General features: G+C 38.4%; 48 protein-coding genes and 3 tRNA genes (2 of these 51 cut by a window edge). 18 read left to right on the top strand and 33 right to left on the bottom strand.

All coding sequences use genetic code 11. The features are described 5' to 3' along the window. Nucleotides 1–551 carry the beginning of an L-cystine transporter gene (locus DK207_RS07345; protein WP_109440613.1) on the bottom strand. Its footprint begins 811 nt before the window's first position, so the window shows 551 of its 1,362 coding nt (coding positions 1–551); the start codon lies at nucleotides 549–551; its stop codon lies off the left edge, out of view. Nucleotides 552–911: 360 nt separating this feature from the next. Continuing rightward, nucleotides 912–1,496: an aminodeoxychorismate/anthranilate synthase component II gene (locus tag DK207_RS07340; protein WP_109440612.1), complete on the bottom strand. Its 585-nt coding sequence runs from the start codon at nucleotides 1,494–1,496 to the stop codon at nucleotides 912–914. Between the two features lie 619 nt (nucleotides 1,497–2,115). Here DK207_RS07340 and glnA point away from each other — a divergent pair. The 5 genes from glnA to DK207_RS07315 all read left to right on the top strand — a co-directional run bounded on the left by glnA (nucleotide 2,116) and on the right by DK207_RS07315 (nucleotide 6,709). Further along, complete coding sequence (gene glnA / locus DK207_RS07335) at nucleotides 2,116–3,531, top strand: type I glutamate--ammonia ligase (protein ID WP_171293645.1); 1,416 nt, start codon at nucleotides 2,116–2,118, stop codon at nucleotides 3,529–3,531. Between the two features lie 123 nt (nucleotides 3,532–3,654). After that, nucleotides 3,655–4,146 (top strand): chorismate--pyruvate lyase family protein, encoded by a 492-nt coding sequence (locus tag DK207_RS07330; RefSeq protein ID WP_109440610.1) that lies wholly within the window; start codon nucleotides 3,655–3,657, stop codon nucleotides 4,144–4,146. A gap of 14 nt (nucleotides 4,147–4,160) precedes the next feature. Then, nucleotides 4,161–5,042, top strand: a complete 882-nt coding sequence (gene ubiA, locus DK207_RS07325; RefSeq protein WP_109440609.1) for a 4-hydroxybenzoate octaprenyltransferase — start codon at nucleotides 4,161–4,163, stop codon at nucleotides 5,040–5,042. A gap of 110 nt (nucleotides 5,043–5,152) precedes the next feature. Next, nucleotides 5,153–6,412 carry an alpha/beta hydrolase family protein gene (locus DK207_RS07320; protein ID WP_109440608.1) on the top strand — a complete coding sequence of 420 codons (1,260 nt, stop codon included), beginning with the start codon at nucleotides 5,153–5,155 and terminating at the stop codon, nucleotides 6,410–6,412. An 87-nt stretch (nucleotides 6,413–6,499) separates the two neighbouring features. Beyond that, a complete protein-coding gene (locus DK207_RS07315) occupies nucleotides 6,500–6,709 on the top strand; it encodes a hypothetical protein (RefSeq protein WP_109440607.1) in 210 nt (69 codons plus the stop codon). A 17-nt stretch (nucleotides 6,710–6,726) separates the two neighbouring features. On the opposite strand, the gene DK207_RS07310 is transcribed toward DK207_RS07315, so the two are convergent. The 6 genes from DK207_RS07310 to DK207_RS07285 all read right to left on the bottom strand — a co-directional run bounded on the left by DK207_RS07310 (nucleotide 6,727) and on the right by DK207_RS07285 (nucleotide 9,192). Then, nucleotides 6,727–7,167: a DUF2726 domain-containing protein gene (locus tag DK207_RS07310; RefSeq protein WP_109440606.1), complete on the bottom strand. Its 441-nt coding sequence runs from the start codon at nucleotides 7,165–7,167 to the stop codon at nucleotides 6,727–6,729. Nucleotides 7,168–7,222: 55 nt separating this feature from the next. Then, nucleotides 7,223–7,298 (bottom strand) — tRNA-Asn (locus DK207_RS07305). Between the two features lie 59 nt (nucleotides 7,299–7,357). After that, nucleotides 7,358–7,433 (bottom strand) — tRNA-Asn (locus DK207_RS07300). 6 nt (nucleotides 7,434–7,439) lie between these two features. Continuing rightward, nucleotides 7,440–7,515: transfer RNA gene (locus DK207_RS07295), tRNA-Asn, on the bottom strand. 147 nt (nucleotides 7,516–7,662) lie between these two features. Further along, entirely contained in the window at nucleotides 7,663–8,289 is a 627-nt protein-coding gene (locus DK207_RS07290) for a superoxide dismutase (protein WP_004638474.1), read from the bottom strand. A gap of 144 nt (nucleotides 8,290–8,433) precedes the next feature. After that, on the bottom strand, nucleotides 8,434–9,192 hold the full coding sequence (locus DK207_RS07285) for a Nif3-like dinuclear metal center hexameric protein (protein ID WP_109440605.1): 759 nt from the start codon (nucleotides 9,190–9,192) through the stop codon (nucleotides 8,434–8,436). A 193-nt stretch (nucleotides 9,193–9,385) separates the two neighbouring features. Between DK207_RS07285 and DK207_RS07280 the strand changes: the two genes are divergently transcribed. Next, on the top strand, nucleotides 9,386–10,567 hold the full coding sequence (locus DK207_RS07280; protein ID WP_109440604.1) for a trypsin-like peptidase domain-containing protein: 1,182 nt from the start codon (nucleotides 9,386–9,388) through the stop codon (nucleotides 10,565–10,567). 175 nt (nucleotides 10,568–10,742) lie between these two features. On the opposite strand, the gene DK207_RS07275 is transcribed toward DK207_RS07280, so the two are convergent. The 4 genes from DK207_RS07275 to map form a co-directional block, all read right to left on the bottom strand. Then, nucleotides 10,743–11,954, bottom strand: coding sequence for an alginate export family protein (locus DK207_RS07275; RefSeq protein WP_171293646.1), 1,212 nt, complete (start codon nucleotides 11,952–11,954; stop codon nucleotides 10,743–10,745). Nucleotides 11,955–12,040: 86 nt separating this feature from the next. Further along, a complete protein-coding gene (locus DK207_RS07270) occupies nucleotides 12,041–13,387 on the bottom strand; it encodes an MFS transporter (RefSeq protein ID WP_109440602.1) in 1,347 nt (448 codons plus the stop codon). 392 nt (nucleotides 13,388–13,779) lie between these two features. After that, nucleotides 13,780–14,901 (bottom strand): OmpW family outer membrane protein, encoded by a 1,122-nt coding sequence (locus DK207_RS07265; protein ID WP_109440601.1) that lies wholly within the window; start codon nucleotides 14,899–14,901, stop codon nucleotides 13,780–13,782. A gap of 191 nt (nucleotides 14,902–15,092) precedes the next feature. After that, the gene (map, locus tag DK207_RS07260) at nucleotides 15,093–15,917 is read right to left on the bottom strand and encodes a type I methionyl aminopeptidase (protein ID WP_109440600.1); all 825 of its coding nucleotides are present in this window, start codon (nucleotides 15,915–15,917) and stop codon (nucleotides 15,093–15,095) included. A 236-nt stretch (nucleotides 15,918–16,153) separates the two neighbouring features. Here map and rpsB point away from each other — a divergent pair, with 236 nt between their 5' ends. The 3 genes from rpsB (at nucleotide 16,154) to DK207_RS07245 (ending at nucleotide 18,778) form a co-directional block, all read left to right on the top strand. After that, entirely contained in the window at nucleotides 16,154–16,906 is a 753-nt protein-coding gene (rpsB, locus tag DK207_RS07255) for a 30S ribosomal protein S2 (RefSeq protein WP_005082020.1), read from the top strand. A gap of 139 nt (nucleotides 16,907–17,045) precedes the next feature. Continuing rightward, nucleotides 17,046–17,927 (top strand): translation elongation factor Ts, encoded by an 882-nt coding sequence (gene tsf, locus DK207_RS07250; protein WP_109440599.1) that lies wholly within the window; start codon nucleotides 17,046–17,048, stop codon nucleotides 17,925–17,927. Between the two features lie 224 nt (nucleotides 17,928–18,151). Further along, nucleotides 18,152–18,778, top strand: a complete 627-nt coding sequence (locus tag DK207_RS07245) for an aminotransferase (RefSeq protein ID WP_109440598.1) — start codon at nucleotides 18,152–18,154, stop codon at nucleotides 18,776–18,778. 130 nt (nucleotides 18,779–18,908) lie between these two features. Here the strand turns inward: DK207_RS07245 and DK207_RS07240 are convergent, their stop codons facing one another. The 6 genes from DK207_RS07240 to ahcY form a co-directional block, all read right to left on the bottom strand. Further along, a complete protein-coding gene (locus DK207_RS07240) occupies nucleotides 18,909–20,135 on the bottom strand; it encodes a multifunctional CCA addition/repair protein (protein WP_109440597.1) in 1,227 nt (408 codons plus the stop codon). Between the two features lie 93 nt (nucleotides 20,136–20,228). After that, complete coding sequence (locus DK207_RS07235; RefSeq protein ID WP_109440596.1) at nucleotides 20,229–22,499, bottom strand: NADP-dependent malic enzyme; 2,271 nt, start codon at nucleotides 22,497–22,499, stop codon at nucleotides 20,229–20,231. Nucleotides 22,500–22,717: 218 nt separating this feature from the next. Then, nucleotides 22,718–25,567, bottom strand: coding sequence for an EAL domain-containing protein (locus tag DK207_RS07230; protein ID WP_109440595.1), 2,850 nt, complete (start codon nucleotides 25,565–25,567; stop codon nucleotides 22,718–22,720). A gap of 112 nt (nucleotides 25,568–25,679) precedes the next feature. After that, nucleotides 25,680–26,399 (bottom strand): 16S rRNA (uracil(1498)-N(3))-methyltransferase, encoded by a 720-nt coding sequence (locus DK207_RS07225; RefSeq protein WP_109440594.1) that lies wholly within the window; start codon nucleotides 26,397–26,399, stop codon nucleotides 25,680–25,682. A gap of 22 nt (nucleotides 26,400–26,421) precedes the next feature. Further along, entirely contained in the window at nucleotides 26,422–27,258 is an 837-nt protein-coding gene (gene metF, locus DK207_RS07220) for a methylenetetrahydrofolate reductase [NAD(P)H] (RefSeq protein ID WP_109440593.1), read from the bottom strand. A 74-nt stretch (nucleotides 27,259–27,332) separates the two neighbouring features. Next, complete coding sequence (gene ahcY / locus DK207_RS07215; protein ID WP_109440592.1) at nucleotides 27,333–28,715, bottom strand: adenosylhomocysteinase; 1,383 nt, start codon at nucleotides 28,713–28,715, stop codon at nucleotides 27,333–27,335. Between the two features lie 747 nt (nucleotides 28,716–29,462). On the opposite strand from ahcY, the gene DK207_RS07210 reads away from it, so the two are divergent. Continuing rightward, nucleotides 29,463–31,109 carry an AMP-binding protein gene (locus DK207_RS07210; RefSeq protein WP_109440651.1) on the top strand — a complete coding sequence of 549 codons (1,647 nt, stop codon included), beginning with the start codon at nucleotides 29,463–29,465 and terminating at the stop codon, nucleotides 31,107–31,109. A gap of 173 nt (nucleotides 31,110–31,282) precedes the next feature. Here DK207_RS07210 and DK207_RS07205 read toward each other — a convergent pair whose 3' ends face one another. Both DK207_RS07205 and gloB read right to left on the bottom strand, forming a co-directional pair. Then, a complete protein-coding gene (locus tag DK207_RS07205; RefSeq protein WP_004638493.1) occupies nucleotides 31,283–31,489 on the bottom strand; it encodes a hypothetical protein in 207 nt (68 codons plus the stop codon). A gap of 287 nt (nucleotides 31,490–31,776) precedes the next feature. Next, nucleotides 31,777–32,508 carry a hydroxyacylglutathione hydrolase gene (gene gloB / locus DK207_RS07200; RefSeq protein WP_109440591.1) on the bottom strand — a complete coding sequence of 244 codons (732 nt, stop codon included), beginning with the start codon at nucleotides 32,506–32,508 and terminating at the stop codon, nucleotides 31,777–31,779. Between the two features lie 368 nt (nucleotides 32,509–32,876). Here gloB and DK207_RS07195 point away from each other — a divergent pair, with 368 nt between their 5' ends. Further along, entirely contained in the window at nucleotides 32,877–33,863 is a 987-nt protein-coding gene (locus DK207_RS07195; RefSeq protein ID WP_109440590.1) for a hypothetical protein, read from the top strand. Next, entirely contained in the window at nucleotides 33,857–34,729 is an 873-nt protein-coding gene (locus tag DK207_RS07190) for a histone deacetylase (RefSeq protein ID WP_109440589.1), read from the top strand. The genes DK207_RS07195 and DK207_RS07190 overlap by 7 nt, the downstream gene beginning before the upstream one ends. Before the next feature lie 44 nt (nucleotides 34,730–34,773). On the opposite strand, the gene DK207_RS07185 is transcribed toward DK207_RS07190, so the two are convergent. From DK207_RS07185 to DK207_RS07145, 9 genes are all read right to left on the bottom strand, one after another. Beyond that, nucleotides 34,774–35,469 carry a methionine ABC transporter permease gene (locus DK207_RS07185; protein ID WP_109440588.1) on the bottom strand — a complete coding sequence of 232 codons (696 nt, stop codon included), beginning with the start codon at nucleotides 35,467–35,469 and terminating at the stop codon, nucleotides 34,774–34,776. Next, the gene (locus tag DK207_RS07180; RefSeq protein ID WP_109440587.1) at nucleotides 35,466–36,491 is read right to left on the bottom strand and encodes a methionine ABC transporter ATP-binding protein; all 1,026 of its coding nucleotides are present in this window, start codon (nucleotides 36,489–36,491) and stop codon (nucleotides 35,466–35,468) included. Before DK207_RS07180 ends, DK207_RS07185 begins: the two co-directional genes overlap by 4 nt. A gap of 68 nt (nucleotides 36,492–36,559) precedes the next feature. Further along, nucleotides 36,560–37,432 carry a MetQ/NlpA family ABC transporter substrate-binding protein gene (locus DK207_RS07175; RefSeq protein WP_109440586.1) on the bottom strand — a complete coding sequence of 291 codons (873 nt, stop codon included), beginning with the start codon at nucleotides 37,430–37,432 and terminating at the stop codon, nucleotides 36,560–36,562. Nucleotides 37,433–38,034: 602 nt separating this feature from the next. Continuing rightward, the gene (gene purD, locus DK207_RS07170) at nucleotides 38,035–39,321 is read right to left on the bottom strand and encodes a phosphoribosylamine--glycine ligase (protein ID WP_109440585.1); all 1,287 of its coding nucleotides are present in this window, start codon (nucleotides 39,319–39,321) and stop codon (nucleotides 38,035–38,037) included. Between the two features lie 173 nt (nucleotides 39,322–39,494). After that, nucleotides 39,495–41,069, bottom strand: a complete 1,575-nt coding sequence (gene purH / locus DK207_RS07165; RefSeq protein WP_109440584.1) for a bifunctional phosphoribosylaminoimidazolecarboxamide formyltransferase/IMP cyclohydrolase — start codon at nucleotides 41,067–41,069, stop codon at nucleotides 39,495–39,497. Between the two features lie 82 nt (nucleotides 41,070–41,151). Next, nucleotides 41,152–41,421 (bottom strand): DNA-binding transcriptional regulator Fis, encoded by a 270-nt coding sequence (gene fis / locus DK207_RS07160; protein ID WP_001086304.1) that lies wholly within the window; start codon nucleotides 41,419–41,421, stop codon nucleotides 41,152–41,154. Between the two features lie 375 nt (nucleotides 41,422–41,796). After that, on the bottom strand, nucleotides 41,797–42,663 hold the full coding sequence (locus DK207_RS07155; protein ID WP_109440583.1) for a zinc-ribbon and DUF3426 domain-containing protein: 867 nt from the start codon (nucleotides 42,661–42,663) through the stop codon (nucleotides 41,797–41,799). Between the two features lie 14 nt (nucleotides 42,664–42,677). Beyond that, a complete protein-coding gene (gene prmA / locus DK207_RS07150) occupies nucleotides 42,678–43,580 on the bottom strand; it encodes a 50S ribosomal protein L11 methyltransferase (protein ID WP_109440582.1) in 903 nt (300 codons plus the stop codon). A gap of 201 nt (nucleotides 43,581–43,781) precedes the next feature. Beyond that, nucleotides 43,782–44,189: a hypothetical protein gene (locus tag DK207_RS07145; RefSeq protein WP_109440581.1), complete on the bottom strand. Its 408-nt coding sequence runs from the start codon at nucleotides 44,187–44,189 to the stop codon at nucleotides 43,782–43,784. 250 nt (nucleotides 44,190–44,439) lie between these two features. Here DK207_RS07145 and mnmG point away from each other — a divergent pair, with 250 nt between their 5' ends. Together mnmG and DK207_RS07135 are read left to right on the top strand one after the other, a co-directional pair. Continuing rightward, entirely contained in the window at nucleotides 44,440–46,320 is a 1,881-nt protein-coding gene (gene mnmG / locus DK207_RS07140; protein ID WP_109440580.1) for a tRNA uridine-5-carboxymethylaminomethyl(34) synthesis enzyme MnmG, read from the top strand. 101 nt (nucleotides 46,321–46,421) lie between these two features. Beyond that, entirely contained in the window at nucleotides 46,422–46,754 is a 333-nt protein-coding gene (locus DK207_RS07135; protein WP_109440579.1) for a DMT family transporter, read from the top strand. A gap of 63 nt (nucleotides 46,755–46,817) precedes the next feature. Here the strand turns inward: DK207_RS07135 and DK207_RS07130 are convergent, their stop codons facing one another. The 4 genes from DK207_RS07130 to DK207_RS07115 all read right to left on the bottom strand — a co-directional run bounded on the left by DK207_RS07130 (nucleotide 46,818) and on the right by DK207_RS07115 (nucleotide 52,487). Then, nucleotides 46,818–48,263 carry a hypothetical protein gene (locus tag DK207_RS07130; protein WP_109440578.1) on the bottom strand — a complete coding sequence of 482 codons (1,446 nt, stop codon included), beginning with the start codon at nucleotides 48,261–48,263 and terminating at the stop codon, nucleotides 46,818–46,820. 135 nt (nucleotides 48,264–48,398) lie between these two features. Beyond that, nucleotides 48,399–49,022, bottom strand: a complete 624-nt coding sequence (locus DK207_RS07125; protein ID WP_109440577.1) for a hypothetical protein — start codon at nucleotides 49,020–49,022, stop codon at nucleotides 48,399–48,401. Nucleotides 49,023–49,118: 96 nt separating this feature from the next. After that, the gene (locus DK207_RS07120; protein WP_109440576.1) at nucleotides 49,119–50,120 is read right to left on the bottom strand and encodes an AraC family transcriptional regulator; all 1,002 of its coding nucleotides are present in this window, start codon (nucleotides 50,118–50,120) and stop codon (nucleotides 49,119–49,121) included. 303 nt (nucleotides 50,121–50,423) lie between these two features. Continuing rightward, nucleotides 50,424–52,487, bottom strand: a complete 2,064-nt coding sequence (locus tag DK207_RS07115) for a TonB-dependent receptor plug domain-containing protein (RefSeq protein WP_109440575.1) — start codon at nucleotides 52,485–52,487, stop codon at nucleotides 50,424–50,426. A gap of 276 nt (nucleotides 52,488–52,763) precedes the next feature. Between DK207_RS07115 and DK207_RS07110 the strand changes: the two genes are divergently transcribed. The 4 genes from DK207_RS07110 to DK207_RS07095 form a co-directional block, all read left to right on the top strand. Then, the gene (locus DK207_RS07110) at nucleotides 52,764–54,965 is read left to right on the top strand and encodes a TonB-dependent receptor (RefSeq protein WP_109440650.1); all 2,202 of its coding nucleotides are present in this window, start codon (nucleotides 52,764–52,766) and stop codon (nucleotides 54,963–54,965) included. Between the two features lie 194 nt (nucleotides 54,966–55,159). Continuing rightward, nucleotides 55,160–55,345, top strand: coding sequence for a hypothetical protein (locus DK207_RS07105; RefSeq protein ID WP_109440574.1), 186 nt, complete (start codon nucleotides 55,160–55,162; stop codon nucleotides 55,343–55,345). Nucleotides 55,346–55,669: 324 nt separating this feature from the next. Next, nucleotides 55,670–56,989: an NCS2 family permease gene (locus DK207_RS07100; RefSeq protein WP_109440573.1), complete on the top strand. Its 1,320-nt coding sequence runs from the start codon at nucleotides 55,670–55,672 to the stop codon at nucleotides 56,987–56,989. Between the two features lie 78 nt (nucleotides 56,990–57,067). Then, a protein-coding gene (locus DK207_RS07095) for an adenosine deaminase (protein ID WP_109440572.1) crosses the window boundary here: on the top strand, nucleotides 57,068–57,671 show its 5' portion. 395 nt of this gene lie beyond the right edge of the window; only the first 604 of its 999 coding nucleotides appear in the window; its start codon is at nucleotides 57,068–57,070; its stop codon lies beyond the right edge, outside the window.

Here is a 57,671-nt window from a genome sequence, read left to right as displayed (position 1 = left end):
GTAGGACGGATGCCCGTTAAGTCAGCAAATGGGTTTTGCGGAAATAATGAAAGCAGTAGTTTTGGAATATCAAGATTGGCAACTTGTCCAATATATTGGCTTTCAATTGCGGCTAAGCGTTCAGTTTCACGAACGCCTTGAACTAACCCCTCAGCGGTTAAACCAAAGAGGTTGGTAATACTAATCCCTACAAAAGCAGCGATTGCTGTGGTGAAGAGTAAAATACCAATCACTAAAATGCTGATTTTTCCCAAGGACGTGGTTTGATGTAATTTAACCACAGCACTTAAAATTGAGATAAAAATAAGTGGCATAACTACCATTTGTAACAGTTGTACATAACCATTACCAACGATATTGAACCATGAAACTGATTGATCTAATACAGTGCCTTCACCATAAATGGTTTTGAGACCCAAACCAAAAAAGATACCCACTAGCATCCCGATCAATACTTTTTTGGCTAGACTCCAATCATGACGATTGGTAAAAAATAATCCGGCCAAAAGCAAGATAAAAACAAGAATATTCAATAAAACAAGTGTATTCACAAGAGATGTCCTGATAGATGATTCAGGGAGCGAAAAGCTATAAATAATGATTTTAATTTTAGCATCGTGTTACCCTGAAAGCTTAATCATTCCTATGACTATAGTTAATCGAAAAAATTAAAAAGCACTATTTTAACGGTTGTTGGTAACTTGAATTATTTTTCATTTTAAACATGAAAAATACATTAATTATTGAAATAGAATGATTTGTTCTGAGATAAAGAGACAGCGTACGTATTTTAAAATATAAAATTTTATGAATCGAAAGTAGTTATTTATTGTTTTTAGATGTTTAAAATTAAAACAGCCTATTCAAGATGAGTAGGCTGTCTAGCTTATACATTAAATATTTTTCTCTATTTAAGCGTAGATATCTAAGAAATTTTTGAAAATTTCATGTCCATGTTGACTTAAGATAGATTCAGGATGGAATTGAACACCTTCAACAGGAAGGGTTTTGTGCTTAACACCCATAATTTCTTCAATAGTTCCATCGGCTTGGTTGGTCCAACATGTTACTTCTAGACAATTAGGCAATGTTTCTTGCTCGATCACAAGAGAGTGATAACGTGTTGCAGCAAATGGAGAAGGTAGGTGACTAAAAATTCCTTTATCACTGTGGTGCATATCAGACAAACGGCCATGCATCACAGTTTTGGCGCGAATAATATTTCCACCAAAAGCCTGTCCAATCGCTTGATGACCTAAACATACACCGAGTAAAGGTATTTTTCCTGCAAAGTGGTTGATTGCAGGAATTGAAATTCCTGCTTCACTTGGTGAGCATGGGCCAGGACCAACCACTAGATATTTTGGCTGCCATCGCTCAATATCCTCTAATGTAACTTGATCATTACGAACAACTTTTACTTCCTGATTCAATTCACCAAAGTATTGAACAATGTTGTAAGTAAAGCTGTCATAGTTGTCAATCATCAGAAGCATGATTATAACCTTTTAAAAAATAAGCACTTTATGGTGCTATTGAATTCTAAAAAACAATCTCAGTATCATGGTTTAACCCCATCTTTATTAAAGCATGGAAGGTTATCAAGATAATGGGAAATCATCATATCAAAAACCAATCATTAATGTGGAATATTTCAAGAAGATAGCAAAATCAAAAAAACTGAATGAATTAAAAAATACCTAAAAAACAACAAGAATTATTTTAAATTGAATACTTTGTCAAAATAAGCAACAAGTGAATCAAAAGTCTAAATGAATTGATTGGATTGATGTTCAAAAGAATGATATAAAAAGTCAATTTTATGCAAACGATATGTGGCATAAATAGCACTACAATAGTTCTTTGTTACAAGTATTGCACTATTTTGGTTCAATAAGCCTTTTTTAGGGACGGCTTGAAATATAAATGTGTGAATATGGTGCATTTGCAATTGCAGACATGCGAATAGACACAGGACATGGAGCTTAAAATATTTTTTCTATAAAGAATTTCAATGTTTTAAGTATGCTTTAAAATTGTTGGTATGGTAATTGCTTACTACAAATCAACAGCTAACACGCACTTAACAAGTGCACATAAATTTCATTGGAGCAAATGAGCATGGCGAACAAGGTCCTTCAACTCATCAAAGAAAGTGGCGCAAAATGGGTCGATTTTCGCTTTACTGATACTAAGGGTAAAGAGCAGCATGTAACTTACCCAGCAGATACAATTGATGAAGATACATTTGAAGACGGTAAAATGTTTGATGGTTCTTCAATCTCTGGTTGGAAAGGCATTGAAGCTTCGGACATGATCTTACGTCCAGACGCTGAAACAGGTTTCCTTGACCCGTTCTTTGCTGAGCCTACAGTTGTTGTGACTTGTGACGTAATCGAACCATCTACTGGTCAAGGTTACGAGCGTGACCCACGTTCTATTGCTCGTCGTGCAGAAGAATATTTAAAATCTACGGGTATCGGTGATACGGCATTCTTTGGTCCAGAACCAGAATTCTTCGTATTTGACGAAGTGAAGTGGGACATCGACATGTCTGGTGCTCGTCATACACTGATCGCTGAAGAAGCTGCATGGTCTACTGGTAAAGACTACGAAGCTGGTAACTCAGGTCACCGTCCACGTGTTAAAGGCGGTTACTTCCCAGTTCCTCCAGTTGATTCTCATCAAGACATGCGTGCTGAAATGTGTGCACGTATCGAAGACATCATGGGTCCTGGCCGTGTAGAAGTACATCACCACGAAGTTGCTTCTTGCCAATTAGAAATTGGTGTGAGCTTCAATACAATGGTTCGTAAAGCAGACGAAGTTCAACAGTTCAAATATGCTGTTTGGAACGTTGCTCACCAATATGGCAAAACAGCAACTTTCATGCCTAAGCCAATGGTAGGTGATAACGGTTCTGGTATGCACGTTCACATGTCTATCTCTAAAGATGGCAAGAACTTGTTTGCTGGTGATGAATATGCTGGTTTATCTGAAATGGCATTGTTCTTCATTGGTGGTGTAATCAAGCACGCGCGTGCATTGAATGCGATTACTAACCCATCTACAAACTCTTATAAGCGTTTGGTTCCTCACTACGAAGCACCAATCATGCTTGCTTACTCAGCACGTAACCGTTCTGCATCTATCCGTATTCCATACGTTTCAAGCCCTAAAGGTAAGCGTATCGAAGCTCGTTTCCCTGATCCAATGATGAACCCGTACTTAGGTTTTGCGGCATTGTTGATGGCTGGTCTTGATGGTATCCAAAACAAGATCCACCCAGGTGAAGCTGCTGATAAGAACTTATACGATCTTCCTCCTGAAGAAGAAGCAAAAATCCCAACAGTTGCTCATAGCTTAGATATGGCTCTTGAAGCGCTTAAAGCTGATCACGAGTTCTTGTTGAAAGGCGGTGTGTTCACTAAAGAAATGCTTGATGCATATATCGAACTTAAAACTGAAGATGTACGTCGTCTTAACACGACTACTCACCCAGTTGAATTTGATATGTACTACAGCTTGTAATACATCCCAAATAAAAAAACTCGCTTCGGCGAGTTTTTTTATGCCTTTGATAGAAATCGAATTTCATACATTATTATAAAAAAATTCATGTAAACTAGTCGCGATGTTTTTAGTGAGTTAAGCATGCGAAATTTACAACCTAGTAGAATAAATGGAAAAGATATTCCTACTGAATTAAAAAAATGGTTGTATGCATCAGGTTCACTTACTCAGCAACTTACAGATCTCGGTGGTGGTGAGTTTCATGTTGAGCGTATTAGAGAGCATTATCAGCGTTTAGCATTTGCTGATAGCAAATGGATGAATATGCCTACACATCATATCGCATGGGTGAGGGAAACGTATCTTTATGGCTCAGAGTCACAAGCTTGGGTAAAAGCAAAAAGTATTTTTCCGATTCTAAGCCTTCAGAAAAAAGCAAGAATTTTTAAATATATCCGAAATAAGCCCATTGGTTGGTTTTTATTTCAACGTACCAATCCTGCTTGTGAAAGACGAGTTATTCATACTGAAGAGGGTTGGGCGCGGCAAAGTTGTTATACTTGGCATGGGTGTAAATTTATCGTACAGGAAACTTTCCTGCCTGGATTTGAACAGTTTATTGAACAGCATTGACTCTAAGGATTCGCATGAATACGGTGCAACAGACTACATGGCGACAGCGTTTAGAAGCCTATTATTATTTATGTCGTTTTGATAAACCCATTGGTACTGAATTGGTGTTTTGGCCAACGATGTGGGCCTTGTGGGTTGCATCTAAAGGAATTCCTGATTTAAAAATACTGCTCGTGATGTCGCTAGGGGTTCTGTTTATGCGGGCTGCTGGTTGTGCGATTAATGATTTTGCAGATCGTAAAGTGGATGCGCATGTGGAGCGTACTAAAACTCGACCTTTAGCGACAGATGTGATTCGAGCAAGAGAAGCTGTATTTGTTTTCTTAGCTTTAGTTGCCGCGAGTGCCTGTTTGTTATTTTTCTTGCCAATTGAAACGTTTTATTGGTCATTTGGTGCATTGTTCCTCGCGTTTATTTATCCTTTTATGAAACGCTATACTCACTTGCCTCAAGTGTTTTTAGGTGCTGCTTTCTCTTGGTCTATTCCCATGGCTTATACGGCTGTTGGGCAGACACCTGATTTAATATGTTGGTTATTATATTTTGGTAATTTGGCATGGACGGTAGCCTATGACACGCAATATGCCATAACTGATCGTGAATATGATTTGAAAATTGGTGTGAAATCTACCGCAATTTTATTTGGTCGTTATGATATCCAAATCATTGGTTTACTTCAGGCGTTCAGCTTGGTTTTAATAGGTACAGCCTTATATTTAGAAGATCTATTCATACCATTTGGTCTGCTCGCATTACTTATTGTTGCAATAGATTTTGTATATCAAGCAGTAAAAACTAAAGATCGTGATCCTCAAATTTGTTTTTGGGCATTCCGTCACAATCGTTGGGTTGGAATGATAATTTTTATTGGAATTTTTTTAGGCTTCCTATTTTAAAATGACTTATTAGTTGAAAAGTGTCCTATGCAGGGCACTTTTTTTATGCCTTAATAGAAGCGCATGTAGTTTCATGTACAAAAAAATGACAAAGACTAAAAGGATATTTTATGAAACGGTCAAATATTGCTTTGGCGGTAACGTTCTCTATTTCAGCATTATTTCTATCAGCATGTAATGATGATAATGATTCAAACTCAAAAGTTGATCAGAACAGTAAATCATTTGTTTCTGAAACTTCTTATACTTTTGAATCAGAAGGTCTAGTTGACTTAAGTGCGGCCAGCTCTATCAAAGTAATGAATTATAAAATGCCAAATGTACTGGGGAAGACAGTTGAAACTTCTGCTTTGGTATTTTTTCCAAAAATTGCAAAACCTAAGGATGGTTATAGAGTTGTAGTTTGGGCTCATGGTACTTTAGGCGTTGCGGATAAATGTGCACCAACCAATACTCCATTAAATACTAATTTTAAAAACTATACCGCAAAGAACCTGTTAGAGCAGGGGTATGTAATTGTTGCACCTGATTATGAAGGGCTAGGAGGTGAGGGTGAGCATCCTTATCTAAATATTCCAAGCCAAGCTCGTTCGGCATTATATGCGGTTAAAGCAGCTAAAGAACACTATGGTAATCAATTGCAAGGTTCATGGATGTCTGTAGGGCAATCACAAGGTGGTCAAGCATCCTTGGGAATAGCTGAATATGCAAATAATGATGCAACTTATAAAGGAGCGATTGCAGGAGCTCCAGCATCAAGTTTGGGTAAAATAATTTTGGAAGTGGCTCCGACAGCAATTAATTTATTGCCACAATCTGCTGCGATTGATACTTATGCGACTTTGCTGTCTTATGCTGCTTTGGCTGGTGTGGGGATTACCGCTTACGAACCTTCATTCAACTATCAAACAATGTTTGGTAGCGATAAGGCTAAAGAAATTGCTGGCTTGGCAAAACAAGAATGCTTATCAGAACTGGTGGATGTTTATAAAGATGATATTCAAGCTTATATTGAGGAAAATCCAACAGCTAAGGTAACAGAGTATCCAGGTATAAATGCTGAAGCCTTCCAGAAAGATGCTACAATTCAAAAATTTTTAACGGACTATAGTCAGCCAACAACCAAAAAATTGGATAAGCCTATTTATATTATCCAAGGTGTATACGATACAAATGTTCCATATGTAATTACAGAAGCATTGTACAAAGCAATGTATGACTCTGGAACAGATGTGGCTTTAAAGGCTGTTGATATTGTACCTAGCCCTGCCAATCCTGTTGTGAATGGATCACATACTGGAGCAATTCTTGCCGCAAACGAGAGTGGAGAGTTAGTACAGTTCATTAAGCAAAATATGCCAGCCCAATAGTTCCTTGGTTATTAAAAGAGCCTCTTTATCGAGGCTCTTTTTTTGTTATAGTGGGGCCACTTTAAATATTACTTTTTGGAATCGGCTATGAGTCAAAATGCTGTTGAAAAAAGATCTGTACCTTGGGTATTGATGGGATTGGGTTTGTTGATTCCAATTTTTATCATTGGGATGGCTTTTCTAGCAGCGAAAAGTGATGCTAAAACCAAAAGAGAGTATGAGCAGCAACGTGCTGAAATAGCAAAAAGATTTGAACAACAGAAAAATGCAGAGCAAGCTGCGACTTTGGAAGAATAACTCCCCATTGGTTTAGTCTAGCGAATATCCATCTGTAATTGCTTTATAGATGGGATTTGCGTGTAGCGTTGCACAAAATAACCTGCTTGTTGCAACATGTCATCACGCTTTTTATCTTCTACTTCTTTACCAATGTGACTAGGATCATCCAACTCTATAATTGCAATCACTTGCATATCTTTGTCTAAAATTACAAAGTCTGTGACTTTACGATTAAAGCGGCTCCGAATTTTATAATGATCACTGGTAATCAAGGCGCTAAAAGCAACCTGCGCCAATATATGATGTCGCGGAAAAGCTTGCTGCAACCTTAAAAACATTTGTGATTCAAAATTAGTGATGACAGGGCGAGCAAAAAACTCTTGTTTGAAAAAATATGGGCGTAAGCAACTAACCAATAAAAGTAGGGCGCTAATACTACCAATAAATAAAAATATGGGCTGACTGGATTCAAACATTTTAAATTAGGTGTCAATAAAAAACCCACTCGAAAAGAGTGGGTTTTTAGAATCTTGGCTCTCCCACCTGGGCTCGAACCAGGGACCTGCGGATTAACAGTCCGTCGCTCTACCGACTGAGCTATGGGAGAATCTGGATATGCATTTTATGCATGTCGCTTTTAACGGTCAAGCTATTCATTTAAGAATTTGGCTCTCCCACCTGGGCTCGAACCAGGGACCTGCGGATTAACAGTCCGTCGCTCTACCGACTGAGCTATGGGAGATTAGCTTGGCTCTCCAACCTGGGCTCGAACCAGGGACCTGCGGATTAACAGTCCGTCGCTCTACCGACTGAGCTATTGGAGAATCTGATGCGCATTTTAGGCATGAAATATTCATGCGTCAACAAGAATAGTAAATAAAATGAATCGTTTGCTTGATAAATATTCTTTTCGGATTTTATTTATAAAAAAACTGCCCGAGGTGGGCAGTTTTTATGCAAGAAATAAAAGATTATTTCTCTACACCTGCTGGTTGACCTGCAAGTTTTGCATTTGCGTAGTCCCAGTTCACTAAGCTTTCTAAGAAAGTTGCGATGTATTTAGGACGTAAGTTACGGAAATCGATGTAGTAAGCATGTTCCCAAACGTCAATCGTCAATACTGCAATTTGACCATGAGCAAGAGGTGTGTCTGCATTCGCAGTTTTAGTAATTGATAATTTACCATTTACTTCATCAGCAACTAACCAAGCCCAACCAGAACCGAATTGAGTGGTTGCAGCAGCAGTAAATTCTTCTGCAAATTTTTCATAGCTACCAAATGCTTCATCAATCTTAGCTGCAATTGCACCAGTTGGTTTGCCGCCACCATTTGGTTTCATGCTGTTCCAGTAGAATGTATGATTCCATACTTGTGCAGCATTATTGAAAATACCAGCTTTAGATGCATCACCAGCAGATGCTTTAATGATTTCTTCTAAAGTTTTACCTTCAAGGTCGGTACCTTTGATTAAGTTATTTAAGTTAACAACATAAGTATTATGATGTTTGTCGTGATGATATTCTAAAGTTTCACGTGTAATATGTGGTGCTAAATCATCATAGCCATATGGAAGTGCAGGTAAAGTAATGGTTGTCATGTTTCAATCCTTGCATTTGCTGGGTTTTACATTAAGTGGCTCTATTGTAAATGATTCTAAAGCGAATAGGACAGCCTTTTAAAGAACGATATACAATAAAACGTGAATTAAAAACAATAAATTAAATCGGAATTCTCAATGTAATTAAATCGGATTATTTAATTCAAAATATTCAGTCTGAATCGAAAATTGATTTGCAATCGCTTCAGCTAAACGCTGCACACCATAACGCTCGGTTGCATGGTGTCCGCATGCAAAATAATGCACACCTAACTCTTTAGCTTGATAAAAAGTACGCTCACTTACTTCGCCTGAAATATAAGCATCACAATTTTCCTGAGCTGCTTTGTCGATAAAGTCTTGTGCTCCACCTGTACAGAAACCTATTTTTTGAATCGTGGTTTTATTGCAAGGCAAGTGTAAAATAGAAAAATCAAAAATTGTTTGCAACTTTTCTTTGAATTGCTCAGGGCTTATTGCATTATCCAAATAACCAATATTGCCGATTGGATGTTTTTCTGCTGGATCTAAAGCTTCTATGTTGCGTAGACCAATTAAATCAGCAATAGCTGCATTATTTCCTAAGGTTGGATGAGCGTCTAAAGGAAGGTGATAGGCAATGAGTGAAATATTATTTTGGATCAATTTTTTAATGCGATTACCGCGCATACCTGTAATGGGGTAGGGCTCACCTTTCCAAAAATAGCCATGATGCACCAGTAAAGCATCTGCTTGTTGGGCAATAGCCGCATCAATTGCGTCTTCTGAAGCTGTGACAGCACATATAATTTTATTTACATCAAGCTTACCTTCGATTTGTAAGCCATTTGGCGCATAATCTTTAAATTCGCTTGATTTTAAAGTTTGATTACACCATTGCACAATGTCATGCAAATTAGCCATGGAATTCCTCAAATGATTTACATTTTATAGCTGTCAATAAAAACATACTTTTTAATGTAACTAAAGCTAGACAAAACTTTTTTAACTTTTGCATTGTTTTTAAGTAATTTACATTACAATGATGGAAATTTCCTGTTCTTAAAACAGATTAATAATTTGTTCATAACATAATTTCGCCTAGAGGATAATAAACGTGCGCCGTGCATTTACATGGTTACCTTGGGTATTACTCATCGTCGTTATATTTAGCTTTCTCGCTTGGCAAAAATCACATCAGCCGAAACCAACAATAGCGTCAGATGGTGTGAAAATGCCCGCAGAAAAGGTTGAGCCCTTAGTCGATACAAATCGCATGGGCGGGGTAGTTTCTTACAATGCTGCGGTTAAAGTGGCGGCACCTGCGGTGGTGAATATTTTTACCACTCAAAAAATCAAACAGCCGAATCATCCCTTGTTAAATGATCCTGTATTTCGTGAGTTTTTTGGTAATCAGATCCCTCAGCAACCAAAAAATGAAAACAGTTTAGGCTCAGGCGTGATCGTGCGTGCAGATGGTTATATCTTGACAAATAACCATGTGATCGCACAAGCAGAGCAAATCGTAGTTGCTTTATATGATGGACGTCGCGCAGAAGCGACAGTCATTGGTACAGATCCAGACACAGATTTAGCAGTGATCAAAATTGAGTTGGATAAGTTGCCAGTATTACCATTTAAGTTAAGTGGTAATGAGGTGGGTGACGTTGTATTGGCAATTGGGAATCCATTTGGTGTCGGGCAAACAGTTACTCAAGGAATTATTTCTGCAACGGGTCGTTCAGATTTAGGTATTAATACCTATGAAGATTTTATTCAAACAGATGCCGCGATCAATCCTGGTAACTCGGGTGGGGCTTTGATAGATGTTGCAGGTAATCTAATCGGTGTAAATACTGCGATTTTCTCCCAGTCTGGTGGTTCACTTGGAATTGGTTTCGCCATTCCTGCGAAGGTGTGTCAGCAGGTATTAAACTCGATCCTAAAAGATGGGCGAGTTGTGCGTGGTTGGTTAGGAATCAGTTTAATTCCAAACAATTTAAATGAAGATGTACTGACTGCAAAACCGATTGGGGTTTTGGTTGCAGATGTTTTACGTGGAGGACCTGCTGATCAGGCTGGAGTGAAACGTGGTGATACGATTATTCAAGTCAATGATGAGCAGATTTCTTCAGCTTCGCATTTAATTAATTATGTTGCATTACAAGCTCCTGAGAACATGATTGATATTATTGTTGAGCGTGATGGTAAGCAGCAGAAGTTGGAAGTGAAGGTTGGAGAGCGCAAAGTTCAGCAAAATACTCAATCTCAATATATTCCCTTACCGAAAGGTCAGTAATCCTTTGACGTTAGAATTGTTGATTAATCATCCTTAAGAAAAAAGCCTGTTGATCTTAGTGATCAACAGGCTTTTTATTTTTTATTACATCATCCAAATTTGATAATTTGATGACAATTTCCGTAGATTTGATGCCATCTAATTTAACTTGTTGAATCAGCAATAAAAGTTTTTTCTAAAATTTATAATCCAATTGTAACCAAAGTTTTTCAGTGTCCACACCAAAATCTTCGGCTTGATAGCTGGAAAATTTAGCCAAACCCGATAAACCTTTTATCGCAAGTGGATGGGCATAAGATAGAGAAAATTCTTGTCCATAGTCTAATCCTTTTATGTCACTACGGTAATAATGCAGCTCGGTTGTCAATTTGCCTTTACTTAATATATTAAAACTTGAGCTGATATAAAGATCACGTAAACCATTGGCTGGTGTATTTAAGAACAGGTCACTCCAACCATTAAAACGATGTTTAGTTGCAAGTGGGGTTTGAAAAGCAATCTTCCCCTCGTCACTACTTAAAACTTCATAACCGATCGCAACCTCACCAAGCGGCGACTGTTCAGAAACTTGATAGCCAAGTTCTAAAGCATAATAATCAGTATCGTATGTTAAGGGCTGATCAGCATAGTCCTGTTGTTTTGCATATTCGGCACTATAACGAAAGTTCTTGTGTTTTCCTGTGAAACGAAGACCATAGCTTTGATTTGACCATGCATTTAGGTCTTCAAAGTCAAGAAAATAGCCATAAAGTACAGCATTAAGCTGCGGACTATAACTATATCTAATTTGTGCTAAATGGATTTGGCTATCTTGTTTACCATCTTGAGCTTTCAATGGAACAGGTTTTGCTGCTTCACTACCGAAAATTGTATTTACCTGTTCAATATAAGCATAGTAAAGCTGAAGTTTTGGATCCGCTTTAAGATTTAAGCTAATCGCATCATAGCTTTGTTCATTTTGACGCCAGCCAACAGAGCCAATAAAACGTTGATTATCTAGATTGATAACTTGCCGACCTAATCGAGCGTCAAATTTTGAGTTGTTATAATTTAAATATAACTGATTAATATCTAAGTTTTTAGGATCGGGAACAGTGCTATAGGTGGTTTCGCTGTTTCGAGTGCTATTAAAGCGATCATTGAGTTCGATGTTTGCTTCGCCCTGTGCATATATACTCAAGCCTTGCCATGTACCCGTTTGGAGTGCAGGGCGTATTCGCAAAGTTGCAGCTTCAGCTTTCTTTAATGGGTTGTCTTGATCAACCATTTCGAAACGCAAGCGACTATCGAGTGAAAGCTTAGTATTTTTTAAAAAATCGCTATTGGCAAATACCTGCGTTACAGAAAAACAGCCGAGCGTGATCAAAGAAATTGAAATGATTTTCATCATATTTCCCCTAAAGTTAAAAATTAGACATGAATGGTTTTGAAAGGATGTGAATAGGCACACATCCTTCTATGAGCAGCGTGAAATTAAGGGGTGGAGTTGCGTTCAAGCAAAGCTTGCTCAAATAGTTGTTGTTCTTTTTCTTTATGTTCGACTGAGAAGCGAATCAAAACGACACTAAACGCAGCAACAATTACCAGACTACCCAGGACCATGAGGCAAGTTTGGATATCGAGTAAACCTTTCAGAAGAAATCCAGCAGCGACAGCACCCACATTGCCGCCTGCACCAATAATGCCAGCCACACCTCCGAGTGCATCGCGGTCAATAAAGGGTACTAAGGCATAAGTCGCTCCACAGGCCATATGGGTAAACAGAGCAAAAATTGTCATTGTAAGTACGGCGAGCATCACACCATTCATCTGTGAGAAAATAATAAGAAATAGCCCTTCACCCAAGATAAGTAAGAACAAAACTTGGGTACGACCATCTAGTCCTTTATTGAGAGCTACCTTGTCAGAAATAATACCGCCCAATGCACGAGCAAATAATGCAAGTAAACCAAATATTCCAGCAGTTAGTCCGGCTTCTTTCAAGCCCATATTAAAATGGTCAACATAATACATTGCGGCAATATTATGAATGAAAATCTCGATGCCAAAACATGCTGCATAAGCAGTAAATAAAACCCAAACACGATAATTACGAGCGGCTTGCATTAAAATAGCTGTACCACCTTTTTTAATATTACCTGCTTCTATGCCTTGCTCACGTAATTCTTTAAAGTTGCCTTGTGGACTATCTTGCGTCAGTTTCCAGTAAAGTATACCCACGATTACCATCATGATTCCTGGAGCAAGTAATGCAATACGCCAGCCCATCGCTTGCTCAACACCAAACATGATGATGGCACCTAGAATGAGTGGCATGATGGCTTGCGTTGCACCACCGCCAGCATTTCCCCAACCTGCCGCAGCGGCATTTGCAGTACCCACAACATTCGGTGCGAACATAATGCTGGTATGGTATTGGGTAATCACGAAGCTTGCGCCAATTGCGCCGATTAAAAGACGGAAAAATAAAAAGGATTCGTAGGTGTTAGCCGCCGCTACCCCAAACACAGGAATGCTACCGAGAATCAAAAGGGCAGTGTAAGTTCTGCGTGGTCCATATTTGTCACATAATGGCCCGACGATAAGGCGAATAACAATAGTGATTGCAACAGCTGCAATGTTGATATTTGCGATTTGGGCTTTGGTTAAATTAAATTCACCAGCGATCACTGGCATTAATGGTGCACATGCAAACCATGCGAAGAAACATACGAAAAAGGCCAGCCATGTCATATGGAATGCACGCATTGCTGGAGTGGTGAAACTAAAAAGTTTTATTTCAGTAGCTTTCTTTGCATCTATATTTATATTGGAAGACATTGCCTTCTCCTGAACTGAACGAAATATTATTTTGTAAGACTGAGATGGTGAGGCTTACAAACCGAACAGAACGGACATCATTGGCCGTCAACAAATTTTTGAATCGACATTGATTCTATTTATTGTCAATTAAGCAAGGGATGTGCCAATAAAAATATTTAATCAAAAGAATAAATTAAGATATTAATTTAAATAATTAATTTTTCTAATTTTTATATTTCGGGGATTTAGATGTAAGCGTCTCTTATTTTTTAAAGCGGCAGGGATAATAAGAACTGTAAGACAAGGCTGAATAAGTTGTTTTTAAATGGTGCATCTTTTTTGTACAGGGTGATTTAAAACATAGCGATAATAAAAAAGCAGCCGAAGCTGCTTTAAGAACAATAAAAAAATTAGAAACGGTAACCGATACCTACATAAGTGATGAGTGGATCAATGTCGATTTTAGTATTTGCACGAATCAACTCTTTACCTGTATTGCGGTCAGTAACATAAATTTTTGCTTCGTTATTCATTTTCGAATAAGAAACTGAGCCAACAGCAAACCAATTAGGTTTGAAATCATAAGTTGCACCCAACGTTACGATAGGCGCAAAAGTATCTGTTGCTTTAAGTTTAACAACAGGATCGGCAGAAGATGTTTTACGGTCTAATGCTCCACCAGCTTTATTATCATGAATATTCTGGATCATATGACCTGCTGCAATAAGATCTGATTCAATCGCAGGATTAATCTTCAGTGAGTTGAAATAAGCATACATTACACCAGCCCCAACGTAAGGACGGAATTTATTGACACCTGTTTTACCAAATTGGTAATGGAGCTCAACGGCAGGTAACCAAGCGCGTGCGGTCGCAGCTTTGCCACCTTGCGAAAGATCCGTAATATGAAGATCTTGTTTTAAAGGAATATCTCCACCCGCTTGGGCAATACCATCCCCTATGATACCCCCAATAGTTGACCCATCTTTTAATGGAGTAGCTTTTCCAGAAAGTGGGGCATAAATATCACCTTTGCCCTTAATATCTACTTTTGGGGGGATACCTGCTTTTACTTCAAGAGAAAGATTATCTGTAAAATGATAATTCATCATTATACCAACAGTATCAACATCGGCAGCTTCTAAGCCAGTTCCTTGACTTTGCCAATTTGAAAGACCATTAATTTCAGCTGTACCAGCAAGTGATGAGGGAAGAGTATCTGTAAATTTATCAAGAAGGCTGATTGTACCATGCCAAAATTTTCCTGAAGCTTTACTTTGATCAATTGCATCTAACACAGCAGTAGTGGATACATCTCCTACTTTTGATTGTGTACCTTCAGCAACACTGGTATTGATATTAATTGGATTTGCCGAACCTTGGGGCATGGCATGTAACCAGCCCGCCGAAACAGAAAACCGTTTAAACCCATCTCCATCTTTCAGGCTAAAATAAGGTGAATCGGCAAAAGTGAGTGTAGGAAGGGTACATAAACCTGTTGCAATCAGGCATGCAAATGATTTCTTCATCATTTTGGGACTCCATGTCCTAAAGTTTGTAAGGATTTTTCTAGCGCTCACCATAACGCTTTTTTATGGATACTTTGTTTAGATAGAATTTATAATTGTTATAAGTGTGAAAAAAATTGTATTAATTAAATTAAATTTGAGTGATTTTTAATCTAAAAATGGGCGAAAACATTTGTTCTCACCCTTAAAATGAGTTATTGAAAACGTGAAAGATCTTCTTCTGGACGGGCCGTTAATACCTCAATTCCTGTTTGCGTCACTAAAATCGTGTGTTCATATTGAGCTGACAATTTATGATCTTTAGTGACGACTGTCCACTTGTCACCTAAAAGTTTAGTTTGCCAAACACCTGCATTTACCATTGGTTCAATAGTAAAGGTCATGCCAGCTTCCAAACGCATTCCTGTGCCTTTTTGCCCATAGTGTAAAACTTGAGGTTCATCGTGGAAGACATTACCAATCCCATGACCGCAATATTCACGTACCACACTGAAACGTTCAGACTCAACATATTGCTGAATCGCATGCCCCACATCACCAAGGTATGAACCATCTCTGACTGTGGCCATACCACGATACATGGCTTCCTGAGCAACTGAACACAAGCGATTTGCCAAAATAGACGTTTCACCGCCAACGATATACATCATATTCGTATCGCCATGATAACCATCTTTAATAACAGTGACGTCAATATTTAGAATGTCACCGTTCTTTAAAATTTTATTTTCAGATGGAATACCATGACAAACCACATGGTTTACAGATGTACAAATTGAATGCTGAAAGGCAGGTCGACCTGGTGCCGCTCCATAGCCAACACAAGCGGGAATAGCATCTTGTACATTTTCAATGTGATTGCGGCAGATTGTATCGAGTTCTAGCGTACTTACACCCGCTTTGATATGCGGTTTAATCATGTCTAAAACTTCAGCAGCCAATTTCCCTGCAACACGCATCTTTTCAATTTCTTCAGGTGTTTTAATTAATCGACGAGGAGCTGTATAAGTTGTATTCATGATCTCTAAAAACTTTTGGTAATTTGCAAGTGTCTATGGTATAAATAGCCGCCTATTTTATCAAATGCTTTTCGTGATAAATCTTCTTTATTTTTATTGGAGGCTTTTGCGGAATTGTTTGATAATAAATAGTCGTAAAAAATCCGCACATATATCGTCACATTACTCTGGGTGCCTAGCAATAGGTGGAGAATGCGGATATATGGAGGCCTAACCCAAACTTTAAGGTAAAGAAAATGGCAGATTACAACGTAAGCATGCGCGACCTTCTTCAAGCAGGCGCACACTTTGGTCACCAAACTCGTTTCTGGAACCCAAAAATGCGTCAATACATTTTTGGCGCGCGTAACAAAATTCACATCATCAACCTTGAGCACACTGTTCCTGCGTTAAATGATGCTTTGAACTTTGTTAACAACTTGGCGAGCAAAAAGAACAAAGTATTATTCGTTGGTACGAAACGTGCTGCTTCTAACATCATCCGTGAACAAGCTCAACGCGCTGGTCAACCATATGTAGATCACCGTTGGTTAGGTGGTATGTTGACGAACTGGAAAACACTTCGCCAATCTATCAACCGTTTAAAAGATCTTCAAACTCAATCTCAAGACGGTACTTTTGCTAAGCTTACTAAACGTGAAGCTTTAGAACGTACTCGTGAGATGGAAAAACTTGAACGTGCTTTAGGCGGCGTTAAAAACATGGGTGGTTTACCTGACGCATTATTTGTAATCGACGTTGATCATGAAGCGATTGCAATTAAAGAAGCTAAAAACTTAGGTATTCCTGTAATCGGTATCGTTGATACAAACTCTAACCCAGACAACGTTGATTACGTTATTCCGGGTAACGATGATGCGATCCGTGCAGTAACTTTGTATGCTTCAGCTATGGCTGATGCGATTCTTGCTGGTAAAGAATACGCTCAATCACAAGCGAATGCACAAGCGAAAGGCGAAGAAGCTGCTAAAGAAGCTCCTGAGGCTTAATGCGTTTTGACGCAAGCTTGTCATTTTTGTGATTTAAAATGATGACAAATTGAGCGTCGAGAAAGCAAAACGGCCCAGAGAAACCTTTGGGCCGTTTTTGTTGAACAGATTTATATTCTACCGATTTTAGGAGATCAACATGACTGCAATTACTGCAAGCATGGTAAAAGAATTACGTGACCGTACTGGTCTTGCAATGATGGAATGCAAAAAAGCATTAACAGAAGCAGGCGGTGACATCGAACTTGCGATTGATAACCTTCGTAAATCAGGTCAAGCAAAAGCTGCTAAAAAAGCAGGTAACATTGCTGCTGATGGTGCGATCACAATCGTTCAAAACGGTAATAAAGCAATTCTTGTTGAAGTTAACTGTCAAACTGACTTCGTTGCAAAAGACGAAAACTTCAAAAACTTCTCTGATAAAGTGGCTACAGCTGCACTTGCTGCAAATGAAACTGATGCTGCGAAAATTGCTGAACTTAAACTTGAAGATGGTTCTACTGTTGAAGAAGCGCGTGTTGCACTTGTTCAAAAAATCGGTGAAAACATCCAAGTACGTCGTGCTCACATCGTTGAAGGCGAAAACTTGGCTATTTACAAGCACGGTTTAAAAATCGGTGTTGTAGTTTCTTACACTGGTGATGCTGATACTGGTAAAGGTATTGCAATGCACGTTGCTGCGTTCAACCCAGTTGCAGTAAATGCTGAAGCTGTTCCAGCTGACTTGATCGCTAAAGAGAAAGAAATTGCTGAAGCAAAAGCTTTAGAATCTGGTAAGCCTGCTAACATCGTTGAGAAAATGGTTACTGGTTCAGTTGAGAAATACTTGAACGAAGTAGCACTTGATCGTCAAATGTATGTTATTGATAACGACAAGAAAGTTGCTGATGTATTAAAAGCGACTGGTACAGTTGTTGCTCAATTCACTCGCTTCGAAGTAGGTGAAGGTATTGAGAAGAAAGCTGAAATGAGCTTTGCTGATGAAGTTGCTGCTGCTCAAGCTGCTGCTGCTGCTCAATAATTTTTACTGAATAAGTAAAAGTTATAAAAAACCCAGTCATTACTTTAGACTGGGTTTTTTTATGGGAGAACAATATATTATTGTGGTGTGGGAACGGTGTAACTCGCTATAAAATAAATTTTCAGTCTCATTAAAATAAAAGCTTGAAATAGAAAAAATAACATTTTCTTCATTAAAAACTCAATATAGTGGCTTTAAGTATAAAAATTAATTTGGAGTTCAATATGTCCATGCCTATGCCAAAAATTCTTCTCAGTACAATTTTTTTGTCATGTTTATCTTTGCCAGTTTATGCCACGGTGGGTGGACCACAACATATTGAAGTTCTAGGATTAGATCGTAAAGCTCAAAAAATTTATCTCATGCGACATTTTGAAGATGGGCGGGGACGTTTACCTCAACTTTATTATTATCAATTAAATAGTGCCAATCCGACTAAGCTGATCCAAGTGAATTCACTTTATATTAACCCTAAAACTAAATTAATTGATTACGATCAGTACAGTACGAAATTTGATATAGAAATTGCAAAAATTCAGAAGCGTTTATTGCCTCTTGAACCAATACCTAAGCGTAAGGCTCATATCCAGTTATTGTCTATTAAAAAAGGAACAGCAAAGGCATGGTATGATCCTCAAGTACCTATTGATAAATGGTCGTACCAATATCAGGTTAAAAGTCTTGGTCTAAAAAGTAAGCCGCAAACAGCTGTTAGCTATAAGAAAGAGTTAAATATAGCGAAAGTATATAAAGTGCCTCATAGTAAAAATATACTTGCAACCGTTGAATATCTCGGTATTCCTTTTGAAACGGGCTATAATATTGAAGATCCTGTATTATTGACGAAATAATAGAGATGTTTATCAGCTCTTTATATTTTTTATGCAACAAGAAATACGAAAGAGCTGATATGAACTATTTAAGCGATCCAGTATAAAGCTTGAATAGTAGGATCATGTGAGGGTGGGGTGTCAAATAGGTTTATTCGCCGTACTGCTCTTTAAATTTTGCCAATGCTTCAATTCTATATTGAATTAACATTTCACCAATTTCTGGACCTGTAATGTGTTCTGGTAGGTCTTGAGCACGGATATTTCTAACGATTTCCATCGCATTTAAAATATATTGGGCTTGTGGATAAGCTCGATCTTCCATACCTAAACGACCTTTAGCATCACACTCACACGCTTGAACAAATGCTTTAACCTTTTCGGGACGACGTAATACATCTAAACGTTGCAAGAAACGCCACAGAGTACCCGGTTTTAAGATTTTTACTTGATGACATTTTAAGTGTTCTTTACATACGGTTAATGCAAGATTTTTGAGTTGTGTTGGCACTTTCAATCGGTCACATAGTGTTGTGACAGGTTGTATACCGCGTTCCTCATGCATCACATGTCTAGGAAGTTCCTCAGGCGGTGTGAGTGCTTTACCTAAGTCATGTACAAGGACGGCAAATCGCACATCTAAAGCATACTCTGCTTTACAAGCTTGCTGAAGCGCCATTAATGTATGAATACCACAATCGATTTCGGGATGGTATTCAGGTCGTTGCGGAACGCCAAAAAGAGCATCAATTTCCGGAAATAAGATTTTTAAAGCGTTACAGTCTCTAAGAATCTGGAAGTATACATCTGCATGGTCTTCCATTAATGCTCGCGCTGTTTCTTTCCAGACACGTTCAGGCGTTAACTCATTTAACTCACCAGATTCTGCTATCTTACGCATTAACGCTAATGTTTCCTCTGCAACGACAAATCCATAAGATGCATAACGGGCAGCAAATCGGGCAACACGCAGTACACGTAAAGGATCTTCGGTAAATGCATCCGAAACATGGCGAAGAGTTTTTTGCTCTAAGTCTTTTTGACCACCATAGGGGTCATAGACTTGACCATCCGCATCCATCGCCATGGCATTAATTGTTAGGTCACGACGAATTAAATCTTCTTCTAGGCGAACGTTTGTATCAGTAAAAAATTGAAAGCCGTGATAGCCAACGCCTGATTTTCTTTCGGTGCGGGCAAGTGCATATTCTTCTTTTGTTTTAGGATGTAGGAATACAGGAAAATCTTTACCAACGGGTTGATAACCCTCAGCGAGTAATTGATCGGGTGTTGCCCCAACCACAACATAATCTTTTTCGTGATAGGGGTGCCCAAGTAAATGATCTCGAACTGCACCGCCTACTAAATAAACTTGCATGAAAAAACCTCTATTCTTCACATAATCATGCTACAGAATGGAGGTTTTCTCAAGTCTCAAGACAAGCTTTTCTAGGCAAGCTTCACTTAAGGATTAGTTTTGACTTTGTTGAATCTCTGCAACACTTAACGCTGTCATATTGATCAGACGACGGGTCGTTGCAGTCGGTGTCAAAATATGAACTGGTTTAGCAGCACCTAACAAAATTGGACCAATTGTTACATTATTGCCAGAAGTTGCTTTTAACAAATTAAATGAAATGTTTGCAGCATCTAAATTCGGCATAATTAACAAATTCGCTGAACCTTTGTAGCGTGAGTTAGGGAATGCAAAATGACGGATATTTTCGTCAAGCGCTGCATCACCGTGCATTTCACCTTCAACTTCTAAATCAGGGGCTTGCTCTGTGAGTAAACGATAAACTTCACGCATTTTCTGAGCGCTTGCATCGTGCTGGTCACTACCAAAACTTGAATGAGAAAGTAGAGCAACACGTGGTGTAATACCAAAACGGCGTACTTCTTCTGCAGCTAAAATTGTCATTTCAGCTAACTGTGCCGCTGTTGGATTGGTATTGACATATGTATCAGCAATAAACAAATTGCGATCTTCAAGCATCAATGCATTCAGGGTAAAGAATGTGCTGCGACCTTCTTTTAGACCAATCACATTACGCACAAAATCTAAATGAATATCATAGCTGCTGTATGTACCGCAAAGCATACCGTCTGCTTTACCAAACTTCACAAGTAAAGCTGCGATCAATGTTGAGCGACGACGAGTTTCACGTTGCGCATACTCAACCGTTACACCTTTGCGTTGCATTGTTTGATAGTAGTCTTTCCAGAACTCTTCATATAACGGATTTTGTTCTTGATCAACGATTTCAATGTTTACGCCATGCTGTAAGCGTAAGCCTAATTTCTTGATATTTGCTTCGATTACCGTCGTACGACCTACCAAGATTGGTTTTGCCAAGCCTTCATCTACTGCGATTTGAACTGCGCGTAATACACGCTCATCTTCACCTTCAGCATAAGCAATACGTTTAGGGTCGGTTTTTGCTTGTGCAAAGATTGGTTTCATCAAGAATGCTGAGTTATAAACAAACTCAGAAAGTCTTTGACGGTATGCTGAGAAATCTTCAATAGGGCGAGTGGCAACACCAGAATCCATTGCTGCTTTAGCAACTGCTGGTGCAATTTCTAAAATTAAGCGTTGATCAAGTGGACGTGGGATCAAGTAATCACGACCAAAGGAAGCTGACTTCTCACCATAGGTCGCTGCATCTGCTTCAACATGTGCCATACGTGCGATGGCATGTACACAGGCAATCTTCATTTCTTCGTTAATGGTCGTTGCACCTACATCTAACGCTCCGCGGAAAATGTATGGGAAACAAAGTGCATTATTTACTTGGTTTGGATAGTCCGAACGACCTGTTGCCATAATGACATCTGGACGTACTTCATGAGCGTGTTCAGGTAGAATCTCAGGATCTGGGTTTGCAAGTGCAAAAATGATTGGATTCTCAGCCATTTCTTTAACCATTTCTTTGGTTAAGATCCCAGCTGCAGAAAGACCCAAGAACATGTCCGCACCAGCGATTACTTCATTCAATTGCGTTGCTTGAATATCTTGAACATAGCGCTTTTTCGAATCATCCAATCCATCACGAGAAGTGGTGAGGAGACCGCGAGAGTCAGCAACAATGATATTTTCTTTGTTTACACCTAAAGCACACAACAAATCTAGGCAAGACAGGGCTGCAGCGCCTGCACCAGAAGCAACGATTTTAATTTCATCGATTTTTTTGTTTACGATTTGCAGCGCGTTGAGTAAAGCTGAACCAACGATAATACTAGTACCGTGTTGATCATCATGGAACACAGGAATTTTCATGCGTTCACGTAATTTTTTCTCGATATAGAAACATTCTGGTGCCTTGATATCTTCAAGGTTAATACCACCAAAAGTTGGTTCTAATGCAGCAACGATATCAACGATTTTATCTGGATCATTTTCCGCGATTTCAATATCAAAGACATCAACACCTGCGAATTTTTTGAAAAGTACGCCTTTACCTTCCATAACAGGCTTGGATGCTAAAGGACCAATGTTCCCTAAACCAAGAACTGCTGTACCATTACTCACGACGGCAACCAAATTACCACGCGCTGTATATTTTGCAGCGGCAGAAGGATCGCGTTCGATTTCTAAACATGGAGCTGCAACACCTGGGGAATATGCAAGCGCTAAATCTCGTTGGTTAACGAGCTGCTTGCTAGGTGTCACACTGATTTTTCCAGGAGTAGGAAATTCATGGTAATACAAAGCGGCTTGTTTTAAAGATTGATCGTCCATCTGAGTCTCGATTGTTCCGATAATAATCATGCATATATATGACTGATTATTATATTAAGATAAGTGCACAAGAATATAGCACTAGTTCATGCTTTCGCCCAGTCAAAATAGCTTATTTTCACTGAATGATACGACTTATTGACAAATTATTTTCAACTAAAAATAAAGGCTTAAAGTCGTAAATTTTCGTTGTAAATGGAAGATCTTGCGGTTGACAGTTAACTATGCTGCTGTAGAAATTTGGTTGCCTCTAAAGCGGTCAATGGCTTGGCAAATAGGTAACCCTGCAAGATGTCACAATTTTGTTTTTTCAAATAGTCTCTTTGCTCTTCAGTTTCTACACCTTCTGCTACAACTTTTAGGCCAATGGTTTTGCCCATAGCGATCATGGCATTAACGATCGCATCTTGTTTCGGATGGCCTATCTTGGAGATAAAAGCACGGTCTATTTTTAAGGTATCAATAGGATATTCGGTTAAATAGGCAAGGGAAGAATATCCCGTCCCAAAATCATCTAATGCGATGGAAATATGACGATTTTTTAATGCTTCTAGAACTGTTTTAACCGTTTCCGTATTTTCTAAGAATGCAGACTCTGTGATTTCTAATTCCAGATTTTGCCCAGAGATTCTATACTGCGATAAAATCGTATCTATATCATGTAATAATTGCCCACGTAGGACTTGTTGTACCACAGTGTTGACTGCAATATGAACTTGGGGGTAACCCAGCTCAATCCATCTTTGTAATTGTCTCGCTGCCTGATGTAATACGAACTGTCCGATGTCAGAAATTAAGCTGGTGCTTTCTGCTAATGGAATAAAAATATCTGGCATGATGAGCCCCTTGGTGGGATGCTCCCAGCGTATAAGCGCCTCGAAACCATTTACCAGATTATCGTGAGCAATCATCTTGGGTTGATAGTAAACGACAAGCTCATTGTTTTGGATTGCTTTTCTTAGATCAAGCTCTAAATCCGAGTATTGGGCTGCCAAGTTTGCTCTTTCATTTGAATAGTAACGTATTGTATTGCCACCTAAGCGTTTAGCCTCATTAAGTGCTTGCTCTGCATGAGTATTTAAATTATCTACTTGACGTCCATGTTCAGGGAACATCGCCACGCCAATCGAAACACTTACAAAGTATTCTTGATCGGCAATATAAAATGGCTGGCTAAAGTTCTCGACAATATTATTGCATAGTTGATGAATGGGCGGATGTAACGGTGACATCTCGTAAATTATCGCAAAATCATCAGCACTTAAATGCGCAACTAATAATGCATCAATATTACTTATACGTAATCGTTGCGCGACTTGTTTTAGCAATTCATTCCCAGCCTGATTGCTGACCAGTTCATTAAGAGTTCGGAAACGATCAATGTTCAAGCGAATGACAGCGAGATGCTGAATAGAGGCTTCATTCACCAGGTATTGATGCAATTGCTGCTGATAATAGAATCGATTTGGTAAGTCTGTCAGCGTGTCATAATTGGTGAGATAAGATAATCTTTGTTCCTGATGCTTTCGTTCAGTTTGATCAGAAACGATACCGATATAATTAATGACTCGATCTTGTTCATCTTTAACGGCATTAATATGCATCCACAAGAAACATGATTTTTCTGAATGATAAGTTTCTTGAAATTCACCTTCATATTCATGCTTTTGAGTTAAAGTGTCTAAAATAGAGAGCTGAAAGTTTTGGTGATGCAATTTATTTTGTTTTGTAATTTCAAAAAGTTGCTTACCTAAAATCACTTGTTTATCGAGTTCGGTGATTTGTTCGTATTTAGGATTGACCTCAATATAATTAAAGTGTTCATCAAGTATGAAAATTCCTTCAGAAGCTTGTTCAAATACACTGGCTGACAGTTTTAATCGCTCTTGGTCTTTGCGCTCTTGATTAATATCGCGATGAATACCCACCATGCGTAATGGAGTTTGATCTTCAGGGTGACGTTGGATCACTTGTCCTACATCGTGGATCCAAGACCATTCACCATTTTGTCTTTTGATACGGTAAGTTTCTTCATAACGTAAAGTTTCACCGCATAAATGATGGTACAAAGCATTTTTTACACGTTCAATATCATCAGGATGAACGATTTTATGTAGAAGGGTGTAATGATTTTCAGAATCTCTTTTGACTGGTTGGCTATGAGTATTGGTTACACCCACCGTTTGATTTTCTAAGTTCCATTCCCACGGGCGAATTCCTGCAGTCTCATGGGCAAATGATAAGTTTTGGCGATGCTCTTCTAAACTCTCATTCATTTGGGTCAAATCATAAGTTCGATCACGTACTTTTTGCTCTAACAAATGGTTATTGAATTGTAGCTGAGCTTCAATATCTTTGGATTTGTTTACTTCATGTTGTAATTGCTGACAGAGCTCCTCAGTCCATTGATTGTGCTGCTCTGCAACATCGATTAATTGTTTGTTTTTCTCAAGTACTTGAGATAAGTGTTTATGAATCTTGAAAGTAGCTTGTGCACACAATAAAGTTGCGAAGAAGGTGAAGTAATACGCAAGGTAAAACAGGGTGTGTTGATGATCCTGAGATAACAGATGGGAAATAATCAGGGGGAGAATACTAGGAAGAAAAAATAGAAAGAAATAACGAATATGTTGAGTAAGAAATGTCAGCGCAATGATATGTGAGGTGGTCAGTAACAGCGCAGTTAATATCAGTATATGTGATCCAGTCAGTTGTGGAACATCATGGATTAAGTAGTAAGTAATGATGATTGAGTTGATGCCTAGTAATAAACCCGTACTAAAACAAATGATTTGAAATAGAAAATGGCTTCTTTTAATAAATGCTGGCGATGAATAGCATTTCAAAGAAAAACGGCATAAAAAAAAGAAAAGTAGAAGAAAAGCGGCAGTGATGCTAATCCAAAGAGTAAAAATATTTGGGGCGAAAGAGTAGAATAGACCAAATAAAGCATAGTCTAAAACACATATGCCCAATACACTGAGAACAAAGGATCTGATATGACTAGAATAATTAATTTGATCCGTATAAATAAATGGTGCTAAACCTTGTTTCTGAACCCCAGACATACAAGAATAATCCTTTTCTTTTATCAGTACCTATAGTCTTTATTCTTTGTAAACCATAGTGTTGAGTTTATTTAAATTAACGTCAAACCCAGTGGAAAGCAATGTAAATGCATCATTTGCTTGAAAAGTGGTAGTTTAAAATAGACAAGGCAACCACGGGGGCTGTTTCCGTCCTTAACACACGATCACCGATACACCAGTTTTTAAATTGGTATTGGTTGGCTGTTTCGATTTCTGTTTCACTAAGTCCACCTTCAGGACCAATTAATAATGCAATATCAGGTGTACTATTCAGTAGTATATTTGTTTGATCTTTATTGGGTGCGAGTACAAAACGAGAGGTCGGCAATTCAGATTGAACCCAGTCATTGAGTGAGATGGGCGCAAGAATTTTAGGTACACGATTCATTCCGCATTGTTCGCAGGCTGCGATTGCAACAGATTGCCAATGATCTAGTTTTTTTTGGTCACGATCATATTTTAATCGCATTTCGCAACGATCACTGGTTAAAAGTTGAATCGTGGTAACACCTAGTTCTGTGGCTTTTTGAATCGCATAATCCATACGATCGCCTTTACTCATCACTTGACCTAAAACCACATTAAAAGGCGCGGTACGATCTAATTCATTAAATTGATCAATCGACACGAAAGCATTTTTTTTGTTAATTTCAGATAGGGTGACCACGTATTCGCCACCTTTTCCATTAAAAAAGATGGCTTGTTCTTGTTCTTTTGCGCGAAGCACACGTACCCAGTGATGAAATACCGATTCTGTTAATTCAATGGTATTGCCAGTATTTAATTCAGTTTCGATATAAAAACGATTCATGCTTGGGTAGGGCTCGTACAAATTAGTTTAAACCAAGATCAACAACGAGTTGTCGAGTCGGTTCGGTTTGGTTCATTGAGTAGAAATGTAGTGTTGGGGCACCACCAGCGATCAAACGCTCGCAAAGATTCACAATCACTTCGTGACCAAAAGCTTTAATGCTCGCGCTATCATCACCATAGGCAGCAAGCTGTTTGCGGATCCAACGTGGAATTTCAGCACCTGTACCATCAGCAAAGCGGATTAGGTTGCTTGCATTGGTGATCGGCATAATACCCGGTGCAACTGGAATATTCACGCCTGCTTTGGCAATCCGTTCAATAAAATAGAAATATGCATCTGGATTGAAGAAAAATTGAGTAATACCGGCATTTGCGCCCGCATTTACTTTCTCTACAAAACGTTTGATATCGGTATCAAAACTTTCTGCTTGTGGATGCATTTCTGGGTAGGCAGCAACTTCGATATGGAAATGATCACCTGAATGTTCACGTATAAATCGAACCAAGTCTTGCGCATAAGGGAGTTCACCTAAACCGACCTGACCTGATGGTAAGTCACCACGTAATGCGACGATGCGATCAATGCCTTGAGATTTGTATAAATCTAACAGCTCAGCAATACGCGATTTGTCATCACCAATACAAGAAAGATGAGGTGCAACAGGTGTGCCTTTGCCATTGAAATCATTAATCGCAGCTAAAGTACGTTCGCGAGTAGAACCACCAGCACCATAAGTAATTGAGAAAAACTCTGGATTCAGCAGTTGAAGTTCTTGGTGAACAACACGTAATTTTTCCGCACCAGCATCAGTTTTTGGTGGGAAAAATTCGAAAGAAATAGGAACACGTTTCGTCATTTCAAATCCTTTTTAAAATCGCTTGGAAATTTTTAGAAAAAAGGGCAGTCCGTATAACGTCTGCCCTAAGATTCTTAGTATTTATAAGCGTCAGATTTGAATGGACCTTCAACAGGTACACCGAGGTAATCCGCTTGTACTTGAGTCAATTGTGTCAACACACCACCAAAGCCAACAACCATTGCCGCAGCAACTTCTTCATCTAATTTCTTAGGAAGAACTTCTACGCGGATAGCAGCTTGCTTTTGATCAGCAGGAAGATCAGCAAATTTCTCAGCGAATAAGTGCATTTGACCTAATACTTGGTTTGCGAAAGAACCATCCATAACACGTGATGGGTGACCAGTTGCATTACCTAGGTTGACCAAACGACCTTCTGAAAGAAGGATTAAGTAGTTGCTTTCGTCTTCTGAACGATAAACTTGGTGTACTTGAGGTTTAACTTCAACCCATTTGTAACCACGTAAGTAAGCTGTATCGATTTCAGTATCAAAGTGACCGATGTTACAAACTACCGCACCTGCCTTTAAGCTATCTAACATTGCCGCATCACATACATGGTAGTTACCAGTCGTTGTCACAACAAGATCAGTGTTGCCTAAAAGATCATGATTGATGTCTTCTTTCTTACCCGTTTGTACGCCATTTTTGTATGGAGATACAACTTCATACCCATCCATACATGCTTGCATTGCACAGATCGGATCAACTTCAGTTACACGAACGATCATGCCTTCTTGACGTAAAGATTGAGCAGAACCTTTACCAACATCACCGTAACCAATCACAAGTGCGCGACGACCAGAAAGTAGCATGTCAGTTGCACGTTTGATTGCATCATTTAATGAGTGACGGCAACCATATTTATTGTCGTTTTTAGACTTTGTAATAGAGTCATTGACATTGATTGCAGGAACTTTAAGTGAACCGTCTTTCCACATTTCTAAAAGACGTTGTACACCTGTGGTTGTTTCTTCTGTAATACCATGAATACGTTCTAAAAGTGCTGGATACTTCTCATGAACAAGGGCAGTTAAGTCACCGCCATCGTCCAAGATCATGTTAGCGTCCCAAGGTTGACCATTGACATTGATCTGTTGTTCCAAGCACCATACATATTCTTCTTCAGTTTCGCCTTTCCAAGCAAATACCGGAATACCACGTGCAGCGATTGCAGCAGCAGCATGATCTTGAGTAGAGAAAATGTTGCATGAAGTCCAACGAACTTCAGCACCAAGTTCAATTAAGGTTTCAATAAGAACAGCTGTTTGGATTGTCATGTGGATACAACCCAAAATTTTTGCGCCAGCAAGAGGTTTAGCCGCTGCATAACGCTTACGTAAACCCATCAAAGCTGGCATTTCTGCCTCAGCAAGTTTGATTTCTTTACGACCGTAGTCAGCAAGGGAAATATCAGCAACTTTATAATCTGTAAATGAAGCATTCACCGCGTTCATCAGGATCTCCTAGAAAAAAATAGTATGGATCGTTCTGTTCGCGGATGCCGTTGTTGGTTAAAACGAGTGTTTAACCGATCGTCGAGCCTGGCAAATTGATCTTTTGTGCCAATCAATTGTCGCAGCATCCCTCGACTAGGGCATTATAATACTTGGAAATCGTTTAAGTTCCAATGTTAATTTGCATGAAATATAAGGTTGTAAAGGTTTTCGTTTTAATTCTTTTGTCGCTAAAAATAGAAAAATATTCCATCTTTAAACCATGATCTTTATTTCATTTTGGATTTAGCTCCATATACTTTCAGTCACCATACCTATCGTATGAATGATTGAATTATCAATAAATATTTCTAATAGATGAAGGTTGGCTATTGTTGCTGTGTTTAGTTCCTTTCGAAATCCTTACGCTGAGTAATCTTTTTGTTCTAGTTGTTTTTTATAGAGCACGTGAGCATTTATTTTTCGCCGTCACATTGTATAAAAGTTATCAGTGCGAAAAGGAGTGATTGCACACTATTCAATTTATTTTGAAAATTACCATGTCGATTTTGCACTTGACTTTTATTTTTTTATAATTGAATATTAATTTCGTTATACGAAATATGGTTTCTATATTTGCTACTATTAATAAAAAAACATCGTCAAAGGATAGAACGATATTCGATGAGTTAGCTGCATGCTTCAGCATCATAGAGGCAGACCGATTCAACAGAACATTGGATAATTAAGATAGGAAAGGGAAAGATGATGGTTAATAAAATATGGGCAGACGAATACCAAAAATGGGATGTTTCATTTGATATTCAATTTCCTCAAGATGCCTCTTCACTTTTAGACTTCTGGGATAAAAGTTTTGTCAAATTTCAGCAAAGAGATGCTTTTATTTTTAAGAATCAGCGTTTTACATTTGACCAAGTTGAATATTATAGCCGTCAATTGGCCACATTTCTACAAAGTCTAGGCTTACCCCAAGGCAGTCGCATTGCAGTTATGTTGCCGAATATCATTCAATATCCATTACTTGCTTTAGCTATTGTTCGTGCTGGCTTGATTTTAGTAAACGTAAATCCGCTTTATACGGCGCGTGAACTAAAACATCAGCTTAATGATGCAGGTGCAACAGTACTCATCCTATTAGACCAACTTTTGCCTATATATAATGCTATTCACGCGGAGGTTGAGGTGAAATATGTCATCTCGACCACACCAGATGATTTATTAATCGAAAAACAAGCACAGCAATCTTGCAATACTCAAAATAACCTTTTCAAGTTTTTAGATATTTTAGAAAAGACTTCCGCTGATGATTATATTCGTCCCCATCTTAATTTAGATGATACGGTACTTTTACAGTACACCGGGGGAACAACAGGAGTGTCTAAAGGTGCTGAATTAGTTCACAAAAACATTATGAGTAACCTGCTTCAGAACAATGCAGTATTTTGTAGCTACTTTGGTAATCGTGATGCATTGGCTGGCGATACGATGATTTGTGCCTTACCCTTGTATCATATTTATGCATTCACCGTATGTTTGTTGCATTACACTTTGAATAAGGGCTATACCACCGTACTCGTCGCCAACCCGCGTGATATTGATGATTTAGTCGACTGTTTTGACAAATATAAACCGCAGACCTTTACTGGGGTAAATACTTTATTTAATGCGCTCAATCATCATCCTAAATTTAAGGAACTGGACCATAGCCGTTTAGAAATAACAGCAGGTGGGGGAATGACTATATTACATTCTACGGCAGACCAGTGGGAGAAGATTACAGGCTGTGCAATTCGTGAAGGATATGGAATGTCTGAGACTTCTCCAGTTGTAACATTCAATCCTCCTAAAGCGCGGAAGTTTACAGGTACAGTTGGTCTACCATCGCCTGCGACAGAAATAATCATTCTCGATGATCAGGGTCATGCCTTGCCTCAAGGTCAAGCTGGTGAGGTAGCGATACGTGGTCCACAAGTGATGAAAGGTTACTGGAATCTTCCTGAGGAAACAGCACAGGTCATGACTGCGGATGGCTTCTTTAAAACAGGAGATATTGGCAGTATAGATGCTCAGGGGTATTTAACTCTTTTAGATCGTAAAAAAGATATGATTTTAGTATCAGGGTTTAATGTTTATCCGAATGAGATCGAGAGTGTTTTGTCACAGCATCCCAAAGTGATGGAAGTGGCCGTGGTTGGTGTTGCAGATGAAAAATCAGGTGAAGTGCCAAAAGCATTTATCGTAAAGAGAGATCATTCTTTAACTGTGGATGAAATAAAGCTTTATACTCAAGAAAATCTAACTGCATATAAAAGACCACGTCATATCGAATTTATATCTGAATTACCGAAGTCAAATGTAGGAAAGATATTAAGGAAAGAACTCAGAAATAAATAAGTTCTTATCAGGTTAAATACTTATCGTATAAGGTAAATGTTTATACGATAAATCATCTTAGGCTGGGTCTAAACAATCGCAGTTTATTGATTTTTATAAATTATTGCGCATTGTTTAGACATTAAAAATTAGTCATCGACTTAAGTTTCTAAAGGGTAAAAGTATAAACAAAATTAAGCTTTTAGATGATCTTCAAACTCTTCACCAAGTTGCATTGCCAAAGCATTACCAGATAAGTCCCCTGTGACTAAGCCATATTCCTTTTTAAAACTAAAAGTGAAGCCGCGATTATCGGTTAGGTTTTTAACTGAATATCCTAATTTTTCTAGCCAAATGCGAAACGCCAATAAATTTTTTGCTTTAACAACTCTGTTTTTCATGCGAGAACTCCTTGTGAACATGTAATTATTAATAGGGGTAGCTTAAAAATTTTTAAAGGGGCATTCGATAGATTTATTTTTCTGCGTGTAAGTAATGTAAAAATAAAGTAAATTTTATTTGCAGGTTAAGATCTATGATATTTATAAGCTACTGTATTTTTTAATGAAAATAAATATCGGTTGTTATATTGTTGAAAGCTATTTTAATAAAAGCTTTACATGAAATGTAAAAAAAGATTTCACATCCTGTTCTGTGGAAAATGAAATCTCTAGAATTAGACAATATTTTAAAATTGATCTTTTAGATGACGAATTCGTGCAAAGTCTTCTGCACTTTCTATTCGTAAGAAAGGATTGGTTGCGAGCTCTAATTCTATGGTACTTGGAAGTGTAATTTGATTGGCTTCCCGCAATGCTTTAACTTGCTTCATCCGTTCTTGTAAAGCGATGTTATGGGGTTCTATAGTGATTGCGAATTCTGCATTGGCAAGGGTGTATTCATGCGTACAGTATACTTTTGTCTGGATAGGCAGGGCGGCTAGCCTATTTAATGAATGGTACATTTGTTCAGCTGTGCCTTCAAACAAACGTCCACATCCCATTGCGAACAAGGTATCACCACAAAACAGTGTATCAATGGCTTCAATAAAGTAAACGATATGACCTAAGGTATGACCGGGGGTAGCAATAACTTCAATTTTTAAATCATTAAAATAAAAATGATCATCTTGTTGAAGTGGGTTGGAAATTAAAGAAATTTTGCTCAACTCATCTCTAGGTCCATAAACGGCTATATTTTCATTGGCTAATAAATCTTCTACTCCTCCCGTATGATCGGGATGCCAATGTGTGAGCCAAATTTGTTGTAGTTGTAAATGATGTTGTTCACAGAACTCTTTGACTAAACTGGCTTCAGTGGGATCAATGACCACAGCTTGTTTCGTTGTTGTATCTTCCAATAACCATATATAGTTTTTTAAGGCATTTTTTACGTCTATCGCATGGATTTTATAATGCATATCCGATTCCTAAATCATTGTTTCATGTGGTTATTGCCAGTGAGATGATAGAAAGCCATCAACTTTTGCTAGTGTAAGTGTAAATACTTGATCGTGCAAAGTGAGGATAGCGATGCCCGTTGATAATGACTGTTTTGGACACATTGTGACGACATAAATAAGCAAAAATTTTGATGATTGACAAGCATAAATATTTCGATAAATATGAGATAAAAGTTTGATAAGTTAATGATTTATATTCATCTTTAGAGCTAAGTTTTATTTAAAAATGCTAAATAATTTTCGTGATTAGATTTAACAATATAAATACAGATGATTGTTTAAAGGGACGATGAATTTATAAATCATAAAAATAAGCGAGGGGTGCTATGTCGGATTTAATAGACCATGAAGTGGTTATTATTTTTAGGAAATATTTATATCCGCTCTCAGCCAAACTCACCGAAATGTTGAATGAGCATTTTAGCCATCAAACTGAACGTCGAGGTTGTGGATATACCCAAGCAACTCGAGTCATCGCTGAGTTTGTATCACAGCCACGTGACACGATGGGCTTTCAGGATTTACGTATTTTTGATGATTACGATACGAAGGGGTTAAAGAATATTTTAAATCAAGCCACTTCTCATGGTTTTGAATTAACCACTTGGCGTAATCTAGATATTAATCTTGATGTTCAACAAGGCATAACACGTCTAAATCCAGAAGATAGCTATACGCAGAACTTACAACAGGAAGTTAATTTTCAGGCCAAACTCAGAACGCTCTATCAATATGCTGAGCGAGAAGAAAGTAAACTGATCTGTCAGTTACTGGCAGATATTATCCTTCCTCAAGATGTTCAACATATTGAAATAATTGAATGCCAAGCTTTAGAGGAAAAACCAAAGGTTGGTTCTTGTCCAATGGCAGAAAAATTTTTCTTGAGAATTGCACATCATCGTTTATTGAGACAAGGTGAGATTAATATTTTCGTTGATGAGCATGAACAGCCAGTCATGATGGAAAAGATGAATATGGGGGATAATCACTCTTGTATTAGTCTAGTTCCTTTACTCATGAATGGCGTGCGCTTACCAGCGGGGAGCCTTTTCTCCACAAACTATGAGATTGAGCAGCTAGAAAAGAGTAAAAACAAACAATATAAAGGTTATGTGATCCCCATTTCTTCAATGAAAGGTTTTTGGTTTCTACGACTGACGACACTGGCGGTTTCTCCTGAGAATCGAGCACGTGCGTTCGGATATCATTTTAAACAACAAGTTGATAATGGATTATTTCGACCCGATACGACTGAATTGAGTCAATTGATCGAAATTGCTCAAGATCAAATCTATGTAGGAAATCCATGCTAAAAGCTTGTTACTCGCCACGCTATTATGCGCAAACGCATACCAATAGTATGGAGAAATTGACCGCAGTTGCTGATGTGCTACAACAGCAGCAGTTGGTTGAATTGATAGATCCTGGACTTATAGACATTGAGATCTTGAAAAAACTACATAATCCACAATATGTAGATGCCTTTTTTGTAGGTGATTCAAGCTTTGCGACTGTGCAAGGATTTAAACCTTGGAATCCACAACTACGTGATGCCATTTTGTCTGTACAAGCAGGGCAATTGGTCGGTGCTGAGATTGCATTTAAAGAAGGAATTGCTGCCAATATTGCACAAGGTTTTCATCATGCGAGTTATGATTCTGGCGCCGCCTATTGTACTTTTAATGGTTTGGCATTAATTGCCAAACAATTTCCTGCGAAACGAATTTTTATTTTAGATTGTGATCAACATGGTGGAGATGGTACTGCGATTTTCACCAATCGTATGCCGAATTTGATTAATTTTGGCATTTTTGGTATCCGCTTTGGTTGCAAGGCGGGGGAACGTAGTTTGACTCGTTATATTCATCCAAAACAAGGTAACTTTAATCTGTATCGAGAAGCGATTTTAGAAGCTTTTCAATATGCATCACGTTGGGATGCTGATCTTATCGTTTATCAAGCGGGTATGGACTGTCATCAACATGACAAATATGGATCAAAATGGTTTACAACAGAGCTTTTGTTCGAGCGTGATCAGATTGTGTTTGAGATGGCGAAGAAAATGAAAATTCCTTTGCTTTTCGTTTTGGCTGGTGGCTATCAATCTTTGGTGGATTTAGTACCGTTACATGTCAATACATTCAAAGCGGCGCATCAAGTTTACTTTGCTAAGGTTTAGTTTCAAAAAAAATGCTCTCACGAGGAGAGCATTGAATTTGAAGTCTAGCGTAATTTTGCTAACCATTCCCCTAAGGATTGTACAAACTGAACCAACAATAAAAGTACAATGACAGTCAGGATGACCACACTACTATCAAAACGCTGATAGCCATAAGATATCGCAAGATCACCAATTCCACCTGCACCTACAGCACCCGCCATCGCAGTTGCACCAATTAATGAAATGGTACCTGTGGTGAGATTGAGAATGAGAGAGCTACGTGCTTCAGGCACGATAAATTTGAATACAATTTGCCAAGGACTCGCACCCATCGCTTGGGCAGACTCAATAATACCTTCATTTACTTCAAGCAAAGAGGTTTCGATAAGTCGACCGAGATAAGGTCCCACATAAATGGTTAATGGTACGATAGCGGCCCACGTTCCAATCGAGGTGCCAACCAAAAGCTTTGTAAATGGAATCACCGCAATGAGTAAAATGATAAATGGGATTGAACGTAGAGCATTCACAATTGGGTTCAGCGCGTAGTAAATCGCACGATTTTGTAAAATCCCACCATTTCGTGTGACGACCAACGTAATACCTTGAATAAACCCCCAAATGCATCCGAACAGTAATGCAAAGAAAACCATTTGTAAGGTTTCTTCGAGTGCCGTTACAAATTGATCAATGGAAAGTGAGCTTTGCCAAAATGGAGCTGTGATTTCAGTCAGCCATTGCACAATAAAATCTCTCATTGGCTTACTCCTGACTGCTCAACCTTCACTCCTTGACTGTCTAGGAATTGAATCGCTTCCTGAATGATCTTTGGGTCACCTAAAAGTTGGATAAACATTTGACCAATGACAGTGCCATTAATTTCAGTCATGTTGGCAAACAAAATATTCAAACTAATATCAAATTGCTTAATCACGGATTGAATGACGGTTTCTTGGGCTGATGTACCTAAAAATTGAAGGTTATAGATACTATTATGATGTTTGTGTTCAAGATTATTTAAGATATTGATCGGCAATTGTTGCTGCAATACTGTTTGGATAAATGTCTTGGTGGTGGGGTGTTGTGGTTGACTAAATATATCTAAGGTGCGACCTGTCTCAATGACTTTGCCTGCTTCCATAACGGCAACATAGTCACAGATAGATTCAATCACATCCATTTCATGTGTCACCATCACAATGGTGATGTTTTGTTCTTGATTAATTTTTTTTAATAATGCTAAAACGGATTGTGTAGTTTGAGGATCCAATGCAGACGTTGCCTCATCACACAGCAAAATCTTAGGATGATTTGCAAGCGCACGCGCAATACCTACACGTTGCTTTTGACCACCTGAAAGTTCATCTGGGTAAGCATCTTTTTTATGTTTTAGATCGATAAAATCCAGCAACTCTGCAAGACGTTTTTCACGTTCGGCTTTGCTATGACCTAACAATTTAAGCGGCATTTCAATGTTTTCGGCCACTGTTTTGGTCTTCAATAAATTAAAGTGCTGAAAAATCATGCCAATATTTGCACGTTCTCGACGAAGTGTAGACGCATCCATTGCAGTAAAGTCTTTTTGATTAATCATGACTTGTCCCTGAGTCGGACGCTCAAGTAAATTAATCAAACGAATTAAGGTACTTTTACCTGCGCCACTATAGCCGATAATGCCAAAAATGCTGCCATCCGGGATCTCTAAGTTGATTTGATCCAGCGCAGTGATCATTTGACCTTTGAGCTGATAGTGTTTGGAAATATTTTTAAATTGGATCATATCGTCAATACTAAGCAGAAAAGAAAAACAGGCAAAATCACTTTGCCTGTTTTGTGGAGAAAAGTATATTACGGATTCTCATCAGTGAGATAGCTGATTGGTTTATTTACATCAACTTTTGTACCAGCAAAATGTTCTTGTACATATTGTTTTACTGCTTCAGTGTGATAAAGCGCACCGACTTTTTGTAAAACAGGATCATCTTTGCGAGATTCAGCCGTTGCTAGAACATTGACGTTTAACTTGGTGCTTTGATCAATTGGCTCATAGAAGATTGCATCTTTAAGAACGTTTAGACCACCTTCCATTGCAAGGGTATTACCCAATAAAATCGCATCTACCTCATCTTTAACACGTACAGCTGTGGCCATTTGAATCGGTTTGATCACAATGTTCTTTGGATTTTCAGTCACATCGGCAGGGGTACCTTTCACAGGATCAAAGTCTGCTTTTAATTTAATTAAACCAGCACTTTGTAAAAGTAATAAGGCACGAGATTCGTTCGCTCCATCATTAGGAATTGCAATTGTTGCACCGTTTGCAAATTCTTCAATTTTCTTTACTTTGCTTGAATAGATACCCATTGGTTCTAAATAAGTCGTAGAGACTGGCGCAATTTTGTCTTTATTCGCTGCATTGAACGCAACTAAATACGCATAAGATTGAAAGGCATTTAAATCGACTTCTTTATTTGCAACAGCGGTGTTCATTGCAACATAGTCAGTAAAATTTTTAATTTGAAGTTTTAGTCCAGCAGCTTCGGTTTCAGGTAAGCTTGCAATATGACGCCAAATATCAGCATCAGAACCTGTAGAAGCAATAACAACAGTTTGTAATGCGCTAGCATCTTTGTTCTGTTCAGTCGTGTTATCTGGCTGTTTGCTGCATGCTGCAAGCAACAACACTGATACACTTAAAAAAAGGCTAATCAGCTTTTTCATGTAAAAATCCTAACCAAAATAATGCAGAGAAATTAATTTTATTCTCGCATTGATGTAAACACTTTGAGGATGCAAACTGGCGTTACATGGAAATAATCACATGAATTATTTCTTTGGAATTCGCCATTATGATTCCATGATTTTAAGGAAAATAAGTGAACATTCATGTGCTTATTTGGAATCATTAAATAATGCAGACATCCATTCACATCTTTTCAAATCAGATATTGGTCTAGCTGCTGATTTTTGGTTGATGCGGTAAAATAGTTTAATCATTTGATAATGATCATAAAATATTTACCTTTAACATAAAAACAACATCTAAAATTGTGCCAATCATAGCAATATTTTAGCTAGGGTTATAGTAGTCTGCTTAATACTCATGAGTATAAGCATCTGATTATCTAAAAGAATTATGTGCATAGTAAATGTAAATAAATGATAGTTTTATAGATTTTTACAAATGTTTGATTGGTGATTTTGTCTAAATAAATAATATATATTTTTCTGAACTCTATATATGTAAATTGAATAAAGGAGACGGATTGATTGTATTTCAGGAATAAAAAAGCCTTCCGAAGAAGGCTTGTTTACACAATAAATTATTCGGCTTTTTCGCGAGCAATTGCACGATAACCAATATCACTACGATATTGCATACCTGTAAAAGTCACTTGACCACATACTTCTAATGAATTGATCTGAGCTTCCAGTACAGTATCACCTAATGCTGTTACGCAAAGAACGCGACCGCCTGCGGTAACAATATGACCATCATCAGTCATTGCGGTTCCAGCATGAAAGATTTTGGTATCTTCAGGAGATTGACCAATACCCGAAATGACATCACCTTTACGAACAGTTTCAGGATATCCTTCTGCAGCAAGTACGATACCAATTGATTTACGGTCATCCCATTCAGCTTCGCTTGGTAAGTTACCTTCAATGCCAGCCTCAACCAGATCAACCAAAGAAGATTTTAAGCGCATCATGATTGGTTGAGTTTCAGGATCACCAAATCGACAGTTAAATTCGATAACACGGGGTTGTCCTTCGTCATCAATCATAAGACCTGCATACAAGAAACCCGTATATACATGACCATCTGCTGCCATACCATCTACTGTTGGGCGCATCACTTCATTCATGACACGTTCAAAAACTTCTGGTGTAACAACTGGAGCAGGGGAATACGCACCCATACCGCCAGTATTCGGTCCTTGGTCACCCTCAAAGATACGTTTATGATCTTGTGAAGTTGCCATTGGTAAAATATTTTTACCATCAATCATGCAAATGAAGCTTGCTTCTTCGCCAGCTAAGAATTGCTCAATCACCACACGTGATCCAGCATCACCGAACTTATTGCCCGCCAACATGTCATCGATTGCAGCAAAAGCTTCTTCGTTGGTCATTGCAACGATAACGCCTTTACCCGCAGCAAGACCGTCTGCCTTGATCACAATCGGCGCACCATTTTTCTCAACATAAGCTTTTGCAGCATCAACTTCAGTAAATACGTCATAGAAAGCTGTAGGAATGTTATGGCGTTTTAAGAAATGCTTCGCAAATGCTTTTGAACCTTCAAGCTGAGCCGCATATTGAGTTGGCCCCCAAATTTTTAAGCCAGCTTCACGTGCAGCATCAACGACACCATTAACTAAAGGTGCTTCAGGACCCACGATTACGAGAGCAACATCATTTGCTTGTGCAAACGAAATAATTGCAGGGTTGTCTAAAATATCGAGGTTAATATTTTCACATTTGTCTTCAGTTGCTGTACCTGCATTGCCGGGTGCAACGAAAACTTTAGCAACTTTCTCATCTTGTGCGATTTTCCATGCAAGTGCATGTTCACGGCCACCGCTACCCAAAACTAAAATATTCATTATTAAGTTATTTCCTTTTTCCGTATTTAAGAATATACCTGTTCAGAATAAAAAAGTCCCCTTGAATCTCCCTCAAGTCCTTCTTTGAGAAAGAGAAGAACATGCTTTTAAAAGTAAGTCCCCCTTTTTATAAAGGGGGATTTAGGGGGATTTGCGCTAGAGACTCAATTCATTTAGTGACGGAAATGACGCATACCCGTGAAGACCATTGCAATACCGGCTTCATCAGCTGCAGCAATTGTTTCTTCGTCACGCATTGAACCGCCTGGTTGGATGATACATTTGATACCTGCTTTAGCAGCGTTATCAATCCCATCACGGAACGGGAAGAATGCATCAGATGCCATCACCGCACCTTCAACTACTAAACCTGCATGTTCAGCTTTGATCGCTGCAATACGAGCCGAGTTCACACGACTCATTTGACCTGCGCCTACACCAATGGTTTGACGGTTTTTAGCATACACAATCGCATTTGATTTCACGTATTTTGCCACTTTCCAAGCAAAGATCATGTCATCAATTTCTTGTTCCGTTGGTGCACGCTTGGTCACAACCTTTAGGTCATCTTTAGTGATCATGCCCAAATCTTGATCTTGAACAAGTAAGCCACCGTTAACGCGTTTATAGTCAAGTTGTGGAGCACGTGCGTCAATTGCAGGTAATTCACCACATACTAAAACACGAACATTTTTCTTCGCGCCAGTAACTTCAAGTACACCATCAGCAATGCTTGGCGCAATGATTACTTCAACGAATTGACGATCGACAATCGCTTGAGCAGTAGCCACATCTAATTCGCGGTTAAATGCGATGATGCCGCCAAATGCAGACTCTGGATCTGTTGCGTAAGCAAGATCATAAGCAGCTTTGATGCCATCTAAAGAAACGGCAACACCACAAGGGTTCGCATGTTTTACGATGACACAAGCTGGTTTTGCAAATGATTTAACACACTCAAGGGCAGCATCTGTGTCAGCAATGTTGTTATAAGACAATTCTTTGCCTTGTAATTGTTTTGCGGTAGAAACCGATGCTTCTTTAGCATTTGCTTCTACATAGAATGCAGCATTTTGGTGTGGATTTTCGCCGTAACGTAAATCTTGTGATTTATTGAGTTGTGTGTTGAAAGTGCGAGGGAATAAATCTGCTTCGCCTTCAGCTTTACCTACACGTGCACCTAAATAAGAAGCAATCATGCCATCATATTGCGCAGTATGCTCAAATGCTTTCACTGCTAAATCGAAACGAGTCTCGTATGATAGTGAACCATTTTGCTTTAACTCAGCAACAACAGTCTCATAGTCAGATGCATTGACGATAATACCCACAGAAGCATGGTTTTTCGCTGCTGCACGAACCATGGTTGGACCACCGATATCGATATTTTCAATCGCATCAGCAAGAGAGCAGTTTGGTTTAGCTACAGTTTCAGCAAATGGATAAAGGTTCACAATCACTAGATCAATCGGATCAATGTTGTGTTCTTGCATAACAGCTTCGTCCAGACCACGACGAGCTAAGATGCCACCATGAATTTTTGGATGAAGTGTTTTTACACGACCATCCATCATTTCAGGAAAACCTGTATATTCAGAAACTTCTACTACAGCGATATTGTTGTCTTTAAGCAACTTATAAGTACCGCCTGTAGATAAAATTTCTACCCCGAGAGCTGCAAGATTTTGAGCAAATTCAACGATTCCAGTTTTGTCTGAAACAGAGATTAACGCACGTTTGATAGTCATGATTTAAGTCAACAGTTTGAAGTCTACAGATTAAAACAAATAGGCATAAAAAATGCCCACGAGAACGTGAGCATTTTATCAATTATTCACTCATTAAACCGTGAGCTTTTAACTTTTTACGTAAAGTTCCACGGTTAAGACCTAGAATCTCAGCAGCACGCGTTTGGTTGCCACGAGTATATTCTAAGACCACAGACAAAAGAGGTTTCTCCATTTCTGCTAGAACCATGTCATACACTTGAGATGGTTGCTCACCTTGCAATTGTGCAAAATAATGACGAACTGCGCGATCTACGTGGATGCGAAGAGCGACATCAGATTGAGCCGTAAAAATAGGAGATTTGCTATTCATGCGTGTTAATCCGAAAAATCAAATATCACTTGGGTAAAGTGATATATAAATGTGGTCTAAAATTATTGAGCCCCGTTTTAGATCCTAAAACAGTGACTCTAAAACAAAGGAACTATTAGCTTGCCACAAATCCTCGAATTGTGTAAAAAATAAGCGTAACAATAGTTAAATATTTGTTACGACCTACTTTCAAAAACAAAAAAACCAACTATGCGCTTATAAGGTAGAAGCACAGTTCGTTTAACGATTTTTTGTCTGTGAAATACGAGGAGTAAGTGGGTTAAAGCTTTCGTGGCGCGTATCATACCACTGTCAGCGAAAAAGTGAGCAAATTAACTGCATTTTTTTTATTTTTTTTTGTCTTTTTTCTAATTTTTAGGGTTGTACAATTTCTAAACTATAATTTGTAAAACTATTTCTGCTTTTTGGAACAGTAAAATCGAATTTAAATGGACTGTTTGAGGGAATGCGTTGAATGGTTTTTAAGCTATCCACGAGATAGTCTTCTGGTTTAAGTGTGGTGCTAGAAATCACAACATCATTATCTTTTAATACAAGCTGTATAGAAGGTAGCAAAATACTATGCTTATTATGATTGATGATAATACCTGAGAAACGTGTACCATCTTGCTCAGCGGCACGTCTTAGATTTACTTTCTCAAAATTTAAGTACTTATACTGAGTATCTCTTGCTTCACAGGTAAGTATCGAACATGCTGAATTAAAGATACGGTTTAAAACTGGGCTGTCATGCATCAACTTAGGGTTAAACCATAAAATTTGGAAGGCAAATACTAAAATTAGAGTGATGTTGCCGATACCCCAAAGGGTGTAATAGAGCCAACCATGCTGTTTATCTGCAGTCTCTTCATCTATTAAGAGCATATCTTCTGAAAGATTTAGATTGGGTAATGCTGTAACAGGTTCAGTATTAAAATAATTTAAGTTGTTGAGATAGGTGAGTAGATCAATATTAGAGTTTTCAATTTTTTGATCAAAAATACTTAATATTTGCATTTGCTTTTCGGCGAAAGTGCTATCAGGTTGAATTGAAGAAAATAAAGAACGATTTGTAGGCGTCGGAATGGTTTTGTTTGTCTGAGACTCTAAAAGATTCGTCAGTGCATTAAAATTAATGACGCATTTCGGACAACAAACCATGCCCTGTGCAACACTGAGTTGTGAAAGGGTCACTTTATACACGGTTGAGCATTTAGGGCAGCGGGTTTGTTTTTCACTCATAAGTTATAGCGTTCTCAAATTGTTTTTCGTTTTCCTGAAATGCGGCACCAGTTTTCTTCACGCTTTTCGATCTCTAATATATCAAAAAATTCAGCGTAAACACTAGAAACATCAGCAACTTGCTCTTCAATTACACCAGCTAATGCGAACTCGCCCTCACTTTTGATTAAAGTTGAGAATTCTGGCGCGAGTGCCATTAACGGAGCAGCTAAAATATTAGCGACTAGCACGTCCGCTTGCTGTGACTTGAATTCACGGTCGAACTCTTCAGGTAAGCCAACAAATAGACGATCAAGTACGCCATTTAATTCAGCATTTTGCTTGGTTGCTAATACTGCTTGTGGATCAATGTCAGTGGCATAGACTTTTTTTGCACCTAATAACAATGCAGCCACACCTAAAATGCCTGAACCACAACCATAATCAATCACAATTTTATCTTTTACATCGGTTCTACCTAACCATTGTAAGCATAAAAAGGTACTTGCATGGTTACCTGTACCGAATGCCAAACCTGGATCGAGTTTAATATTGGTTGCATCTGCTTCAGGTGGTTCTAACCATTCTGGTACGATCCAATATTTTTCACCGATTTGAATCGGTTCGTAATAATCCATCCATGCGCGTTCCCAAACTTGGTTTTCTAAAATTTCGTGGCGCATAGGTACATCAGGGAGTTGAGCCTTTAAAAAAGCTTCTAAGCGATCAACATCAATTGGATCGTCTTCTTCTTGTTGGTAAATACCTGTAACGATAACTTTATTCCAGAGTGGGGTTTCACCTGGAAGCGGTTCAAGTAAAGCCTGATCTTCAGCATCATCTAAAGTTACGCTGACTGCACCTAAAGATAAAAGTAGGGTTTCGCACAGTTCAACTTGATTTTGATCAACAGTAATATGAATTTGTAGCCAGTTCACAGGACAACCTAAGTAAATATATTTGTGCTTATTGTAAAGGTTCATGTTGTATAAAGGGAGTCTATAATGAGGAGTTTACAATTTTAAGATGAATTATTTAGCGGTTTTAGACTCTTATAGGTTTGAAATAAAATAAAGGACATAGCTTTGAGCTACATCCTTTATTGAGTATGAAGAGGATAATTAAAAATACTTAAACAGTTATGGTGCAGTTTGTTCGTTTTGCATCATTGGTTGTTCAGTATTTTGAATAGGCGCTGCTAATTCATTGGGTGCTTGAATAGGTGCAGGCGCAGATTCAATTGGAGCACCACTTACTGGACGTGGTTCTGATTGAGTTTCAGAAATTTTGTTTTGAGTGTCTGGTGGTGTATCAGATGTTGGCATTGGTGGCTGGAAAATGAGTTTATCATTTTCATCATTTTGACAAGTACCGTTGAAAACAACACCTTTATGGGCAAATGAAACTGCATCGCCTTGTTTTTTACCTTTACAGACCTGTTGATGTTTCTGAGTAAGTTGATCTGCAGCAGTTTTAGTATTTGCTTGAGCTGTCACAGTAAGACATAAACCACAGATCAGTGATGATAATAAAAGCTTCGAGTTCATATCATTTTCCTAAGTATTTGTTATGCACTTATTAGGATAGGAAATTTTTTCAGAAAAACAGTGTTGTTCAAGTTTACGATTCTAGATCACTTTGTTAAAAATACATGAAAAGTGCAACATAAAGTTTCTTTTTGTGTCATTTCCAATTGAATCAATCTTTTGCTCGGCATGAGATTTTGATTGATTTTTTCATACTATAGCAAAATTCCTGTATAATGCTCTGTCATTTTTTGAATACACATTTACCACTATGCACTATCCTAAAGTTTACGACGTTATCGTAATTGGTGGCGGTCACGCTGGTACGGAAGCGGCACTTGCAGCTGCACGTATGGGAAGACAAACATTATTGTTGACGCATAATATTGAGACTTTGGGGCAGATGAGCTGTAACCCAGCGATTGGTGGTATTGGTAAATCACATTTAGTTCGTGAGATCGATGCGCTCGGCGGTGCAATGGCACTTGCTGCGGATAAAGGTGGTATTCAATTCCGTATCCTCAATTCCCGTAAAGGTGCTGCTGTACGTGCAACGCGTGCGCAAGCAGACCGAGTGCGTTTTAAAGCCGCGATTCGTCATACCCTTGAAAACCAAGAAAACTTGGATATTTTCCAACAAGCTGCGGATGATTTGATTGTTGAAGGCGATACCGTGAAAGGTGTTGTGACCCAAATGGGTATTCGTTTTGATACCAAAACAGTCGTGTTGACGACAGGTACCTTCTTGGGTGGGGTCATTCATATCGGTTTACAAAATTCGAGCGGCGGTCGTGCAGGTGATCCACCTTCAATCGCTTTGGCACATCGTTTACGTGAATTAAAACTTCCTGTGGGACGCTTAAAAACAGGTACGCCACCGCGTATCGATGCACGTACTGTGGACTTCTCTGTAATGACACCACAGCCAGGTGATTTCCCATCTCCTGTAATGTCATTTATGGGCGATGTTTCAATGCATCCAGAACAGGTGAATTGCTACATTACCCATACCAGCGAAAAAACCCATGAAATTATCCGTGGTGGTTTAGATCGTTCACCGATGTATACGGGCGTTATTGAAGGAGTAGGACCTCGTTACTGTCCTTCGATTGAAGATAAAATTCACCGTTTTGCAGATAAAGATTCGCATCAAGTATTCCTAGAGCCTGAAGGCTTAGATACCCATGAACTTTATCCAAATGGTATTTCAACTTCGTTGCCATTTGATGTTCAGTTCAATCTAGTTCGTTCGATTCGTGGTATGGAAAATGCCCATATTCTACGTCCGGGTTACGCAATCGAATATGACTATTTCAATCCACAAGCATTAAAATTCACGCTTGAAACCAAAGCAATTCAAAACTTGTATTTTGCTGGTCAAATTAATGGTACGACAGGTTATGAAGAAGCCGGTGCTCAAGGCTTACTTGCAGGTCTGAATGCTGCACGCCGTGCATGGGAACAAGACGAGTGGACACCAAAACGTGATCAAGCGTATATGGGCGTATTGGTTGATGACCTCATCACTTTAGGTACTAAAGAACCATATCGTATGTTTACCTCACGTGCAGAATATCGTTTGATGTTACGTGAAGATAATGCGGATCAGCGTTTGACAGAGATAGGTCGTGAACTTGGTTTGGTTGACGACGAGCGTTGGGCAGTTTACAGCGAGAAAATGGAAGCTGTTGAACGTGAAACATCTCGTTTACAACATTTATGGGCTGCACCGAATAATCCAATGGGCAAAAAGTTCGTTGAAATGACTGGTGCAGATCTCAGTAAAGAATGTAGTGCAATTGATTTGTTGAAACGTCCAAATATTAATTTTGGTCAAATTGCTGAATTAACAGGTTCGGAAGTTTCGCAACAAGTCGGTGAGCAAATCGAAATTGCAGTGAAATACGAAGGTTATATTAACCGTCAGCATGAAGACGTTGCTCAGTTAAAGCGCCTAGAGGAAACTAAGATTCCTGCTGATTTTGAATTTGATGGTATTTCTGGTTTATCGCGTGAAATCACATTGAAGTTGAAAACAGTTCGACCAGAAACCTTAGCTCAAGCCAGTCGTATTCCCGGAGTAACTCCAGCGGCAGTACAATTGCTTATGATTACGATTCGTAAAAGTAATATGGCAAAAAAATCAGCATAAGTCTGATTAAGAGGAAATGAAAAAAACACTCTTTAAAAGGGTGTTTTTTTCTGCCTGTTTTGCATGTAACTTTAAGTGAATTTGGTGAGGTATAAAAATTAATGAAAAATTGGATGTTTTTATTCATTGCAATTATTGCAGAAGTAATTGCTACCTCTGCCTTAAAAAGTAGTGAAGGTTTTACTAAGCCAATCGCTTCGATTGTGGTTGTTGTGGGTTATGTAATTGCATTTTATTGTTTATCTTTAACTTTAAAAGCAATTCCTGTTGGGGTTGCCTATGCCATTTGGTCGGGTGTTGGTATTGTTTTAATTACTGGCGTTGCTTGGTTTGTATTTGGTCAGAAATTAGATCTCTGGGGAATTGTAGGAATTACACTGATTATGAGTGGTGTATTGATCTTAAATTTATTATCTAAAACGAGTGTGCATTGATGAAATAAAAAACCGAGCTAATGTTATAGCTCGGTTTTAGAATATGATATTACCTAAAATAAATTAACGACCAGCGAAATCAAATACACCATTTAAAATAATGTTTTCATTTACTTCAGCAGTAGAAGTATCTTTAAGGGTGAGAATTGTATTTTTAAAATTCATCTGATTATTTTCTGGGTTATAGCTAACGCCTTGACATGGTTGAGCTACATCACATCCATAATGGTATTCAACATCCACTAATAATAGTCCTGTATTAGGATTTGGAATGGTTCTAGTTGCTTTGAAATTAATCTTCTTAATTTTATTATCTAAAATACTTACATCGATCGTATCATTACCAAATTTTTGTATATTATGATTGGTAACATCAAAATACAAAGCTGGCTGAACTGAGTGTAGGGTATCCTCATTTTTTAGAATTGGCGTGATTTGAAGTTGAGTGAATGGTTTGTTTACTCTTACCGAACCATCAAGTTGAAGAATCGTTTTGGCACAATCTTGCTGGATAGGGAAGTTTGGAAATAAAGAGAGTTCTTCTTTGGAACTATAGATCGCCTGATTAAAATCCAATGTCATATAATCAGTATTTTCAACAGGTTGAATCGTGGATGTCTGGTTAACAGGAAGGGTGAGAACCGCAGACATACATGCGCCTGAAAGGCCATATAAGGTTGTGGTTTGAAGTAAAGAGTCTAAAGTTGCTTTATCTTTAATAAAGGTAGAAAATCTACCTAATTTTAAATCTGCATCAATCCCATTGTTTATATGTGAACTGAAAAAGATTGCATGGGTTTCTGGATCATAAGTTGCCCCCATGATAGCAATCGGTTGCTGATTGGCTGATATAGTAAATTGACTGGTTTTTCTAATATTATTAAAGTTCTGCGGAGGAACAGATAAGGTTCCAGAAAGCTTTCCATTTAAGTAAATATCACTTTTTTCAATTAGTGGAGGATTATTCTCATCTATAGGAGACAATCGAGTGATCTTTGGCGTTGAAAGCTTTGTATTGGTAAAAGTGACTTCACTATAACCTGTTGTTTCGTCATATTTAACACTTATATTCTTACAAGGATCAAAAATAAAGGATTCAGCACAAGCAAAGAGATCAGGCTTGGATAGGTTGTGAATTTTTTCATTTAAATAGTTTTCACCCATCGAGATGTCTAAGACTTTCTTTAAAATAGGATCATAATTAACATATAGGGTGTTAGTTGCATCATCTTTATCGAAATTAAAACTCAATATAATTGAGGTAGAACCTTTGTCGAAGTGGTGAGTAACCGAATAGGCATTAAAACTTGCATCTTGGTTACTGCTTCTGCCCAAAAGTTGAATCATTGGGTCAGCATCTTTTTGTAAGGTTAAATTACTTTCAAATTCGGTAGTAAAGGGTGCGGTACGATTTTTATCGCTTCCTTTAGATTCACTATTGTTTCCTCCACAAGCTGAAAGTAGTAATGAGGTAGTAAAAAGGGCGAAAAAGGATTTTGTATTTAACATTTTAATATTCTACATAGCATTATTTTTAGAACTGAATAATAGCTATTAACAATAATGTTTTAAAGTGGTTAAGTAGAATTAATTTAATAAAAAAGCCTAATCAAAATTAGGCTTAACACTTGTGTAAAACAAGTTTTATAAAGCCACCTCAACTCCCTGGCGTAAATTTAATTGATCAAGTTTGGTATTTGCATCAATTTTTGCAAATGCTTTCGGGAGCAGACGACGTGCAGTTCGGTTTACTCTGTTTTCTAACCATTGGGGCATATTGATTGCCAAAGGGTTGGTTTCGGTTACTGATGCATTTGTCATTACACGTGTACCCATAATGTAGTCAAACCAAGGCCGTGTGACACACCAGTTGGCATTTTGATTACTGGTCATGTGATGATCATAGTGCCAAGGAATCCTTTGCTTCGCATATTCAGGATCTAGATGAGATTTGGCATGAACTTTCCAGTAATTCCAAATTCCATAATATAAGCCTGCTGTAAAAAATGGTGCAACGGGCAGAAAAACTGTAGAGACAGCGGCTAAACCAATTAATGCTGATTTTTCATTGTACATTTCAGAGTTTTTAAACATTGACTCTGCATAACCTTCATCATGAAACCCATTTAAACGAGCGCGTTTATGATGAGCAATGTGAGTAAAGAAAGGGCTGTTTCTGTGCTTACTCGGAAACTCATGTAGCCAGACTTTATGAAAATACCATTCCATCCCATTTGCGACAAAAACACCGACTGGAAAACCGATCATGTTAGATTACCTCTAAAAGCATGGATCAGATTTTAATGAGACAAAATACAAATCTTTTGACCGTATTGACGATGTTTTTTTGCCGATAAAATCAAATTACGATTGTTTGCGTTGTCGATAGGCTGTTGGGGTTTCGCCAGTCCAACGTTTAAATGCCCTCGAAAATGCAGAGGGTTCAGAAAAACCAGTCAGATAGACAATTTGATCAATCGACTCTTGGGTGTGTGATAATAATCGCCGAGCCAGCCTTTCACGATACTGTGCGATAACTTTTTCATAAGTGGTATTTAAAAGTTGTAAGTCTGATCTTAAGCTACGAGCGCTTTTATTAAGAAGTTGTGCCACAACATTTTGGTCAAACTCGCCTGATTCTAATAATCCACGACTAAGAATTTTTTCGATTTCGTCTATAAGTTGATGTTTACTAAGTAGTTCAAGTTGATTTGCGGCGTGGTCTTCATGGATTTTAAGTAGTTCAGGTTCGTAGGCAGGTGAGGGTGTATTTAATACGCTTGCGTCAAAGCAGATATAGCCATTGGGTTGTCCAAATTTTACAGCGCAGCCCCACGTCTGTTGATATTGCTTTTGATCTGCAGCATTGAGGTGTGGTAGTCCAATTTCAATTGGAATAAATGCATCGGTACTGATGTATTTAAAAAAATTAAGCAAAATGCCGATTGCACATTCTAGATAATGCCTTACTGAATGATTGAGACCTGTTAGTCGGGCTGTATTTCCGCCATCGTATTCGAGTTGAAAAGACATGGCATCGGTGAGTAATGCCTGATAGCGAATTGTACGTTGTAGACCTTCGCCAAAATTTGGGCTGCTAAGAAAAAGATATTCAACCACTTGACCACGAAGGGCGGGAATCTTTGCACCCACATGCAATCCAATATCTGGATCATGGCTAATGTGTTCTGCGGCAGACCAAAAGCGTTGTTGTGTTGAATTATCCCGACGAACCTGACGGTCTGGTGGTTGGTCAGGTAAATGCACACTTGCAAATATCGCGGCCGCATCTAAGTCCATCTTTTGCATGGTCTGATAGACCATCCATAAAAAGATGCCAGCATCACTGGTTTTTGTTGAAGTCATAAAATAGAGCAAAACAACTTTTTTAAACAATATACAATGTTCTTTTTAGGATAGGAAATGGATTGCAGTTTAAATATCAAGGAAAAGACACCCATGTTGAGATAAGCACTTTATTGATTAGGCTTATTTAAACACTGCAACAACCTTATTAAAGGAATAGGCATTCAATATTCTAATTAATTGGATTTAGCACTCATTTTTATTCTTCTAAGCTTGGATTTGATATCGAAGCTTTGTATTAAAAAGCCAGCATTGAGTTTCACTGGCTTAGTTGGATTAAAGATTGTATTACGCTAAAGAAGTTTAGAATTTCTTCTCAAGTGTAAATTGGAAGCTAGGAATACTCTCATTACTTCGTGCTTGATATAAACGACCATCAGATTGATAGGTCAGACGCTCTTTGTAATCGGTACTAAGAATATTGTTTAAGTTCAAGCTCGCAGCCCAACCATCAGCAAAACGTTTTGTTGTGCTTAAATTTAAGTTAAAGCGTTCATTGGTAGTTCGATCATACGGTTGGCCATCCAACGCACGTTTAAATTCGGGGGTGTAGCTCATGTTTACGCTGCTAGAAATCTGCCAAGGCTTATAACTATAGGATAGACCAGTACTGACATTGTAAGGAGCAACATCGCTGACAAGACGTTCATCCTGTTGCTGATTTTTAATGGTTGCACGTACAGTAGAAACTTGTCCATTAAGCATTAGGGCATGACCAGCTTCAGTTTGTTTTAAAGCATAACGACCAGACAATTCAACGCCATAAGTGGTTGCCTTATCTTGGTTTTGTGGACGTTCAACATAACGGCCTCCTTCCAAATCGACCACCTTTTCGATGTAGTCTTTAATTTCTCGATGGTAAGCGGTCAGGTTGATACCTCCACTCGCTGTATCATAAGCAAGTGTTGACTCAATTGCGTGAATTTTTTCAGCTTTCAGATTTAGATTACCACCACGGTCAGGATTGTTTAGTGAGCCAGCATCATTATCTGTCGAAACAGTAACAGTAGGAATCAAACGGTCAGATTTAGGGCTACGAAAGGCTTGGCTTAAATTAGTTTGTAATGACCATTGATCAGTGAGATTAAAACGGTAAGCAAGCACTGGACTGAGATGTTGGTCTTGATAGTCAACCAAGCCAGAACGATCAATCCACTCTTGGCGTGCGCCTAAAGTAATGGTTTGGCGATCAGTAAAGCGCCAACTCCCTTCGCCGTACACTGCATAACGTTGTTCATTCAGGCTTTCGCTGACATTGCTATCGAGTTCACTAAAACGATTGTCGAATCCAAATTTAATTTGACGATTTGCATCCAACTTTCTCGTACCATCGTAAGCTAAACCGTATTCGTTGATAGTTTCATCTGTGTAAATCCGTTGCTCAGGTGAACGTGTCAGTTGACTTTCAGTCTGTCTTTCAATTGAAAAACGAATTTTATCACTGAGATCTTTGTCTTTACGTTCATAGCGCGTATTCAAGCGGATACTATCATTTTTATCGTCTTGTATTTGATTGGCTGAGTGACCTTCCATTTTTATATTGCGGTAAAACAATTCTGCAATCAATTTTTGTTGATCATCTAGATCATATTGTAGACGTGGTGAGAACATTTGCATGCTACGATTTATAGTACGCAGATTTTCACGGGTTCCTGTCTCAGATTCGGTTTTTGAAACTGAGGTATTATCGATCCACATTTGATTGGCTGAAAGACTATAAGACCACTGGTTTTCACGACCATCAGCTTGGACATCAATTTGCTTTCTTTCCATTTCTTGTCGTCCGCTTTCACGTAAGCCATAACCTAGCTTAACAGTGCCATTTATACGGGTGTCCATTGGTTCTTTGAGAATAATATTAATTACTGCTGAGGAAGCAACTGAAGATTGAGCCACGCTTGGCTGCTTCACCACCTCAATACGTTCAATCATTTCAGGTGTAATGGTGTCAATAATCGACATACCGCCACGTGGGCCACCCTGTATTGGTTCACCATTGATTAAGAAAGTCGGAGCTCCTCCACCACGAAAACGCATACCTGAGGCGCCACCACCACCGCGTGGACCTTGACCAAAATTAGGTAACTGAAAACCTGCGGCGCGCCGCAATGCATCCATCACAGTTTGATCGCCGTACTCACGCATTTCTTCACGAGTAATAACCGTCTTGGGTACCGCGCTGATATCATCATCCTGTTGTTTTTTGGGTCCGGCAGATGCATTAAATGTCAGTGTTGGAAGTACTTGAGTAGAAGTAACTACTGGAGGGGAGTCAATATTTTGATCTTCAGCAAAAACGAAGCTACTCATTGTAAATAGGGCTGAGCTGAGCAGACTCAATCTCACATGGTAGAGCGATGGTTTCATTATAAATACCCCAAAAAAAGATCAAATTATTTTGTGTGTAGCCTAATGTAAAATTGTGAAGAAAAGTGGAATTTGATCAGAAGAAAGACGGAATTTTTATAATAAAAAGTATTTAGCAAAGTGGTAAAAATTATCTTGAATAAGATGCATAAGAAATAGTCAAAAGCAGGAAGAAAAAGTATAAATATGGTGAAAATGAGAATTATTTTTATTAAAATTGTAGCGCATTTTTTTATTTTATTTTTTGAACGTTTGTTTGAGTTTTTTGGAATTTTTATGAAGTCTGCTGCATTAGGTCTGTTCAAACAGCCTATCTTTAAATTTAGCGTACTAAGCTTGATGGTGTTACAGGTTCAGTATGCAATCGCTAATGAACAAACTGCTGTAATGCCTACAATTAAAATTGAGGCGATGAGTGAGCTTGATCCGATCAAAAGTTATATTGATTATGATCAGGCTAGTGTGACGCGTAATGGATTAAAGAAAAAAGATATTCCACAAACCATTGATACCATTGATGTGCAAAAATATAAAATCTATGGTGCAAATGATTTAAGCGTGATGTTACAGGGTACTCCTGGGGTATCAACAAATTATGATACACGTGGCGATGGTATTTCACTTCGCGGTTTTAAAGCGGATGAAGGGGATATTTATCGTGACGGCGTTCGTGAGAGCGGTCAATTACGTCGTAGTACCGCCAATGTAGAGCGTATTGAGATTCTAAAAGGTCCTGCTTCTGTGTTGTATGGGCGTGGAGCAGGCGGTGGTGTAATCAATATGGTGACTAAGTTTGCCAATTTTGATTCAAAAAGCTCAGTTGGTATATATGCAGGGTCCTATGAAAATATTGGGGGGACATTAGATGTCAATCAAGTTCTCACCGATAACTGGGCTATACGTTTAACAGGTGAAAAAGCTGATACAAATAGCTTTCGTAAAGGTATCGGTTCACAAGTAGAGATGATTTCTCCGAGTGTGACTTATCGTAGTGATGATGAGAAGTTACTTTGGACCACTCAATATACTTATGACAAATTAGATCGTACACCAGATCGTGGCCCTTCATATGAAAACTTGCCAAAGGACGTTTCGATTAAAAATGCTTTTGCTCGTAATTCAGATTTTATTGAAGACGAATTACAAATGGTTCGTACTGATGTGAAATATGATTTTGCGCCAGATTGGAAGTTTCATTGGGCTGCAAGTTACCGTCAAGCATATCAAAACTTTGATAACTTCTTTGGTGGAACTTATTGTGATAATAATTTGACATTAGAAAGTAAGCCTGTTGCATGTGATTGGAATGGTTATCTTCGTCAGAGTTATGCTTGGCAAGAAACAATGAATAAAACCGTGATGAATACATTTGATATTACAGGTAAGTTCAAAACTGGCCCATTCGAGCATAATATTTTGGTGGGGAGCGATTGGACTCATGAAAACCGTGATCCAAAATTAGGGAACTACTCTAGTGGTGCCTATGCAGGTAAATACTATGGATATATTAATCCGTACAATCCTAATGACCATTATGTATCAGCGTCCTTTAATCAAGAGTCTGGTCGTACACCAATGACTTCCTATAGTCAGCATAATGCGGAAAATAAAGCTTTTTTTATTCAAGATTTAGTTAGTCTTACTCCAACTATTAAAATGATGCTTGGAGCACGTTATGACCAATTTGAATTTAAAACACGTAATATAATGACTGGCAAAGAAAATTCTTATGATGGAGAAACTTTTAGTCCAAATATGGGGTTTGTTTGGCAGCCAATAGAAAGTCAAAGTTTTTACACATCTTATAGTAAGAGTTTTGCTCCCTATGGTGGTCGTGGCATGATTAGCATTGATCCGACCTTAAATTCAAGTGCTTACGATGCTGAACCCCAATACAATGAGCAATATGAAGTTGGTGTAAAAAGTGACTGGTTAAATGACCGTTTGAACACTCAATTTTCTGTGTTTGATATCCGTAAGAATAACATCCGCTATAAACCAGATCCTGAGAACAAACCTGAAGAATGGGCAGTCGGTGGTCAACATCGTTCTCGAGGAATGGAGTTTAGCTTTATTGGACGTGCACTAGATAATGTTTTTGTGCGTGGTGGCTACAGCTATATGGAAGCAGAAGTCACTAAAGATAAAGAAAAACCAAAAAATGTTGGAAAAGAACTGAACAATGTGCCAAAACATATCGGAAATTTATTTGTTCGTTATTTACCTACAGATAAAATCTATGGAGAAATTGGTGCAACTTATGTAGGGGATGCCAAGGTATATCTCAATGGTAATCTAGACAGAGAGCCGATGGATTTTAAAGGTTTTACACGTCTGGATGCTGCGGTTGGTTATAGTGCTGATCCATGGAACCTGACGATCGCAGTTAACAATCTGACTAATAAAGAATATTGGCGTTCAGAGTCGATGCCAGGCACACCGCGTAATTTTCTGGTGCGTTTAAATTATCAATTCTAATGGTTTAAACAAGTCCAATATAACAAGCACTTTTGATCACAAAAGTGCTTTTTTCTTTTGCGTCAAAGAGGGTGCTGGAGCTTTTTTATACGATAACTAAAAATGTTGTTTGGATGGAATTAATTTAGAAAAACAACTAAAAATTCACAAAATTTGCTAGAATCAGAGAAAACACTAACAAAGAGATAATAATAATGAAGATCGCACTTGTACTCCTATTCTTATTTTCCATTCTCGTTTTAGGTTATACAAGTTATGAAGATGCACAAACGAAAAAACATCAGGAACTTATGAAAGTTGTTCATGAGGCTGAGCATAGTTTGAATGAAATTCAACATAACCCACATACGCATTTGAATAATATAAAGCAAACTCAATAAAAGATAAGTTTTGCGATGATGTATTGAGCGATTTTGATGTAATTATCGCGATCAGCAAGTCATCTTTTTTTGATTGAAGGTACGCAAGTTTCTATTAGAATCTGCTAAAATATTTACCATTAAATAAAAAGCTGCATATTGTTATGCGGCTTTTTATATTTTGATGCGGAATTAGATTTATACATGTTTTGACGTGATGCGTATCGGGCTGGCATATAGATTGCTTTCAGCTTTGTATACCTTTTGGTGAAAAATTCAAAAAAGTTTGAAACACAAAGGTATAGATTTTATCTCCTACGATCTTAGATTTTGACAGGTGCTATTATGGCAACGCCTAATGCTTCGGCAGGTTTGTTAGAACGCTTATTTAAATTAAGCGATAACAAAACGAGTTTTAGAACAGAAGTTCTTGCAGGTGTAACTACATTTTTAACCATGTGTTACATCATTATTGTAAATCCATTGATTCTTTCAGAAACAGGAATGGATCATGGTGCGGTATTTGTAGCAACCTGCTTAGCTGCGGCAATTGGCTGTTTAGTGATGGGGTTAATTGCGAATTATCCAATTGCGTTAGCGCCTGGTATGGGCCTGAATGCTTACTTTACTTACTCTGTATGTCTGGGTATGGGAGTGCCATGGGAAACAGCTTTAGCTGCTGTTTTCATTTCTGGGTTGGTATTCCTCGCAATTAGTTTTATGAAAATTCGTGAAGCAATTGTCAATGCTATTCCCATGTCATTAAAACTTGCGATTGGTGGTGGTATTGGATTATTCCTTGCTTTAATTGCACTAAAAAATGCAGGAATTATTGTTGATAATCCAGCAACTTTAGTCGGGTTAGGAGATATCAAACAGCCAACCGTATTGCTCGCTTTATTTGGTTTTTTAATGATCGTGGTTTTGCATCAGTTCAAAATACGGGGTGCAATAATTATTAGTATTTTGGTGATTACAGCGATTGCAACGGCTTTAGGCTTAAATGAATTTAAGGGTGTAGTGGGTCAGATTCCATCAATTGCACCAACATTTATGAAAATGGACTTTGAAGGTCTATTCACTGCAAGCATGATTGGCGTTATTTTCGTTTTCTTCATCGTGGATTTATTTGACAGTACAGGAACCTTGGTTGGTGTTTCGCACCGTGCAGGTTTGTTAAAAGATGGTAAATTGCCGCGTTTAAAGAAAGCATTATTTGCTGATTCCACCGCGATTGTTGCGGGTGCTGCATTAGGGACATCATCAACAACACCATATATCGAATCTGCTTCTGGTGTCGCTGCAGGTGGTCGTACTGGTTTAACGGCCGTCGTCGTTGCTGTGTTATTTGTGGGCTGTTTATTTTTAGCACCACTTGCACAATCTGTACCTGGTTTTGCAACAGCGCCAGCATTGTTGTTTATTGGTGTATTGATGATTCAAGGCATCACCCATATTGATTGGGATGATATCACTGAAGCAGTGCCAGCATTTTTAACGATTGTATTCATGCCATTCACTTATTCGATTGCGGATGGTATTGCAATGGGCTTTATTAGCTATGCATTGGTTAAACTTCTTACCGGCAAAGCAAAGACTGTACCTTATATGGTTTGGATCATTGCAGCACTGTGGGTATTTAAGTTTGTTGCATTTGGCGGTTAAGTCGCTTAAAAATTAGAAACCTTTTAAAGGGTGTACCTGATTAGGCAACACCCTTTTTTATTTAGACGTGGAGTTAATATGAATCAAGTCGAGCTGATTCGTGCTTTACCCAAAGCCGAGTTGCATGTGCATATTGAGGGTACTTTTGAACCAGAACTGATGTTTGCAATTGCACAGCGTAATCAGATTCAGATTCCTTACCAATCTGTCGAAGAAGTGAAGCAAGCGTATAACTTCCATAACCTTCAATCTTTTTTAGATATTTACTATGCAGGCGCAAATGTGCTTGTGCATGAACAAGATTTTTATGATCTTGCTTGGGCATATTTTGAAAAATGTGCAGAAGATCGCGTCGTGCATACTGAAATGTTTTTTGACCCGCAAACGCATACTGAGCGTGGGGTTGAATTTGTTACGGTCTTGAATGGTTTAAAACGCGCATGTACAGATGCAAAAGTAAAGTTGGGAATCAGTTCTCAACTGATTATGTGCTTCTTGCGTCACTTAAGTGAAGAGAAAGCATTTGAAACACTTGAGCAAGCGTTACCATTTAAAGATGACATTATTGCTATCGGTTTGGATTCAAGTGAAGTAGGTCATCCACCATCGAAATTTGAACGTGTTTTTGCCAAAGCGCGTGAAGCAGGTTTCTTAATCGTTGCTCATGCAGGTGAAGAAGGTC

The sequence above is a fragment of the Acinetobacter haemolyticus genome, assembly GCF_900406815.1.
Taxonomy (GTDB): domain Bacteria; phylum Pseudomonadota; class Gammaproteobacteria; order Pseudomonadales; family Moraxellaceae; genus Acinetobacter; species Acinetobacter haemolyticus_A.
This window is presented reverse-complemented; position numbering and strand designations above follow the sequence as displayed.

Bases quoted from the DNA above. Each gene is read 5' to 3' on its own strand.
- DK207_RS07190 (WP_109440589.1), top strand. From the start codon at position 33,857: ATGCTAAAAGCTTGTTACTCGCCACGCTATTATGCGCAAACGCATACC.
- map (WP_109440600.1), bottom strand. From the start codon at position 15,917: ATGAATACAACTTATACAGCTCCTCGTCGATTAATTAAAACACCTGAA.
- ubiA (WP_109440609.1), top strand. From the start codon at position 4,161: ATGAATACGGTGCAACAGACTACATGGCGACAGCGTTTAGAAGCCTAT.
- DK207_RS07205 (WP_004638493.1), bottom strand. From the start codon at position 31,489: ATGAAAAACAGAGTTGTTAAAGCAAAAAATTTATTGGCGTTTCGCATT.
- DK207_RS07320 (WP_109440608.1), top strand. From the start codon at position 5,153: ATGAAACGGTCAAATATTGCTTTGGCGGTAACGTTCTCTATTTCAGCA.
- tsf (WP_109440599.1), top strand. From the start codon at position 17,046: ATGACTGCAATTACTGCAAGCATGGTAAAAGAATTACGTGACCGTACT.
- DK207_RS07315 (WP_109440607.1), top strand. From the start codon at position 6,500: ATGAGTCAAAATGCTGTTGAAAAAAGATCTGTACCTTGGGTATTGATG.
- DK207_RS07180 (WP_109440587.1), bottom strand. From the start codon at position 36,491: ATGATCCAATTTAAAAATATTTCCAAACACTATCAGCTCAAAGGTCAA.
- glnA (WP_171293645.1), top strand. From the start codon at position 2,116: ATGAGCATGGCGAACAAGGTCCTTCAACTCATCAAAGAAAGTGGCGCA.
- DK207_RS07230 (WP_109440595.1), bottom strand. From the start codon at position 25,567: ATGTCTGGGGTTCAGAAACAAGGTTTAGCACCATTTATTTATACGGAT.
- DK207_RS07195 (WP_109440590.1), top strand. From the start codon at position 32,877: ATGTCGGATTTAATAGACCATGAAGTGGTTATTATTTTTAGGAAATAT.
- DK207_RS07340 (WP_109440612.1), bottom strand. From the start codon at position 1,496: ATGCTTCTGATGATTGACAACTATGACAGCTTTACTTACAACATTGTT.
- DK207_RS07100 (WP_109440573.1), top strand. From the start codon at position 55,670: ATGGCAACGCCTAATGCTTCGGCAGGTTTGTTAGAACGCTTATTTAAA.
- DK207_RS07115 (WP_109440575.1), bottom strand. From the start codon at position 52,487: ATGAAACCATCGCTCTACCATGTGAGATTGAGTCTGCTCAGCTCAGCC.
- DK207_RS07210 (WP_109440651.1), top strand. From the start codon at position 29,463: ATGGTTAATAAAATATGGGCAGACGAATACCAAAAATGGGATGTTTCA.
- DK207_RS07120 (WP_109440576.1), bottom strand. From the start codon at position 50,120: ATGACTTCAACAAAAACCAGTGATGCTGGCATCTTTTTATGGATGGTC.
- DK207_RS07310 (WP_109440606.1), bottom strand. From the start codon at position 7,167: ATGTTTGAATCCAGTCAGCCCATATTTTTATTTATTGGTAGTATTAGC.
- DK207_RS07125 (WP_109440577.1), bottom strand. From the start codon at position 49,022: ATGATCGGTTTTCCAGTCGGTGTTTTTGTCGCAAATGGGATGGAATGG.
- DK207_RS07155 (WP_109440583.1), bottom strand. From the start codon at position 42,663: ATGAGTGAAAAACAAACCCGCTGCCCTAAATGCTCAACCGTGTATAAA.
- DK207_RS07275 (WP_171293646.1), bottom strand. From the start codon at position 11,954: ATGAAAATCATTTCAATTTCTTTGATCACGCTCGGCTGTTTTTCTGTA.
- DK207_RS07270 (WP_109440602.1), bottom strand. From the start codon at position 13,387: ATGTCTTCCAATATAAATATAGATGCAAAGAAAGCTACTGAAATAAAA.
- metF (WP_109440593.1), bottom strand. From the start codon at position 27,258: ATGACGAAACGTGTTCCTATTTCTTTCGAATTTTTCCCACCAAAAACT.
- DK207_RS07265 (WP_109440601.1), bottom strand. From the start codon at position 14,901: ATGATGAAGAAATCATTTGCATGCCTGATTGCAACAGGTTTATGTACC.
- DK207_RS07330 (WP_109440610.1), top strand. From the start codon at position 3,655: ATGCGAAATTTACAACCTAGTAGAATAAATGGAAAAGATATTCCTACT.
- rpsB (WP_005082020.1), top strand. From the start codon at position 16,154: ATGGCAGATTACAACGTAAGCATGCGCGACCTTCTTCAAGCAGGCGCA.
- gloB (WP_109440591.1), bottom strand. From the start codon at position 32,508: ATGCATTATAAAATCCATGCGATAGACGTAAAAAATGCCTTAAAAAAC.
- DK207_RS07130 (WP_109440578.1), bottom strand. From the start codon at position 48,263: ATGTTAAATACAAAATCCTTTTTCGCCCTTTTTACTACCTCATTACTA.
- DK207_RS07185 (WP_109440588.1), bottom strand. From the start codon at position 35,469: ATGAGAGATTTTATTGTGCAATGGCTGACTGAAATCACAGCTCCATTT.
- DK207_RS07225 (WP_109440594.1), bottom strand. From the start codon at position 26,399: ATGAATCGTTTTTATATCGAAACTGAATTAAATACTGGCAATACCATT.
- DK207_RS07235 (WP_109440596.1), bottom strand. From the start codon at position 22,499: ATGGACGATCAATCTTTAAAACAAGCCGCTTTGTATTACCATGAATTT.
- DK207_RS07105 (WP_109440574.1), top strand. From the start codon at position 55,160: ATGAAGATCGCACTTGTACTCCTATTCTTATTTTCCATTCTCGTTTTA.
- DK207_RS07285 (WP_109440605.1), bottom strand. From the start codon at position 9,192: ATGGCTAATTTGCATGACATTGTGCAATGGTGTAATCAAACTTTAAAA.
- DK207_RS07240 (WP_109440597.1), bottom strand. From the start codon at position 20,135: ATGCAAGTTTATTTAGTAGGCGGTGCAGTTCGAGATCATTTACTTGGG.
- purH (WP_109440584.1), bottom strand. From the start codon at position 41,069: ATGACTATCAAACGTGCGTTAATCTCTGTTTCAGACAAAACTGGAATC.
- purD (WP_109440585.1), bottom strand. From the start codon at position 39,321: ATGAATATTTTAGTTTTGGGTAGCGGTGGCCGTGAACATGCACTTGCA.
- fis (WP_001086304.1), bottom strand. From the start codon at position 41,421: ATGAATAGCAAATCTCCTATTTTTACGGCTCAATCTGATGTCGCTCTT.
- mnmG (WP_109440580.1), top strand. From the start codon at position 44,440: ATGCACTATCCTAAAGTTTACGACGTTATCGTAATTGGTGGCGGTCAC.
- DK207_RS07245 (WP_109440598.1), top strand. From the start codon at position 18,152: ATGTCCATGCCTATGCCAAAAATTCTTCTCAGTACAATTTTTTTGTCA.
- ahcY (WP_109440592.1), bottom strand. From the start codon at position 28,715: ATGAACGCGGTGAATGCTTCATTTACAGATTATAAAGTTGCTGATATT.
- DK207_RS07135 (WP_109440579.1), top strand. From the start codon at position 46,422: ATGAAAAATTGGATGTTTTTATTCATTGCAATTATTGCAGAAGTAATT.
- DK207_RS07175 (WP_109440586.1), bottom strand. From the start codon at position 37,432: ATGAAAAAGCTGATTAGCCTTTTTTTAAGTGTATCAGTGTTGTTGCTT.
- DK207_RS07145 (WP_109440581.1), bottom strand. From the start codon at position 44,189: ATGAACTCGAAGCTTTTATTATCATCACTGATCTGTGGTTTATGTCTT.
- DK207_RS07110 (WP_109440650.1), top strand. From the start codon at position 52,764: ATGAAGTCTGCTGCATTAGGTCTGTTCAAACAGCCTATCTTTAAATTT.
- DK207_RS07290 (WP_004638474.1), bottom strand. From the start codon at position 8,289: ATGACAACCATTACTTTACCTGCACTTCCATATGGCTATGATGATTTA.